We start from the raw sequence: 54,558 nt of genomic DNA, 5'->3' as shown, positions 1-54,558 counted from the left end.
GGTATCTTTACCGCCCAGAGGGCGGCGTTACGTAAGTAATCAAAAGTATCAAATTAAGGATTAGTTATTGATGGAGAAGGTCAAATAAGCGAAATTGGGCAATTTGGTTAATTTGTGCGATCGCCTCTTGCATTTCCACCTCCGCCGAATTTTGCAAACGTCGCTCAAATGCTTCAATGATGCTCGTTTTAGTATGGTTCCTAACAGCAACAATAAAGGGAAAACCGAACTTATCTTGATAAGCTTGATTCAATATTTGAAAGTGTTGATATTCTTCTAAGTTCAGTCGATTCAATCCAATACCAGTTTGTTCTTTTACAGAAGCTTCCGCCATTTTTGCTTTACTTCCGAGATCGGGATGAGCTTTAATTAACGCTAGTTGTTCTTCCCAACTCATCGCATTTACCACAGCCACCATCTGTTGATGCAATTGCGTAACATCAGTAAAGGGACGTTGATACCAAGTTCGGTACGCGATCGCAGGCGTATCTTCAAACACCGCACCTAACGCTGTAACAAACTCGTCTTGGCTCATCTGATTTAACTCAGCAATTGTATAAAACATATCAAGCCACCATTTGATGAGCAATGTGATTAGTTTTCTCCACCAATGTTTCCAATTCAATTGTAGTTAGTTGTCCACGATCTACCACTTTTTTACCATTAATAAAACTATAATCGACAGAATTTACTTGACAGAAAATCAACGCCGCGACTAAATCGTGATGAGCTCCAGCAAACTGCGGACTATCGATATTAATAGCAATAAAATCAGCAGACATCCCAGGCGCAAGATAGCCAATATCATCTCTACCCAAAACCTTAGCACCGCCAATAGTTGCTACTTCTAATATCTCACGAGCAGTCATCACTGAAGCATCGCAACTACCAACACGAGCTAGTAGAAAAGCCGTGCGTGCTTCCTGTAATAAATTACCAGCATCATTAGAAGCAGAACCATCCACACCTAACCCCACCGGAACTTTATTATCTAGCATTTTACGAAGCGGAGCAATCCCACTAGCAAGACGCATATTACTACAGGGACAATGAGCAACACCAGTGCCTGTTTTACCAAATTTCAAAATAGATTCATCGCTTAATTGTACGCAATGAGCGTGCCAAACATCATCACCTAACCAACCAACTGACTCTGCATAATCGCCAGGAATCATGCCGAAATTTTCCAAACTATAAGTAACATCAGCCTTATTTTCTGCTAAATGTGTATGTAGCCTCACTCCCTGATAAGAACGTGCCATTGCTGCTGACTCCCGCATCAAGTCTTGGGAAACAGAAAAAGGCGAACAAGGTGCAAGAGTAATCCGTAACATAGCATGGCGCGAATTATCATGATATTGCTCAATTAACCGCTGAGAATCTTTGAGAATATCTGGTTCTTTTTCTACTAAACGATCGGGTGGTAATCCGCCTAAGCTCTCACCCACACTCATGCTACCTCGGCTGGCATGAAATCGGATTCCAATATCTTGAATGCCGCGAATTTCATCATCCAAAGTGCAATCATTTGGATAGATATATAGGTGGTCGCTGGCAGTTGTACAGCCAGACAAAATTAATTCCGCTGCTGCCATTTGAGCGCTGATATAAATCGCCTCTGCTGTCAGATTTGCCCAAATCGGGTAAAGATTTGTCAGCCAATTAAATAAGTCACAGTCTTGAGCTTTTGGAATTACTCGCGTCAGAGTTTGACAGAAGTGATGATGAGTATTGACTAAACCAGGAAGCACGATATATCTTCCTTGTAAATCTAAAACTTCATCTGCTGTTTGCGCGATTTCTTGAGAGGTTCCTACTTGCTCAATTACGTTGTCTCGAACGAAGATAGCACCACTGCGGATTTCTCTTCGCGTCGCATCCATTGTGACAAGAGTATGGATATTTTTGACGAGTAAAGTTGTCATTTGAGGTTGGTAGGTTGAATGCAAGAACTAAAGTCGGTTAACTGTTAATGATTGATTGACGATTAACAGTTAACAGTTAACCGTTAACAGTTAACTATTAACAGTTTGTTCAATTTCACCCTGCGCTTTTAAAAAAGCTGCTACTTTCTTACGAATGATGATTCCTGGCTTATCGGTAAGCATATGTTGCTCTTTATTTAGTTCCAGAGGTATGTCATAGTCAGTGCTTTCCAGAATGCGTTTATCTTCTAAAGTTACAGCGCGATCGAAGGCAATAATATCGCTGCTTTTAGTGTCTGCTTCCGTATCATTCCGCAGACAAAATTGTACCATTTTAGAACTCCAATCATTAATCGGAGTCATCGTATTAACGATAATATGAACGAGTCCGTTAGGGTAGGCAATTTTCAATTTAACTGTAAACGGCATGAACCAAACTCCGTCTATAGTTCGGACTGTTTGTTCTTCCTCCATTTTGAGATTTTCCTGCTGTTCTTTGGGATTAGTTACTCCCAAAGTGCTGCGATAGTGGAGTTCCCATTCTGTCTCTTTGAACTCCATAGAATCTGGAGTAAGATGATCTTCACTGCCAAAGGTTGTTGTATGGACAAAGGTAGGATGAGCCATATCTAATTCGTTTTCCATGACTCGTAAACCTGCACAATTCCAAGTTTCGTAAAATTCGTGAATTTGGCGATAGTCTGGATCGAAAGCTTCAGTAATATTCGGAATATCGATCAGCGGTTCTCCTAGACAGACCCAAGCATAGCCATATCTCTCAACACAGGGATAAGCTTTGACTTTGTAACTAGAAGAAATAGCACCATTACTAATTTGTGGAACGTGGACGCACTCTCCGCAATCGTTGAAAGTCCAGCCATGATAAGCACAGCAAATATTGCCATTAACGACTTTTCCTAGAGATAGTTTAGCTGTGCGGTGACAGCATCGATCTTCAACTGCGGCGGGTTTTCCTTCTGCTGTTAACCAGAGAACTATTGGCTGACTTAACAATTCAAATGGTACGGGTCGATCGGATAAGGCTGTCATGGGAATAACAGGATACCAAAAACGTTTGAATGCTGGTTGTTTTGTGACTAACATAGTAACTCCAATTAGAGATAATAAGAAACTTTTTTAGCTACCTCGATAGGTGCTGTAAGACCAAGGAGAAACAAGCAAAGGGACGTGATAATGTATTGTAGGATCGGCGATACCAAACTGAATTGGCACGCGATCTAAAAAGGGTGGTTGGGTGGCGATCGCACTTTCTTTAGCAAAATAATCTCCTACTACAAATACAAGTTCATAAACACCAATTTTAAGTTCATCTTCCGCTAACAAAGGAGCATCTGTACGCCCATCAATGTTAGTAGATATTGTTTTCAACAGCGTCTTTTCTCCCGATTGAATATTAATTGTCCAGAGTTCTACAATCATATTAGCAGCGGGACATCCTTGAGCTGTATTTAATACGTGAGTTGTCAGTTTACCTGTCATAAATTATAGCCGAAGGAAGAAGGGAGAAGGAAGAAGGAAAATACAATTAATTAGACCTCTTGCAAAAGCTTATCAACTTCATTAGTCCGCGTAGGCGGACTTTGTTTTTGTAGCCGCGATTTCAATCGCCAGGATAATTTTGCTATCATGTCAATGCAGAGGCCCTGCCATAATCACTTTGGAAATAGCACCAGTTACGTCGGATGGGTTTTCTTGTGCTAGCTGTTGATACCATTTTTCGGTAATTTCTGGTTCTTTACCGTGAATCATTTCTGCACGCTTACGAGCTTTCATAACTACTGCATTTGCGCGTTCTTTCCGTTCTGCTTCGTAGCGTTTGAGAGCATATTCAACTCCTAAATTTGTTGTTAGCAAATACTGAGTTAAAACTAATCCATCTTCCATTGCTTGACAGCCACCTTGTCCTAAATCTGGACAAGTTGCGTGTACAGAATCTCCTAACAATGCCACTCTACCGCGAACAAATCGATCGAGCGGGCCTACATCGTTGATTTCTGGGCGACTGGTTTTCATGGGATCGATCCGTTTAATTAGGGTTTGTACGGGTTGCGCCCAACCTTTAAAATATTCGGCTAATTCAGCTCGATAATTCTGCGGTTCGGACGGCGTACCTTTTGCCAGGGGAACATCGAAGAAAAAGTACAATCGATTACCTGCAACAGGCATCATTGAAGCTCTTTTGTGTTCGCCAACATAGACAACCCAAGTATTTTTAGGAGCTAAATCTTCACTCGCTTCTACTAATCCATTCCAATTGATATAACCGCCATATTGAGGATGAATTTCCTCTGCCAACACATACTTTCTTAGGGTTGAATGAATCCCATCTGCTGCAATTACTAAATCCCCCGTTGCGCGATGTCCATTTTCAAAAATGGCGGTGACACTATTTTCACTTTCCTCAACTCCAATACACTTGGAATTCAGCTTAACTTCTCCTTCGTAAGCTTCTAACAACATTTTTTGCAAATCTGCACGCGCAACAGGATAAGGGCGCTGTCCAACTTCTTCTATTAATGGTTGCAAATCAATATCATTTAGAAGTTCACCAGTAAGACTGCGATACTGCATCCTATTCATAATTCCGCCAATTGCGGCCATTTTTTCTCCCAAACCTAGCCGATTAAGAACTTTCACGCCGTTTGACCACAGGGAAATGCCGGCCCCGGCGGGGCGCAGTTCCTTCACTCTGTCATAAATTTCGATCTCGTAGCCAGCTTGCCGCAAAGCAATACCTGCGGTCAAGCCGCCGATTCCCGCACCGATGATGATAATTTTCAGGCTGTGCATCTTGATTTCTCCAGTAGATAGAAAAAAGTTGACAAATTTTAGAAAAAGTGTCCTATAATACAGATATAAATCTAATCGTTCATCTCTGTGTGGACTCAGGCTGTTGACCGAGTAGCAATAGAGACGGAAGTAGGGAATATAGCCCGAAGGAACGCGCCTCGACCAAATATAGCAATTGAGAGGCAAGTCCTATGCAATTTATACATCGCAACATCACAAACAAAAGTCAGTGGCAAATCTACAAAGAATTAGAGTTAATTCCTGACTCAATACCCTATTCTCAAGCCAACAATGTCACCTTTGCCTTCGGACTCGATCGAGTTTGGCGGCTATTAATTATTGCTCTCACTCAAGAACTGGTAGAGGAGCAACAAGTTGAGTATTTAGAACGGTGTTTGGCAGTGAATAATTTTGATTTGGATAGTCATAAAGGTTCCAAGACTTTGCAGAAACTTTGGACGCTGATGAATTAATTTCTTAATTATCTTTTACGAGCAGATTCATAACAGTATCAGCGATTACTATTGTTAGTAAATCTGCTCGAAATAACGTGCTACTCCTTTTGGGATTAATTAGAAAATCTAGTCTAATGCAAAATCTGTGCTAGAAATTGCTTAGTCCGTTCGTGCTTGGGATTGTTAAAAAAGTCCTGGGGTGTGGCTTCTTCGACAATCAAACCTTCGGCCATAAACACGATGCGATCGGCAACTTCACGAGCAAAACCTACTTCATGGGTTACGCAAACCATTGTGATGCCGGTGCTAGCGAGCGATCGCATCACATCCAGTACCTCCCGCACCATCTCCGGGTCAAGTGCAGACGTTGGTTCATCGAATAACATAATCTTCGGCTGCATTGCTAAAGCACGCGCGATCGCTACCCGTTGCTGCTGTCCCCCAGAAAGTTGACCGGGGAATTTATTCGCTTGACTCAAAATTCCCACTCTTTCTAATAATTCTGAGGCAATTTCTCTCGCTTTTGCTTTGCTCCAACCGCGAACTTCAACGGGTGCAAGTTGCACATTTTCCAACACTGTCAGATGAGGAAATAAATTGAATTGTTGAAAAACCATTCCCACTTCGCGGCGAATTGCTTCAATATTTTTCAAGTTGTGAGTTAGCTTAATACCATCAATTTCAATGCTGCCTTTTTGATAGTCTTCCAAAGCATTAAACGTGCGGATAAAGGTAGATTTACCCGAACCTGAAGGCCCCATAATTACGACTACTTCCCCTTGATTTACGGTGAGGCTAACGCCGCGTAAAACATGAAAATTGTTGCTGTACCATTTCTCGACATCCTTAGCAGTAATCATCGCTTCTGCTTTGTTCAATGTCGGCTCGATGGAAGTTGAGAGGGGTTGAGATTGTGTCATTTTTTTTCTTCCTAATTTAGTAGTGATTCTTGTTGATTTACTCTCAGTCTGTGCCCACAAATTCTCCCTAGCTTAGTCATTAAAAAGTAGGTAGTTGCAGTGGCTCACCAAACCATTTCTTAGATAGTTCGCTCAAATCGCCTGATAGTCGCTTATTGGTGACAAATACGTTCACCCATTGCAGCAAATCTAGATCGCCCCGACGCACGCCGATGTAGCAAGGTGAATTTTTCATCACGAACTTGTTTTCAATTTTTTTATCGGGGTTATCTTTGCTAATTTTGTTGGCGATTGTATTACCTGTTGCCATCAGTTCAATTTGTCCGGCTAAGAGCGCTGAAGCGGTTGTACTATTGTCTTCAAATCGCTTAATTTGTATGTCTTTGGGAGCGCGTTTAGCCAATTCAATATCTTCTAAAGATCCTTGAGTAACTCCTACAGTCTTGCCTGATAAATCGGTGTAAGATGAGGCGTTAACACCGGGAAAACCGTAAATACCAGAATAGAAAGGAGCGTAAGCAATAGAAAAGTAAATCGATTTAGCTCGCTCAGGAGTTGCACCCAAACTAGAAATTACCAAATCTACGCGATCGCTTTGTAAATAGGGAATCCGGTTGGTACTGGTGACGGGAACTAATTCTAATTTCACTTCTAAGGATTCTGCAAGCATCTTTGCCACATCAATATCGTAGCCTTGAGGCTGCATATCTGTACCCACAGATCCAAAAGGTGGAGAATCTTGAGGAACGGCAATTCTAACTTTACCAGCACTGATAATTTTATCGAGAGTGGAAGTTCCTAGTGCCGTACCTTGACTGGGTGCGGCGGCGGCGGCTTGACTGGCTGTAACATCACCAACAACAGGTTTAGATGTGATAGAACTGCCGCCTGAACAAGAGGCGATACTGAAGATTACGACTAAACTAACTGCTAACATTGTTAGTGGTTTTGTTAATAATCTTGGTAACGATAAGCGCATATTTAGGCGTTTGAAAATTCTGTAAAACATGATTTTTCCCTGATGATTTGTGTTGAATAATTGAGAATTAGGTGTGCAGAACTGTCTTAGTATTTGTAAGCAAACTTCTGTTCTAAATGTTTGCTCCAAAGGGAAAGTGGAAAACACAAACAGAAATAAATTACAGCGGCTATTGTAAATACCAAGAAAGGTTTAAAAGTAACATTGCTGATAGCCGTAGCCGAGCGAGTTAATTCTACAAAGCCGATAACAGATGCTAAAGATGTGCCTTTAATTACCTGCACGGCAAAGCCTACAGTTGGGGGGATTGACATTTTAATTGCTTGCGGCAAAATGATGCGTTGAAGCTGTTTAAAGTAATTCAACCCCAAGGCTGTAGAGGCTTCCCATTGTCCTTTCGGAATGGCTGCAACTGAACCTCGCCATATCTCCGCTAGAAAAGCACTGGTGTAGGTTGTTAATGCGATCGCGGCCGCTATCCAAGGAGATAAATTGAGGTTGAAAATAACAGACAATCCGAAGAATGTGAGGAACAGTTGCATCAGCAGCGGTGTTCCTTGAAAAAACTCGACATAAATTAGGCTGAGATACTTGATGATTTTGTTAGGTGAAATTCGCATCAGCATGACTAGAAATCCTACAATTCCACCACCGATAAAAGCAATTGCTGAAAGCGCAATTGTCCATCTAGTTGCTAGTAGCAAATTGCTCAAGATATTCGACAGGGTAAACTCTTGCATAATCGAAACTTAGTAAAAGATACCAACCAGTTAGCGAGTGTATTGCATGAAGCTGAAAAACTTTTTCTGAATGAGAAAGGCAATAGCTTTAATTGCCCAGATTATCCCAACATAGATTAGGGTAATCGTTAAGTAGATTTCAAAGCTCCGAAAGGTACGGGATTGCAAATAATTACCTACAAAGGTCAATTCTTCTGCTGAAATTTGAGAGACAACACTGGTAAACAAAATTGCAATTACAATTTGGCTAACCAGCGATGGATAAACATTACCTAAAGCTGGGATGAGGATAATGTGTCTGAAAATCTGTATTTTTTTGAATCCTAGCGCTAATCCCGCTTCAATTTGTCCCTTACGGATGCTTTCAATTCCAGCACGAATAATCTCAGTAGAATAGGCTCCAAAATTAATCGCGAGTGCTAGTACCGCTGCTTGCCAAGAGGTTAATTTAATTCCTAAACTTGGCAAGCCAAAGAAGAAAAAGAACAGTTGAATCAGAAAAGGCGTGTTGCGAAGAAATTCTACATAAGCTACAGCAATGCCATTAAATATGCGATTTCCAGAAGTTCTTCCCATTGCGCCAATTGTTCCTAGCACTAACCCGCCAGCAATGGAAACAATAGCGAGTTGAAATGTTAGGAAAACACCTTGGATTAAAAAGCCTGCATTATTCCAAACCACTGAAAATTCAGGTCTATAGCTCATGGTTTTCTACGTGATGGAGTTTGAACTGATACTAAATCCGGCTTAAATACCCTTTATCTTTTAGTCCGCGTAGGCGGACTTCGTTTGTGTAGATGCGGTTTCAACCGCCCAATTTGGTTCGCCAATTTGGTTCGCCAATTTGGTTATGATTTCCTACTGTGACTGGCGACGAGAAAAGAACTGAATACCAGCAAAAGCTAGTGCAATTAATCCAAAGGAAAAAAGCGTTGTCATAGTTCCTAAAGCGTAAATTGCAGGAGTTGTCACGTTTGTTGTCATCCCAAAAATTTCTAGCGGTAGGGTGTTCTTTTCCCCAGAAATTAACGAAGTGCGCGTAAATTCATCGTAGGAAAGCGTAAACCCAAACAAACCTACCCCAATTAAACTAGATGCAATTAACGGTAGCAAAACCTCCGAGAAGGTCTGGATTTCAGTCGCTCCCATATCCCGTGCGGCTTCTTCATAGCTAGGATTAAAGCGATTAAATACTCCTACCATAATCAAGAAGGCAAATGGTAATGTCCAGGTCAGATGTCCCGCCAGCGCTGATGAATACCAAGTGGTATCTAAGCCAACAATATTAAAGACAATACCAATGCCTAAAGAGATGAGAATACTGGGTACAATCAGACTAGAAATTGTTAAGTAAAAAATCCAATTTGAACCCATGAATTTCTGCCGAAATGCCATGCCAGCTAATAGACTAAAGATGACAGTAATTACCATCACCAGCAAACCCAAAGTAAAAGAACGTCCAAAGGCACTAACAAAATCTCCTACACGCTGAGTGCCAAATACTGCTGACATCCAGTGAAAGCTAAAACCTCGCATAGGAAAGGTTAACTGTCCCTCTGGCCCTTGCAGGGAGAGCAGGAAAATAGCGGAAAATGGGCCGTATAAAAACAGAACAAATAATCCAAAGAAGCCAGCTAATAGGTAATAAGAAAGAGGGCGTTTTGTCTTTTGCATTGTTTAACTCCATTTAGACAATTACAAAGGTTTATTCTTAGATAGAACTTACGCTCATAGTACGGTCGCCATCTTGGCGGTGATTTTACCGCCAAGATGGCGGCGTTACGGATGGTTTTGCGTAAGTCATATTAGAGCTCTTTGCGAATATCAACAGCTCGTAAAATACCAAATACAATCAGTAATGTTACAGCTAATAAAACGATCGCATTCGCGGCAGCCATCGGATATTGCAAACTACCAATTAGGGTTTTAATCAAATATCCAACAGAAGAAGTTTGTCCGCCACTCATTAGTCTGACAGTTGCAAATTCTCCCATAACTAATGTGACAACAAAAATTGAACCAATCGCAATTCCCGGTGATGACAAAGGAAAGATTATTTCCTTCTGAATTTGCCAAGCTGAGGCTCCTGCATCTTCTGCGGCCGCAATTAAAGAACGGTCAATTCGCATCATGCTATTAAAAGTTGGAGCTACCATATACAGGGTATAAAGATGCACCATTGCTAGGAGTACGGCAAAGTCGGAAAACAAAAACATTTCTAGGGGTTGATCCGTTAAATGCAGACCCATTAGTAACCCATTCAAGATGCCTTCTCTTCCCAAAAAAGGAATCCAAGAAATCATCCGAATAATGTTAGATGTCAGGAACGGGACTGTACAAACTAGAAACAAAATTGTTTGCCATTTCAAGCTTTTGATATGAAAGGCAAGAAAGTAAGCAACTGGATATGCAATGGCCAGAGTTAGCAACCAGACAATAGCTGCAAATTTGATGGTATTGACATAAGTTGACAGAAATACCTTCGAGGTAAAAATTGTCAGATAGTTGTTCAAAGTAAAAGTGGGAACCATTGTGTAGCCATTGAACGTCCAAAAGCTGACGATAAAAATGGCGAGAATTGGCAATACTAAAAACAACAGAAAGACTAAAGTTTGAGGAGCAACTAGAAAATAAGGCTTGAGTTTTTTCCAGTCAGTTGCCTTAGTTTTGGCAGAGTTGCTAGAAGTGGTTAATGGTTGGGTGATTGTCATGATTAAATCCGCAATAGTAACAAAATACAGCAAAGCTTTGGCTTAACCTACTTTACGTAACGCCGCCTTCTAGGCGGTGACTTGACCGCCTAGAAGGCGGCGTTACGTATGGTGTACGATTGTAAGTCATGAAACTTTAAGCAACCACAAATTCAATCCACTTTTGCAGGAGATATATCTGTTCCTTCATTACAGAATTCCAGCACACAACATTGCCCATTCTTTCCTTAAAAGAACCACCATCACGGATAGCTCCTTGAGACTCAATCTTCTTACCAAAAGGGTCAATAATATCAGTAGCAGCAGGCTTTCCTTCATACCAAAAATCCCACTCTTCCGGCTTCATGTATTTCTTGGCGTTTTCGGGAATTGCACTGTAATAACCCTGTCTTCCTAAAAAAGCACCTAGCCAACCTTCTAACATCCAATCAAGGTAAGCATAAGCAGCATCTAATTCTAATCCTGAGAGGTTTTTAGAGAGCCCAATTCCGCCTCCCCAGCCGCGATATCCTTCTTTTAAAGGGCCATAAACGCAGGGAACTCCTCTGGCTTTTACGGCTGTCACCGCAGGCGACCACATTGATTGCAAAACGACTTCTCCAGCAGACATTAAATTAACAGATTCATCAAAGCTTTTCCAGAATGCTCGAAATTGCCTTTCTTTCTTTTGCTGGATTAATATTTGCGTGACCTTATCGAGTTCTTCCCGCGTCATATTTCCTTTGTCGCCAAAGGTCATTAATCCCATTGCTTCAACGGCCATTGCTGCATCCATAATCCCAATGGAAGGGATATCCAGCAGAGCAGTTTTACCTTTATATTTGATGTTAAATAAATCTGCCCAGGATTCGATTTTGCCACCAATTAAATCGGGGCGATAGCCCAGAGTATCGGCATTATATTGAAAGGGAATTAATGTTGCCCAATCAGTTGGCCCATCGGCAAATTCTGTTGAATCTTGCCCTTTGACAAACATTACTTTCCGGGGTGCGCTACCTTGGGATTTATTAACAGGAGCGCCTGGGTATAATTCTCCTGTGGTAAAGATAGGAACGAGTTTGTTAAATTCCTTGACTCGCTTGACATCAATTGGCTGCAAGCTACCGGAAGGAAATACTAATGGTAAACCGAAGTATTCGCCGTCAAACATATCATATTGTTTGGGCTGAGTGATGGCGATTTGTACTGTTTCTTCGGTACTAAGAGCGCGAAGTTGAATTTTAAAGCCTAAGTCTTTTTCGGCTTGCTCTTTGATGTCATTAATTTGCGCGGCTCCAGTGCCAATAAATCGCAAAGTGACATCTTTAAATTTATTGGTTAGTAGTGTCGGCCCTCTACTGGGAGTGGTTGAAAGATTGGCAGTTTCAGAGACTTTGTTAGCACCGCAGTTGGTTGTGCTCAGAAATGTTCCTGCTGCCAGACCGACTTGAATAAATTTCCGTCGCGAAAGTCTAGCCATTGTTCTATTTTAGGGTTGAGATTTGGCTGGAAATTTGACAACTTAATGAGGCAGAAAAACGCAATCTTCTGCTGACCATCGCAGAGTAATTAGTTGCCCTTCTTGTAAAGAATTATTCGCCCATTCATCGGTAGCAATTTTGTACAGGAGTTCTTGACCTGTTTTTTCTGTCATTAAGGAAACGCGCGTTACATAACCTGTGAGTTCAACGGCAGTAATCCGAGCATTAATGTGATTAGCGTAGGGAGAAGGTTGAGGGGGAGGTGTTGAGGAAAAGGGTTCTAACTGTAGCAAGTCGGCTCGTACTGAACAAGCGGCTTCGCTTCCTAATGGTGGCGCTCCCTGGCCGATGCAAAATATAGAACCCAATCCTTCAATATTGAGTTCAACCAATTCTTTGCTATTACTTTCTGGAACGCAGTGCAATACTTTACCTGTAAATAGGTTATTGTCGCCCATAAATTTGGCAACAAATTGGGAAGCGGGGGTGCGAAACATCTCGGAAGGACTAGCTACCTGTTCGATGTGACCTTGATTCATTACTACGATTTCATCGGAGAGGGAAAATGCTTCATCAACGCCGTGCGTTACTTGGATAAATGTCATGCCAAACTGTTTTTGAATCCGGCGTAGTTCGCTTCGCATTCGCAGGCGCAGGGTTTCATCTAAGGCGCTTAAAGGTTCATCGAGTAGGAGAACTTTGGGACGGGTTGCTAAGGCTCTAGCTAGTGCAACTCGCTGTTGTTGTCCGCCGCTTAATTGAGCGGGTTTGCGTTCCCCAAGGTGGCTTAATCCGATTAATTCGAGCATTTCTCCGACGCGATCGCGCCTTTCTGGTTGCGGTACATTCCGCATTTTTAAGCCAAATTCTACGTTTTCCCAGACGGTTTTGTGGGGGAAGAGGGCGTAATTTTGGAACATCATGGCAGTATCGCGTTTGGCGGGTGGCAGGTGGTTGACGCGCCGATCGCCTATTAAAACGTCGCCACCCGTCGTGTCTTCGTGTCCCGCTATCATCCGTAGGGTGGTGGTTTTGCCGCAACCGCTAGGGCCTAATAGACAGCAGTAGTAACCTGCGGGAATCTCTAAATTGAGGTTCTCGATCGCCACAAATGAGCCGTATTCTTTTCTGAGCGATCGCAAGCTTACTCCCTGAGCGCTGGAGGCTAATTCTTGCGCGATCACACTATTCCCATTGTTGATTTCGCTTGTTCTGACCTTGGCTTGTTCGGTTCCGATATTCATGACACCCTCTCCTTCAAAAAGTAGGTTGTATTTGATGTCTGGCACCATTCTCATCGGGTGGGAGCGGGTTTATTTACCTATCTGTACTTTATTAAACCTATTGGTAAACCGGCCCCTACAGATTGTTGACAATGGTGGAAGAACTAACTTATATGCTGCATAACACTAGGCGATGAATTACTAGAAAAAAGTTATCAAAGATACCAATAGCCTATTTCTTCGTAAATTTTTAAAATTCATCGTTTATCTAAGATTTGGGAGCAAAATTTGAGAGCATCCCCGTATAAGATTTGGCGATCGGATAGGCTAAATCACCTACTTTGCTCGTACCCAAATCTAAACTAATCAGGACTTCTACAAACTTGACGGCAGCACTGACACCATCGATGACAGGCGCATTGATATCTTGACTAATTTCGCGAACTAAATCAGTCATACCAGCACATCCCAAAATAATTGCCCCAGAACTATCTTCAATTAGAGCTTTTCGACACTCTTCTGTAATTATTTTTTGAGCTTGAGAGCCTGATTTTTCTAGTTCAAGGACTGATAATTCTGTACCGCGAATTCCTTGGCAAAAGCGAGTCATGCCGTAGTTTTCTACTAATTGTTTAGCAATGATCCGCGTGCGGTTCAAAGTTGTCACAATTGAGAATCCTGTGGCGATGAAACTAGCAGCGTGCATCGCCGCTTCTGCTATTCCTAAAACGGGGCCTCGTGCCAATTCGCGAGCCGCCAACAAACCTGGATCGCCGAAGCAAGCGATGACATAACCATCAATACCCTCTGCTTCTCCTTTACGGATTTCATCTAAGATGCCGATCGCGCTGAGGGCTTCATCATAATGCCCCTCGATGGAAGCAGGCCCCATGACAGGATTGCAAGCAATAATTTCTGTGCTGGAGTTGGCCGCTAACTTAGCTGCAATCGCGATTTTTCGGGTCATGCTAGCCGTTGTATTGGGATTTATGACCTTGATTTTCATATCAATGGCTCGATCGCTCCTCCTGAATTTGCGCTTTATGTATACTGCATACAATTTAAACTACAGGTCTGTTTAAAGTTAGTTTGTATCTAAAGTTACAGGAAATTAAATTTCAATAAATTTGTTGTTTGTATCTAAAATCACAAAAAAACTGATAATGCCGCGAACATTCCCGACCTTTATAATACTTAGACAGAAACCGGATTTTTCACCAAAATACTTCATTTACACTCTCAATCTCAGTTAAAAAACCCGGTTTCTCTCATCCTAATACTCCCTAATAATGACTTCCAGATTTACGATGATGCACCGCTGTCACCCCATCAGCTTTCAGCAGATGACCATTTTCAATTACCGCATAAATCACCCAATGATCGCCGCATTCCATCCGGTTTGCCACTGAGCACTCCAGATAAGCAAGAGCATCGCTCAAAAACGGACAACCATTACTAGCTTCCTGAGTTTCCACTGCGGCAAAACGGTCTTCACCGGGAGCAAAGTTCTTCATGAAATGCTTCCGTAATTGTCGCCCCTCTGCTAAAATATTCAACACAAACTGATCGCCTGAGTGCATCAAAGATTCAATTGCTCTATCTTTTGCTACCGCAAGAGTAACACCAGGAGGATTAAATGTTGCTTGCGATACCCACGATGCTAACATCGCACTAGCGACATCTCCACGCTTAGCAGAAACTACGCAAAGAGAGCCAACAATTCGCCCAGCAGCTTGTTCTGTGCGGTCTGCACCGCTACCTAATGCAGGTCTAGGTGCGCGGAGTTTCTGAGATTTAATCAATGCTTGAGCAAAGTCAGTTCCGGTTTCTTCGCACTGTTGAATCGTGACATCTGTAGGCTTGAATTTAACTCGAATTGGTTCAAACCCTAACCGATATCCGGCATCTTTGAGCTTATTTTCAACTAAATCAACAGCTTCACCACTCCAACCATAAGAACCAAATACACCCGCTAATTTGTTCTTAGATGCTGTGGATAAAACTATCCCTAAAGCGGTTTGAATTTGAGTAGGTGGATGACCTGCCAAAGTAGGCGTACCGATGATAAATCCATCACATTTTTCGATGGCTTCTTGAATTTCTCCTGGTTCTACCGCTTCGCAATTAATTGAATCAACGGCTACACCTGCTTTAGTAATACCTTTTGCGATCGCTTGTGCTAATGCCCCTGTATTTCCGTAAGCCGAAGCATAAATCAGCACCACTGTCAAGTCTTTTGTATTTTGTTGTTGGCTCCATTCCCGATACAAATGGGTTAATTCTGTGAGGCCGTAACGCACCAATGGCCCATGACCTGTCGCGTAAAATTTAACAGGTAAATCAGCCAATTTATCCAGTGCTGCTAGCACTTGTTTTGCTTGAGATGCGTGCAAAGAATCGTAATAATAGCGGCGGTCTTCGCTATAAACGCTCCACCCTTCATCAAATACTTGATCGCCGCAAACATGAGCACCAAATAGTTTATCTGTGAACAAAACTTGTGTTTTCGTGTCGTAGGTGCAAAGTTCGTCTGGCCACCGAGGAGTAGGAGTAGCCACGAATTTTAATTGATGTTCTCCCCCTAAATCAAGGGTTTCTTCGCCTCTGACGACATTGATATTTAACTCTTGGTCGGGAAATGCCGCACGCAACGAAATTGCCGCCGGATTTGTGCAAACAAAGACAATTTGAGGAGCTATTTCTAGGAGAGATTTGAGAGTTACAGCACGGTTGGCATTAAAGTGTCCGAGAATGATGTAATCTAGTTTAGTGAGATCGAAACGTTGTTGCAATGCTTCCAGATAATTTTTCGTGAAGGATTCACCTGGAGGATCGATTAAGGCAGTTTTGTCAGATTGAATTAGAAAAGAGTTTGCTGTTGTTCCTCTTTGGAGGGAATATTCGACCTCGAATTTGAGTCTGTCCCAAGTGCGCGATCGCAGTACAATTGTATCTGCTGCAATCTGGAAAACTTGGACATCACGGGGTTTCGAGTTAGAGAGAGTTTGAGGAGTTAGAGTGTTAGTCATTAATCGCACCAATTAGGAACTGTACTATTGAACTTTTTTTGATTTCCTGCCAAAATTTTGTATCTACAATGTCAAATTTGGCACCAACCTGCTGTAAATTGTCATCTAGGTAAGTGAGAAACTTCCTGATTTCTAAGTCTTCGCCAATTTGGATAAAACTAATACCAATTTCTTCATCTCTAGCAATCTTATTGGCAGCATTGATAATAATCTCAGCAACAAGTTTGCTATCTTCCTGGTTTTCGTCGATGACTACAACAATTATCGTCCCTTTTTTGGCTTTAGAACTTGCTTTCCGCTTAAAATAATCGCTGAGAGCATCGCTGAGAGCTTCTTGCAAGTGAATTTTAGTTAAGTTTGCAGGGTCTGGTGTTGTATTTTGCCGCTGCAAAATTTCAGCTAACCGCTTAACATCTGTATTTTCATATTTCCAGAGAGGGGTTGAAGCTTCGTAGACAGTTAAGCCGTCGCTGTCTAATTCTTGACATTTCTTTGCTAAGTCAATCAGGGATGCTTGAGCCGCTAGCCAGTGTTCATACAGAGGATGATTTTGCTCTCGACTAGCACCACTTCTAGCAAGAATAATGACGTAATCTCTGTCATTCAAAAGGTTGATAGACATTGTTTAACACTTAAGTTGTTAGTAGCTAAGCAGACAAACATATAACAGTTTTCTGTTTAATAATGTATACATCCTGCTAATTGCTAATTGCTAATTGCTAATTAGTTATTAAAAGCAGTATATACTCATTGAAAACTGCTATAAATAAACGATTTTTTTGTAGTGGCTTTAGGCACTTTTTTTACAATTCAAGTGACTAAAGCCACTAATGCCAACTTAGTAGTGATTGCCTACTTTGCGGTGGTGTACGGCTGGTAAAGAGTCAGGATCGCTGACTCGACCATTATCAACTGTCGCATAAACAATATAATGATCGCTTACTTCCATGCGGCTAGTTACTTGACATTCCAAATAAGCTAGAGCTTCCGTAAGAATGGGAGAACCATTGCTAGCAGGTTGAGTTTTAACACCGGCAAAGCGATCTGCACCCGGAGGAAAACGCTTTAAAAAGTGCTTCATTAGCGCTTGATAATTGTTTTCCGATAACACATTTAAAACAAATTTGTCTCCCGTGTGCATCATCGATTCAATTGCACGGTCTTTGGCAACTGCGATGGTTAAACCTAACGGTTTAAAGCTAGCTTGCATCACCCATGAGGCTAACATTGCGCCGCTAACTTCGCCTTTTTGAGCAGTGATGATATACAGTCCACCACTAATTCGACCCAAGGCTTTATCGAGGTCGCTATCGAGGGATTTCATCTGCTTAACAGCTTTATCTCGCGTTAGCCATTGTCCCAAGTCTGTGCCTGCTTCATCGCACAACTGATAGGTTGCTTCTGTCGGGGTTTCCTTGATCAAAATGTTGGGGAAAGCTTCTTTTAATCCCAACTCTTTGAACTTATTTCGTAAGGGATAAATCGATAAGTCGTCTCCACCTCCAGACTCGCATAAACCGATAGATTGTTTGCTATTAACAGCGGCTAAAATTGTGTTAATTGCTGTTTCTGCGATCCCAGCAGCGGGGCCTGTACTGGGTGGCGTACAAATGACTATACCAGTAGCTAAACCTACCAGTTCGCCAACTTCCTGCGGATCGGCGGTTTTGAGATCCATCATTTCGACGGCGACTCCAGTTTTAGTAATACCGTGTGCGATCGCTTGGCTAAGGCGATCGCTATAACCGTAGTCGGAAGCATAGAACACCGCAACAGTTGTTTCTGCCTTTGTTTGTTCTTGACTCCACTTTTTATAGCGTCCAGTGAGTTCAACAACATTATGCCGCAAAAGTGGCCCGTGACCTGTAGCAACTGTGTTAATTTCTCCTAGTTCCGCCATCCGTTTCATCGCACTTAAAACCGACCGCGCATTGGGAGCCATCAAGCACTCATAATAGAAGTGATAATCTTCTTCAATAGCAGCCAAATCTGCATCATAAGTGCTGTCTGAACAGTAGTGCATCCCAAAGGCATCGCAAGTGAACATCACTTGGGTTTTGGCATCATAACTAAAAATTGTATCCGGCCAATGCAAGTTCGGTGCTGATACAAATTCGATAACGTGACCGTTACCTAAATCTAGTTTGTCGCCATTTTTAACTATCTGTCGTTTAAATGGTTGATGCACCAAGTCTTCTAAGAATTGAATTGCTACTTTTGAAGCCACAATTGTTACTTGGGGGGCCAATTCCAGCACATCTTTAACTAAACCGCTATGGTCTGGTTCAGTATGGCTGATAATTAAGTAATCAATCTCAGTGGGGTCAATTAAACCCTTAAGAATATCGAGATATTGCTGGCGGAACTTCTCATGGGAGGTATCAACCAGCGCAGTTTTCTCGCCGCGAATGATAAATGAGTTATAAGTTGTGCCGTTTTTGAGGCCGAATTCTATGTCAAAGCGATCGCGATCCCAATCCAGACAGCGAATAGTCGTCGTGTCAGCCGCGATCGCGCCAGTCTCTACCGTCAACCTGCGTTGTACTCGTTCAGTGAGCGCTACCATCTTTCGCCTCCTTGTGAGCAAGTCATTAATACATCATTAGTTCCATTGTGGCACGTTTTAATTGTAAATCTTTATTAAAAAACCTATCAATCAGTTAAGGATACTAAAACTGAGTCTATGTTCTGTTTGCTTTCGTGGAATTGCCGCACTTTGCTATTGACAGAAATAACTAAATATGCTATGCAATAACCCAAAATCTCTGAATCCCGTAACCCTACCATCCTGTCGTGGTTACATTTTTAATTAAAAAATTTACGATTAGCTGTAATCACGGTCAAATCTTCACCTTTAAAATCGGCATCGTGAGTCACCAATTTTAGATTTTTTGCCTTGCAGAGTTCAGCCAAAATCTTGTCATTGAAATCAACATCTCCCACAGCATAATCGCTCAATATTCCTCCTAAATCCGCTGATTCAAAACCGCTGTCAATTCGTTCGCATTTCTTAAGTATTCTGCGAGCATCTTTAGCAATTTGGCTAGCAATAGAATTGAATTCATTACTTTGGCGAAAAGTCTTAAAATCTTGTGGTTTTATTCCCTGCGGCAAATCATTGTAAACTAATCGAGCAGAGGCATTGATAAATTCCGAAAGTACGAGTACATCGATAAAGATTGGAATCTTAGCACCACGAATCTTTCTCAGTGCTAAGTGATATGTACTTCGTAATCTTGGTAAACTCTCACCTTGCGGCCCATAAATATACAGCCACACATTAGCATCGAATAATATAGAATCAGATGAGCTAAATCTGTAATCTTGGATATTATAAACTTGGTTACTCATCATTATCCTCAGCACACAGAGATTCTTTTGCGGCTTCCTTGAAACGCTCAGGGTTTTCTAAATACCGCCGTCGCCAGTATATAACATTCTCAATATATTCTGCATCTTCAGGATCGATATCTACTATACTGAGTGAATTACGGATTTGCTCTTCTGGAAAATATTCATACAATTGAGCAATTCCCTCGCTCAGGAAACCCCTTGTGAAGTCTTCACAATCCTTGAAAGAAAGAACCACGCTTTTATTTTCTCTGAAAGCTGCTGCAATTGCCTCGAAAACTTGTTGACCAGCTTCGCAGGTGATACACAGAGTATCATTGATAATTTCGGTAACGCTCAGTGTGACAGTATCGGTGTTATTAGTAGTTAGAGTTGTTAAAAAGTTCATAGCGTTTGGTGGTAAATTGACTTAAAAGATGATTCTAGCACAAGCAAACCGCAAGCTCACTCAAACCTCCGATAAATCCAGTTAATAAAATCAGATTTATTCGCTGGTAGCCAATGGCAATTGTACAACAAACTCAGTACCTTCACCAACTTTGCTATAACAACGAATTGTGCCACCATGATCTTTAACAATTGCCTGATAGCAAATCGATAATCCCAAACCAGTACCCTTTCCCACTGGTTTAGTCGTAAAAAATGGGTCAAAAATTTGATTTTGAATCTCAGGCGAAATGCCAACACCACTATCCCGAATTGAAATTGTCACCAACTTATCCGCACTTTCTGTGCAAATAGTAACCTTCCCTGGTTTTCCTGATGTCAATATGGCATCTAAGGCATTTTGCAGCAAGTGGAAAAACACTTGATTAATTTGAGCCGCATTACATTCTAATAACGGTAAATCTCCGTATTCTTTCTGGATTTCAATACCGTTTTTTAATCGATTTTGCAGCATAGCCAAACTACTTTCTAAACCTTGATTTAGATTGGCTGGCTTAAATTGAGATTCATCGAGACGAGAAAAATTACGTAAAGTTGTGACAATTGAACGAATCCGATCGCTCCCTTCCTGCATCGACTTTAGCAATGTAGGGAAATCTTGTCTAATGTAATCCAACTCAAATTCCTCCTCAAGTTTTATGACGGTAGCTGCTGCTTCCGGGCAAGAATTTGCACATATTTCAATCGCTTCACTTAAAGTCTTGGCATATTCTTGAGCGTGAAACAAATTGACATGAATGAAATTATTAGCATTGTTAATTTCATGGGCAACTCCAGCCACCATTTGCCCTAAACTAGACATTTTTTCACTTTGGATTAATTGCTGCTGAGTTGACCGTAATTCCTCTAAAGTAGTTTGCAATTTTTGAGCTTGAGCTTGGGATTTTACCGCCGCTAATTGCACCTCTGCATAAAGTTCTGCTTGTTGAATTGCGATCGCCATTTGCTCCCCTAACTGCCGCAGTAATTCCGTTTCTTGCAGTTGCCAATGCCGGATACTTTGGCACTCTTGAGCAATCATTAAACCCCATAAGCGACTAGAAGATAGTGAGGATGGGGAAGGTTTACTTCGTTGACCTCGCGGATCTTCTTCCTTTTCTTCGTTCTCTACTTCCAGCGAACTGTTCTCAGTTCTACAAATAACAATCGGTACAATTAAGTTAGATTTTACCTGCAAAGCCGTTAAGAAATCAACGTGACACCGATCTAAACCAGCCTTTTGAATATCATTAATTGCTCTCACTCGTCCTTCTAAATAATGCTGAGCATATTCCTGAGAAAAGCAATTATCACTAATCGAATCTCCAAAAATTGACGGCCAAGGAATGATAAGATCCTCAACTACAATTTCGCCTTCCCATTTGTCTTTAAATTGGTAAATAACCACACGATCGGTGTTTAAAAGTTGGCGCACTTCTCTTACTGCCGTTTGCAGTATAGTTTTAACATCTAATGTGCTGCGAATTTGATTACTCACCAGACGCAACAAAGATTCACATTCCGCTTGGCGGCGAGTTTCAGCGTATAATTTTGCTTGGTTAATCGCGATCGCTAACTGAGACGCTACCCCCTCAATCAATTGCTGTTCCCATTCCGTCCATTCCCGTTCGCGATCGCACTGTTGCAACCCAATTATCCCATTTACCCGCCCTTGATAGCGAGTAGCAACAGCTAACATCGACCTAATCCTCAAAGTCTTTATAATCTCCCTAGTCTCCTCCCCCAAGCCGGAAAAATCAGCAAATTTTGTCACCGCCAAAGGGCGATCCTGACAAATGAGAGTTTGCAGGTGAGCGTTATCACAAATTGGCACTTTCATACCGAGTTGCGTCGAATATTCTCCTGCGTTGTACTCTCCTCGCGTCACCAGACTTTCTTCTTCTTCTGATTCTTTAACTAAAATGCTCGTGCGACTGCATTTTAGAGCCTCTCCCAGGAGGCGACACGCAGAATTTAGAACCTCTTCTAGATCGAGAGTGCGACGGACTTCATTATTGATTTGATTCAGCAAGTTAGACAACTGAACTTGTTGTTGCAATTGCACGATCAGTTTTTCTTGTTCCTCTGTTTTTGCCAAGGAAATATTTTCCTCTGAGATGCCATCCTCTGTTTCAGTAAACTTAGATGATACTCTCGGCCAAGGACAGTTAGGTGACTCTACTTTCAGATACATAGAAATTCAGTATTTTTGTGGTGTTTTACTCAATATCGTCTGAGACGGCTCAATTGCACCCTGCCCTTAGTCTTACCAGATCGACTCAGACTTTTCAAGTATTAATAAATTATAGCAGAAGGAATAAGAAATAAGGAAAACACAATAAAATCAATACTTTCAGCAATCGAAAACATCTCGACTTAAATTTGAAGGTATAATAGAGAGCAGAAACTAGAGGCTAAAAATTCCTCCAGTTTTTCAGAAAGTTTTAATGGCAAAACTAGATTTTTAATGTTAAAGTTATATCAGAGAAAAAAATAAAATAAATCCCGCACTAAATCTACCTAATCATACATAAAATCTGAAGAGCTAAAAGCTGACGTTATAATCATTCTTCCTCTTTCCTCCTTCCTCCTTCCTCCTTCCCCCTTAGCCATGAAAGACCACATCCAAATCGCTTTAATGATTGGCAATTCGCGACTGCACTGGGCAAAGTTTGCTGGTACAGCACTTCAGGAAACCTGGGATACAGAGCATTTAACCCCTGATGCCGTAAAGCAGTTAAGTAATAAATTTCAGTCTTCTGTTCCTCTTTCTCTAGTTTTAGCTTCAGTAGTACCCCAGCAGGCGGAACTTTGGCAAAACTATCCCGATCTTCACATAATTACCTTAGATCGGTTGCCACTTTTAGGAGTCTACCCTACCCTCGGAATTGACAGAGCTTTGGCTGTACTAGGTGCTGGTACTGAGTTAGGTTGGCCGATTCTAGTAATTGATGCTGGCACTGCGATAACATTTACTGGGGTAGATGTCAATAAATGCCTAGTTGGTGGTGCAATCTTACCGGGTTTAACTTTACAGTTATCTTCTCTAGCACAAAAAACAGCAGCGCTACCATTAATAAATTTACCAGAAAATTTGCCCCCACGCTGGGCTATGGATACACCACAAGCAATACAGAGCGGCATTATTTACACTTTAGTTGCAGGAGTTAGGGATTTTATAGAAGATTGGCGGCGGGAATTTCCAGAAAGTAAGATTGCTTTCACGGGCGGCGATCGCACTTTCTTACTAACCTATTTCAAAAATCTATTTCCCCATTTAGCTACCCCTATAATTGAAGCTCCTTATAGCATTTTTTGGGGAATGAGAGAGGTTATATTAAATTCTGTAAATTATTAGTAATAATAGCACTCACTATGATAACGATAAGATAGAATAATAGTAGTTTTATTTTGTTTAAGTCAAAAAAATGGAGAACGTCACTCATCTTCCTGGATATACCATCACAGAACAAATCTATGCAGGTTCTCGTACTTTTGTCTATCGAGGTATTCGAGAGCGCGATCGCACTCCTGTTGCCATTAAACTACTGCGAAACGACTACCCGAACTTCAACGAACTCCTGCAATTTCGCAACCAATACACCATTGCTAAAAACCTTAAATTCCCTAGTATTATTCAACCGCTGACTCTAGAACAATATCACAATAGCTATGCCTTAGTCATGGAAGACTTTGGCGGAGTCTCCCTATCTAATTATCTCAAAATAGCAACAGATGAAACTAAAATTTGTAAATCTTTACCTTTAGTAGAATTTCTTAACATTGCGATCCAACTTACAGACATTCTCCACTATCTCTACCAAAATAGAGTCATTCACAAAGATATTAAACCCGCTAATATTCTGATTAATCCAGATACCAAACAAATCAAACTAATTGATTTTAGTATTTCTTCCCTGCTACCACGAGAAACCCAAGAAATCCAAAATCCTAATATCTTAGAAGGAACATTAGCCTATCTATCCCCAGAACAAACGGGCAGAATGAATCGAGGTATTGACTATCGCAGTGACTTTTATTCCTTGGGAATTACATTTTATGAACTATTAACAGGAGAATTACCATTTATCTCAGAAGATGCAATGGAATTAGTGCATTGTCATTTGGCCAAACAGCCAATACTCATCCATCAAATCAATGCAGAAATCCCCTCGATTATATCAGAAATTGTCAGTAAACTGATGGCAAAGAATGCCGAAGATCGCTATCAAAGTGCATTAGGATTAAAACACGATTTAGATATCTGCTTAGAGCAATTACAAACAAGAGGCAATATAGAAAAGTTTGAACTCGGAAAGCGAGATATTAGCGACAGATTTACCATACCTGAAAAACTTTACGGTAGAGAAAAAGAAGTTAATCAACTATTAGCAGCCTTTGAAAGAGTTAATACAGGTGCAGCCGAAATGATGCTAGTGGCGGGTTTCTCTGGTATTGGAAAAACCGCCGTAGTTAATGAAGTACATAAACCCATTGTCCGTCAGCATGGTTACTTCATCAAAGGCAAATACGACCAATTTCAACGCAATATTCCCTTCAGTGCATTTGTGCAAGCTTTCCGCGACTTAATCGGACAGTTGCTATCAGAAAATGATGCTCAAATTCAACAATGGAAAAATCAAATATTAGCAGCAGTGGGAGAAAATGGACAAGTCTTAATTGATGTCATTCCTGAGTTAGAAAACATCATTGGCAAACAGCCACCAGCAACACAATTGTCAGGAAGTGCAGCCCAAAATCGCTTTGATTTGCTATTGCCAAAATTCGTCCAAGTCTTCACCAGTAAAGAACATCCATTAGTGATGTTTTTAGATGACTTACAATGGTCAGATTCAGCCTCCCTAAATTTGCTGAAATTATTAATGCAAGATACGGAATATTTATTAATATTAGGTGCTTATCGAGATAACGAAGTTTCCCCCGTTCATCCCTTCATTTTAACCCTAGAGGAAATTGTCAAAAATCAGGCAACGGTAAATATAATTACTTTACTAGCATTAAGCGAAGTAAATCTCAATCAATTAATCGCAGATACGCTGAATTGCGAATCACATCTGGCCTATACTTTAACCAAATTAGTCTATCAAAAAACTCAAGGAAATCCCTTTTTTGCGACTCAGTTTCTCAAAGCATTACATAGCGATCAACTAATTAGCTTTAACTCCCCTGATTCCCAAGGGGGAAGACCAGGGGGGTGGCAGTGCGATCTTGCCCAAGTTAAAGCCTTAGCGATTACTAATGATGTAGTAGAGTTTATGGCGTTGCAATTGCAGAAATTGCCAATAAAAACTCAGGAAATGCTCAAACTAGCGGCTTGTATTGGTGCAGAATTTGATTTGAATACCTTGATAATTGTCAGTGAAAAATCGACAAGAAAGACAGCTAAAGCTTTATGGAAAACCTTACAAGAAGGTTTGGTGATTCCCACAACCAAAATCTATAAATTTTTCACCCAATCAGATAGTGAAGAAGTATTTAAGGCGACGGCCAATCCCACGTATCGGTTTTTACATGACCGAGTTCAGCAAGCTGCTTATTCATTAATTCTCGATGATCAAAAACAAGCAACTCACCTAAAAATTGGACAGTTGTTGTTAAAAAATATCCCTGAAGCACAGCAGGAGGAAAAGATTTTCGATATTGTCAATCAGTTAAATTATGGAGTGAAGTTAATCGCTAAACCAAAGGAACGAGAACAGTTAGCCCGGTTAAACTTAGTCGCCGGAACGAAAGCCAAAGCGGCAACAGCTTATAATACCGCCTTTGATTATTTCGCTGTAGGTCGAGAACTCCTCCAAGACGACCGTTGGCAGAGTCAGTACGAACTCACTTTAAAGTTATTCGAGTCGGCAGCAGAGGCAGCTTATCTCAATGGCGAATTTGAGGCAATGGAGGAATTAATTGAGGAAGTATTGCAGTCGGCGGGATCGCTATTAGAACGAGTTAAAGTTTATGAAATAAAACTACAAGCTTATGCAGTTAGAAATCAATTTGTAGAGGCGATCAAAATTGCTTTTTCTGTTTTAAAGTTATTCGGAGTCAGTTTTCCCGAATCGCCAACCGATGCAGATATTCAACGAGCATTTGCAGATACTAAATCCCAATGGAGCGATCGGCCAATTGAGCAATTAAAAGACTTGCCCACGATGAGCGATCTGGAAAAAATGGCGGCTTTACGCATTCTCAGTAGCATTATTGGAGCAGCTTATATTGCTCTACCGCAATTTTTGCCTTTCATTGTCTGCGAGCAAGTAAAATTATCAATTAAATATGGTAACGCTCCTTGGTCTGCTTTTTCTTATGCTATTTACGGCACAACTCTCTGTGGAGTCCTGGGCGATATCGAATCCGGTTATCAATTTGGCCAACTAGCTTTAAACATTTTATCTAAATTTGATGCCAAAGAAATTGCCGCCAAGGTTTTTATCAATACGGAGGGAGATATTCGACATTGGAAAGAACCCGCTCGCGACACCATTAAACCTCTTTTTTTAGCATACCAAATAGGTTTAGAAACTGGCGATCTAGAATTTGCGGCTTATTGTGCTTGTTACGGTAGTTTTAATTCATATTTTTCTGGCAGCCCATTGAAAGAACTCGAATCAGAAATCGCCAGGTACAGTCAAGCCTTTCAGGAATTTAAACAGGAGACAGTTTTTTATTGGAGTGAAATTCACAGACAGGGAATTTTAAACTTAATCAAACCGTCTAGCCATCCAGGTCGTTTGGTGGGGGAAGCGTACAACGAAGAAGAATCTTTAGCATTTCATTATTCCTTTAACGATCTTCTCGCTTTACATATGGTACATAGCCATAAGCTAATTTTAAATTATTTGTTCGACCGCGTGGAAGAGGCGCTAGAAAATGCCGCAATTGCCGAACAATATTTAAATGGAGTCACGGCTATGTTTGTCATTCCAGCATTTTATTTATACGATTCTTTAGCTCGGCTGCAATGGTTAAACGATCGACAGGATTATGAGATAAAAAATCAGCTAAACAAAGTTGCTGATAATCAAGACAAAATGCAAAAATGGGCAACTGATGCACCGATGAATCACTTGCATAAATGGCAACTGGTGGAAGCCGAAAAATATCGGGTCTTAGGAAAGTGTTATGAAGCTGGGGATTTTTACGATCGCGCCATTAGTGGAGCGAAAGAAAACGAATATATCCAAGAAGAAGCCTTAGCCAACGAACTAGCAGCTAAATTCTATCTCAACTGGGGAAAAGAGAAATTAGCGGCTCTTTATATGCAGGAAGCCTACTATTGTTATGCTCACTGGGGAGCAAAAGCCAAAATTAATCATTTACAACAACGCTATCCCCAACTCCTCGCACCCATCCTGCAACAACCTCGCACTACTAATTCCTTCAAGGAAACATTGATCCGAGGAACGATCGCTTCTACTCATACCTCTAGCAGTGCCTCTGAAGCCTTGGATTTGGCAACTTTACTCAAAGCCTCTCAAGCAATTTCTGGAGAAATTGAACTCAATAAACTCCTAACTACTCTCCTAGAAATAGTAATTACCAATGCAGGAGCCAGTAAATGTGTTTTACTCCTCAAACAAGAGCTTGATTTAAACTTAGTAGCTCTTGTAGAAGGGGGACAATCACCACAACTATTACCATCAATTCCTCTAGAATCTAGCCCCGATATAGCAATTAGTTTGGTAAATAATGTCAAGCGAACTTTATCACCTTTAGTATTAGCAGATGCCCGGATAAATTCTCAGTTTGCTGGTGATATTTATATTCAAAAATATCAGCCAAAAAGCATTCTTTGTAGCCCAATTATGAATCAAGGACAGTTGATAGGAGTTTTGTATTTAGAAAATAACCTAACAGTGGGAGCATTTACCAGCGAACGCATAGAAGTCCTCAATCTAATTTGCTCTCAAGCTGCTATTTCCTTAGAAAATGCCCGTCTGTATCAAGCAGCACAACAAGCATTAACTGACCTAAAACAAGCACAACTAACAATAGTTCAAAGTGAAAAAATGTCTGCATTGGGTAACTTAGTCGCCGGAGTTGCCCACGAAATTAATAATCCGGTTGGCTTCCTGACTGGTAATATTGAACCAGCCTTAGATTATATCAATGATTTGTTTGGATTGATTAATCTATTTCAGCAAGAATACCCTAATTATAGTACATCAATTCAAGCAGAAATAGAAGCGATTGAACTTGAATACATCCGGGAAGACTTACCAAAATTAGTCAGTTCAATGCAGGAAGGTGTGAAGCGAATTCAAGACATTAGCACAAGTTTGCGAACCTTCTCCCGTGCGGATACTAATCATCCGGTTGCTTGCAATATCCACGAGGGGATTGACAGTACCATTATGATCCTGAAACATCGCCTAAAAGCCAACGAAAATCGTCCTGAAATTAAAGTGATTAAAGACTATGGGAATTTACCCCAAATCGAATGTTATGCGGGACAGTTAAATCAGGTATTTATGAATCTGTTGAGTAATGCCATTGATGCAGTTGAAGAATCAAATACTGGGCATACTTATGGGGAAATTAACAATGAAATTACCGTTAAAACAGAGTTAACCAGTGACAAAAAACAGGCAATAATTCGGATTAAAGACAATGGAATTGGTATGAATGCTGACGTGCAATCAAAGATTTTTGAACATTTATTTACCACGAAGGAAGTAGGAAAAGGGACAGGATTGGGACTGGCGATCGCGCGTCAAATTATTGAAGAAAAACATCAGGGAAAAATCAAAGTTGATTCTGCACCTGCTGAGGTTACTGTGTTTGAGATCGCTATCCCCTGTCATCTAAGGGAGTAGAATAGAATAGAATAGAATCAGGATTCACGCCAACTGTCACAATGACATCAGTTTGTAGGTGCGTCAGACAAAGCATGGATTTAGGGAATCATGGTTTTTACATCTGATGCACCTACTAATAGCGCTAGTTGTGTAAGTCATAAGAATATTCTAATTCAACAGTTGTCTAATAGAGGAGAAACGAGTTATGAACGCACACCCAAATTTTTCAGACTATCAAATTACAGAAGAACTATATATAGGTACTCGTACCCTCGTCTATCGAGGCATCCGTACCAACGACCAAAAGCCAATAGTAATTAAAATCCTGCGAAACGAATATCCTAACTTTACTGAACTGCTTCAGTTTCGTAACCAATATACCATTGCGAAAAATCTTAACTTTCCTAGCATTATTCAACCTCTGGCTCTAGAGCCATACCGTAATAGCTATACCTTGGTGATGGAAGACTTTGGTGGAGTCTCCCTATCTAATTATCTCAAAATAGCAACAAATGAAGGAAAAATCAATAAATATTTACCTTTAGCAGAATTTATTAACATCGCGATCCAACTTACAGACATTCTCGACTATCTCTACCAAAACCGAGTCATTCACAAAGATATCAAACCCGCCAATATTTTAATTAATCCAGATACCAAACAAGTTAAATTAATTGACTTTAGTATTTCTTCCCTTCTACCTAGAGAAACCCAAGAAATCCAAAATCCCAATATCTTAGAAGGAACATTAGCCTATCTTTCCCCAGAACAAACGGGCAGAATGAATCGAGGCATTGACTATCGCAGTGACTTTTATTCCCTAGGAGTGACACTTTATGAGTTATTGACAGGAGAATTACCCTTTGTTTCAGAAGATGCGATGGAATTAGTGCATTGTCATTTGGCTAAACACCCAATACCCATCCATCAAATTAATTTCCAAATCCCCCTAGCCTTGTCAGAAATTGTTAGCAAACTGATGGCAAAAAATGCTGAATATCGTTATCAAACTGCCTTGGGAATTAAGCACGATTTAGAGATTTGTTTAAAACAATTACAAACAACAGGTCAGATAGAATCTTTTGAAATTGGTAAGCGAGATATCAGCGATCGCTTTACCATCCCTGAAAAACTCTACGGCAGAGAAAACGAAGTAGATCGACTCTTAGCTGCCTTTGAAAGAGTCAGCACAGACCAAACCGAAATGATGCTAGTAGCAGGATTTTCAGGAATCGGAAAAACCGCTGTAGTTAACGAAGTACATAAACCAATTGTACGACAACGCGGTTATTTTATTAAAGGCAAATACGATCAATTTCAACGCAATATTCCCTTCAGTGCATTTGTGCAAGCTTTCCGCGACTTAATGGGGCAATTGCTATCTGAATCAGATGACCAATTGCACAACTGGAAAAATCGAATTTTAGCAGCTTTGGGAGATAGCGGACAAGTCTTAATTGACGTAATTCCCGAATTAGAAAACATCATTGGCAAACAGCTACCAGCCACAGAATTATCAGGCAGTGCCGCCCAAAATCGCTTTAATTTACTGTTTCAAAAGTTTGTGCAAGTTTTCACAAGTATTGAGCATCCATTAGTGATGTTTTTAGATGACTTGCAATGGGCGGATTCAGCCTCACTAAATTTATTGAAATTACTGCTGCAAGATACAGGATATCTATTAGTATTAGGAGCTTATCGCGATAATGAAGTCTCCCCAGTGCATCCATTTATCTTAACCGTAGATGAGATCGTCAAAACTGGGGCAACAGTCAATACAATTACCTTGCCACCCTTAAGGGAATCAGACATGAATCAGTTGGTAGCAGATACCCTGAATTGCGACTTGTCTCTAGCCAAAACCTTAACAAAATTAGTTTATCAAAAAACTCAAGGAAATCCATTTTTTGCCACCCAGTTTCTCAAAGCATTACATGATGATAAATTAATTAGTTTTAATTGGGATATCCAACATTGGCAGTGCGATATTGCCCAAGTCAATGCCTTAGCACTTACTGATGATGTCGTAGAGTTTATGGCACTACAATTGCAAAAATTGCCGACACAGACTCAGGATATGCTCAAATTAGCGGCTTGTATTGGAGCCGAGTTTGATTTAAATACTTTGATAATTGTCAGCGAACAATCTGCGGGTATGACAGCTACAGCTTTATGGAAAGCATTGCAAGAAGGTTTGGTAATTCCCACCACCAGAATTTATAAGTTTTTTACTCAATTGGAGAGTGAAGAAGTTTTCCAAGCATCAGCCAATCCCACTTATCGGTTTTTGCACGATCGCGTTCAACAAGCTGCTTATTCTTTGATTCCAGAATCTCACAAAAAAGCCACACATCTCAAAATTGGTCAGTTACTCCAGCAAAATTTATCAGAAATAGAGCAAGAGGAAAAACTGTTTGATATTGTCGGACATTTAAACCAAGGAAAAGAGCTAATTACCGCACCAACGGAACGGGAAACCTTAGCCAAACTTAACTTAAAAGCTGGAGTTAAAGCTAGGAATTCTACCGCATATATAGCAGCCAAAACTTATTTACAAATAGGGATTGAGTTATTGACAGAGGACTGTTGGCTTCATCAGTATGAATTAACATTAAATCTCTATGTGGCTGCTACCGAAGTTGCCTATTTGAATGCCGATCTTGACAAGATGGAAGAGATGGCTGCACTGGTGTTACAAGAAGCTCAAACAATATTAGATAAAATCAAAATTTACAAAATTCAAATCGTCGCACTGACAGCCCAAAGTCAGATGTTAGAAGCGATCGCAGTCGCCAGAGATGCACTCTCGCAATTAGGGGTTGAACTCCCCACCGCACCTGACGAAACCAAGATTGGCAAAGCGCTAGAAAACCTAGCCAATCTTCAAAGCGGCAGAGGGATTCAGGAACTAATCGATCTCCCTGTAATGAGCGATCCCCAGACTCAGGCAGCCATGCAACTATTAGGAATGTTATTTGCCACTGTTTTCCAGGGAATGCCGGGATTAATGCCCATACTAAGCGCGACTATGGTTAGTTTGTCCCTCCAGTTTGGGAATACACCCGCATCAACGGCGGGGTATGCGATTCACGGCATGGTATTGTGTGCCTTTTTAGGAGAAGTGGAAACGGGTTATAGCTTTGGGCGATTGGGACTGAACTTGTTGGAAAGATTTAATGTGGGTGAATTTAAGTGTACGGTTTTACTTCTGTTTGGCGGTTTTATTCAGCATCGTCAGGAATCTCTGAGGGCAATGATGTTGACTGTGAAGGATGGCTATGCGACTGGTATGGAAACTGGTGATTTTCTCAACGCTGGCTACTGCACGATCAATTACTTCAATGCTAACCTTTTTGGTGGGGTAGAACTGGATATTTGGGAGCCAGAAATAGCAGGTTACAGGAGTGTCTTAGTGCAGACAAAACAATATTCTGCCCAGACTTATTTGGATATGGTGCATCAGTTGGTGCGGAACTTGAGGGAAACTCGTATTCTGTCGGATTGCTTAATTGGTAATGCCTACGATGAAACAGTGATGATTCCTAAGCACCATCAGGACAACGATCTTACTTCGATCGCTTTTGCTTACATCTACAAACTTTTCTTAGCCTACTTTTTTGGCAATTACACGGCTGCATTAGACCATAGCGCCCAAGCCAAAAAATATTTGATGGCAGCATCAGCTATGATTTTTATTCCCGTTTTCCATTTCTATGCAGCCCTGACATATTTGGCGCTTTTCTCTACACAGCCAGAGCCGGAACAAGCAGAGCTTCTTACCTTGGTGGAAGCCGATCAAACTACTTTGAAACAGTGGGCGCAAAATGCTCCCATGAATCATCTACACAAATGGTATTTAGTTGAAGCCGAAAAGTATCGAGTTTTGGGCAATAAAACCGAAGCAATCGAACATTACGATCGCGCCATCTGTCTTGCTAAAGAAAATAAATTTGTCAACGAAGAAGCACTAGCTAATGAATTGGCGATGAAGTTTTACTTAGAATGGGGGAAAGAAAAATTTGCCCAAATTCATGCGATCGAAGCCTACTATTGTTATGCCCGATGGGGTGCTAAAGCCAAAGTTAATCATTTAGAACAACGCTATCCCCAACTCCTCGCACCCATCCTGCAACAACCTCGCACTACTAATTCCTTGAAAGAAACATTGATCCGAGGAACGATCGCTTCTACTCATACCTCTAGCACTGTCTCTGAAGCCTTGGATTTGGCAACTTTACTCAAGGCCTCTCAAGCGATTTCTGGAGAAATTGAACTCAATAAACTTCTAACTACTCTCCTAGAAATAGTCATTGCCAATGCTGGAGCCAGTAAATGTGTCTTACTGCTCAAACAAGATACAGATTTAAAAGTAGTAGCCTTGGTAGCAGAAGGAGAATCGCCACAACTATTATCATCAATTCCTCTAGAATCTAGCCCAGATATAGCAATTAGTTTGGTAAATAATGTCAAGCGAACTTTATCACCTTTAGTATTAGCAGATGCCCGGATAAGTTCTCAATTTGCGGCTGATATTTATATCCAAAAACACCAGCCAAAAAGTGTTATTTGTAGCCCAATTATGAATCAAGGACTATTGATAGGAGTTTTGTATTTAGAAAATAACCTAACAGTGGGAGCATTTACCAGCGATCGTGTGGAAGTCCTCAATTTAATTTGCGCTCAAGCTGCCATTTCCTTAGAAAATGCCCGTTTATATCAAGCCGCACAACAAGCCTTAACTGACCTCAAACAAGCACAACTAACAATAGTTCAAAGTGAAAAAATGTCAGCCTTGGGTAACTTAATCGCCGGAGTTGCTCACGAAATTAATAATCCGGTTGGCTTTCTGACTGGTAATATTGAACCAGCCTTAGATTATATCAACGATTTATTGGGATTAATAGATTTAGTCCAAGAAAAATATCCTCAATTACATCCAGAAATTCAAGAAGAAATAGAAAATATTGAACTTGAATACATCCGGGAAGACTTACCAAAATTGGTCGGTTCGATGCGAGAAGGAGTAAAACGAATTCAAGATATTAGCACTAGCTTAAGAACTTTCTCCCGCGCTGACACAGATCGCCCCATTGCCTGCAATATCCACGATGGGATTGATAGCACCTTAATGATCCTCAAACATCGCCTCAAAGCTAACAAAAATCGCCCAGAAATCAAAGTAATTAAAGACTATGGAAATTTACCACAAATTGAATGTTTGCCCGGTCAATTAAATCAGGTATTTATGAATATTTTAGCCAATGCTATTGATGCCCTAGATGAATCAAACATTGGGCAGAATTTTGCCGAAATTAAAGCTAATTCCAATCAAATTAAAATTACCACATCACTAGAAAATCAAGCCGTAAAAATTGCCATTGCTGATAATGGTAAAGGGATGAATGAAGAGGTTAAAGAAAAGATTTTTGACCACTTGTTTACGACTAAAGGTGTGGGGAAAGGCACGGGATTAGGATTGGCGATCGCGCAGCAAATCATTGAAGAAAAACATGGGGGTAAAATTTTAGTTAACTCTGTCCCTGGTGAGGGTACTGTGTTTTCGATCGCTATCCCTGTTAAATAAAATTAACCGCGACTCCGGCTAAGATGTTCTTAACAACTAACAACTAACAACTAACAATTCAATAATACTGACTGATAAACTTGCGAATGTGTTGAGCGATCGCCTCCGGTACTTCCTGCGGCAAATTGCTCCCCCCCGGACTAACAACTTGCATTTCGGCTTTAGGAGCCAGTCCAGCATAGGATTGACTCAAGGACAAACTTACAGCGTTATCCTCCGAGCCTTGTAAAATCAAAACAGGTATCTTCAGCCAAGACAGGCGATCGTCCAATAACTCCCTTTGAATTTCTACCCGCCTGCGAGCGAACAAAAGTTTAGCAGCCCCAGGCGACTTAGATAAACCTTGCTTCAGTTGTATCAATCGGTCAACTTTTTTTTGAAGACCCAAGATTCTAGCCACAGGAGAGAGCGATCGCAGCACCCCCAAACCAGCATTCGGCAACACCCACAACCACCTAGCCCACAGCCAGCGCTGCTTCACATAACCCGCCTTCACCCCCTCCGGTGCTAACAGTACCAAACCCAACACTCGATCCGAATACTTCAGCGCATAGCTCGCCGCAATCCAGCCTCCCAGAGAATGAGCAACTAAATAAAACTGTCGCAGCTTCAAAGTCTCCAAATACTCAGCCAAACACTCAACCTCTAACTCAATCGAGTAGTGAATCTTTCGAGACATCGGCTCCGACTCACCAAACCCCAGCAAATCAGGAACAAAACAATGGTAATCGGCACCTAAACGCTCAATCACAGGTAGCCATTGAGTGCTGTCATGCAACGAGCCATGCAAAAATACCACATCAGCACCAGAGCCGATTTCACGCCAGAAGATTTGCCCAACAGAGAGCTTGACGCGGGAATTACGGAGCGATAAATACATCCTTGTTCAATGTTGAGGCGTAAAAAACTTGACGAGTGTCATAAAAAGAGCGAGCCAAAACCTCAAAGAAGATTGTACGCCAAAGGGGAATTTTACCCAAATCTAAATTGACCTCTCTCCTGTTGCATAGGTGGGGATTCTTGAGAACAAACTTTTTAGGATAATCCATAAAAAGTTTGATTCTCAACCGCCTTAAGCCAGAATCGTCAGACCCTTAAAATAGTCTTGTAACTGCTGGTCGTGGTCATGGCTGAGCTTACCCTCTGGCAACGAAGCCGGAAAAAAAGCTTGCACCTCACTCACCTCAAGGGTATCGTACACCTGCATATCACCCTGCACTTCTGCTTCGACCACCACGCAAATAGAATGAATTCTCGGATCTCGATCCGGAGCAGAGTATACGCCCACCAAACGGCGAATTTTCACTAATTCTAAGCCTGTTTCCTCCGCTAATTCGCGGCGGACGGAGGTGGGAATATCTTCGCCCCAGTCTACTATTCCCCCCGGTAATGCCCACAGACCATTATCACGGCGGCGAATTAAAACAATTCTACCGTCCGGCAATACAGGGATAACGCTAGTGCCGGTAATGGGATGACGAAAGATAATGCCTAATACAGTTTGTCCAATCTGCCACAATCGACGCATAAGAAGAAGGAAGAAGGAAGAGGGAAAAAGCTTTTTTGAGATTAGCTTCCAACTATAGAAACTTTACATTTAATTTATGCCCGCTTACTTATAATCTTGATTTTAATTCCTTCTTTCCTTCTTCCTTCTTCCTTCTTCCTTCTTCCCTCTTCCCTCTTCCCTCTTCCCTCTTCCTTCTTCCTTCTTCCTTCTTCCTTCTCCTAAGTGCTGACACCGAATATTGCGATATTCCGAGACTGAAAATCGGCGTAAATGTCCCTGAATCCACAAGCTTCTTTGGTACAACCGGGAGTGTTGTCGCGGGGGTAAAAATACAGCACAACTCGCACTCCCCGCAAATCTGCGAGGCTGATTTGGTTGCCTTCAGTGTCGGGTAAGCTGAAGTCAGGAGCTAAATCTCCAGGGTTAAGGGTCATCTGTCAGTTTTGTCAAGAGGGTAATTGGTTTTTCACGGCTGCATGGAGCCTGCTATGATCTACTTGTGAAGTATCTATAAACAAACTAGCTTAACGCGGGATACCGCATTCTAGTAAAGTAATAATTCACGCAATTGTGGCTGTAACTGCTCAATGTATGAGTAGCTCTAATGCCCACAGGTAGCAGAATGAGCCTCGGAAAGGCTCGGCGGCTGCTTAAAAATATGCAGCCGTTTTGTTGTTTATTATTGAGGTCAGCATGGCTAAACGCCGCAATCTGAAGAAAGAGAAAGCCCTACGGAATCAAGCTTACGCCCGCAAGTTTCGCAAACGTAAAACTACGCCTTTTTACTCTGGCGGCAGAGGCGGCCAGCGGTCGTCTGATGGCGGCAGACAGCAGAACGACATGGCGGCTGCTGAAACTTAATGACCCAGGCGCGATCGCGCGGCGGCAAGTGCTTTCCTGACTTGCTCGAATCCGGTTCCGCCGTAACTGTTGCGAGCTGCAACTACTTGCCGGGGAGCGATCGCCTCGTAAATATCTGACTCGAACTGAGGGTGCAAGGTTTTCCACTCCTCAATACTCAAATCTTTGAGGAGTTTTCCCCCAGCGATGCAGGTTTTGACAACTTTGCCCACGAGGTTGTACGCTTCCCGGAAGGGTACGCCTCGCGCTGCTAGGTAGTCTGCTACGTCTGTGGCGTTGGAAAAGTCTTCCGCCACAGCAGCGGCTAGGCGATCGCCATTAAATACAATTCCTTCGCCCATCAGTACCGCCATCGCTTCTAAGCAAGCTTTGACGGTGTTTACGCTGTCAAACAAGGCTTCTTTATCGTCTTGCAAATCTTTGTTGTATGCCAAGGGTAAACCTTTCATTAGCACTAGCATACCTTGCAAGTGACCAAACACGCGCCCGGTTTTTCCCCGTACCAGTTCGGGAACATCAGGATTTTTCTTTTGGGGCATGATACTGGAACCCGTAGCACAGCTATCTTTGAGGGTGATAAATCCAAATTCTTGAGTTGACCAGAGAATAATTTCTTCTGCTAAGCGGCTCAGATGTACCATAATCAAGCTGGCGGCACAGAGAAATTCGATCGCAAAGTCGCGATCGCTGACTCCATCCAAGCTATTAGCATAAACTCCTTCAAATTGCAAGAGTTCCGCCGTATAATGCCTGTCAATGGGAAAAGTAGTCCCCGCTAGCGCCCCAGATCCCAGCGGCGAAATATTCACCCTCTTATTAACATCACCCAGACGTTCCCAATCCCGATCTGCCATTTCAAAATAAGCTAAAAGGTGATGGGCTAAACTCAAAGGCTGGGCGCGTTGTAGGTGGGTGTAACCAGGAATTAAAGTTTCTACATTGTCCTCAGCGATGGCGAGCAAAACATTTTGAAATTCCCTTAATTGGTTGCGAATTAGAGCTATTTCCGCTCGCAAATAGAGACGGGTATCAGTACCTACTTGGTCATTGCGCGATCGCGCCGTATGCAACTTCTTACCCACATCCCCAGCAATTTCCGTCAGCCGCTTTTCTACAGCAAAGTGGACATCTTCAGCATCAACTCCCGGCTTAAAAAAGCCTTGGCGATATTCCAGGCGAATCTGTTCCAAACCAGTAACCAGTTGTTCGCCTTCAACCTCAGAAATAATGCCAGTTTTAGCCAACATTGTTGCATGAGCTACAGAACCAGTGATGTCATACTCGATCAATTCAATATCAAAGCTAATACTGGCATTGAAACGCGCGATCGCAGGGTGCAGCGCTGATTCAAACCTTTGGCTCCAAGTTTTGGGGTCAGTTGTCATAGGTTTTGGGTGTTAAGTGTCAAGTGTCCTAAATTGCCGATTGCATTAGGATACTTCAACTCTGCCATGAACAGTTAACAGTTAACTGTTAAGTAGGTAGCATAAATAAACACTTCTATAATTTGTAGAGTGGGCAATCGCTGACAACCATCTATGGCTATGAAAAACATCGCTTTTTTGCGGCGATTTCCCACCCCACTACTGCCATTAACAGTTAACAGTTAACCGTTAACAAATCTAAGGCATAATACCCTTAATGAACCATCCCACAAAAATGCCAATTACAAAAGCCGCAGCTTGACCAGTTGAAAGAAAGTTGCTCCAAGCTTTCTGCATATTAGCGAAAATGTCATAGGTTTGACCTAACACCACTGTCCCATCAAAAAGCGAATTCCAAAGCAACAAAAGTAGAGAGTCATTTCCATCAGTCAGACTGACCAAATGGTTAGCGATTTCTGGCACGGTATTAACAATCATTACTATTCTCCCCTGTAGAAACTTTTACTCGCATCACAACAAGCGTCATGTCATCCCCATTACGGTTTCCCAAGCCAATAAACTGTTGAACTCGGTCAAACAGGTAATCCAAAATAGCCTCAGACTCCTGATAATTATGACAAGCCCACTGAAAAGCCGTACTCAGGTTTTCCTCATCAAACCGATCGCCCCTTTGGTTAGAAGCATCCGTAAAACCATCAGTGTAATAAATAATAGTATCTCCCGGAAACAACTGCACTTGGGACTCAAAATAGTGCGAATCTGCATCCAACCCGATCAGCATTCCTAAAGTATCTAGCCGTTTAATAGAATTTGTTGACGATTGCCATAGCAAAGGCGGGTTGTGAGCCGCATTACTGTAAGACAAAATCCGCGTTTTGGGGTCATACTCAGAATAAAACAAAGTGACAAATCGGTGGGAATTGTCCAAATCCGCATACATCACCCGATTTAAATGTTGAAGAATCCTAGAAGGCGAGTGGCGGTTTAAAACTTCAGCCCGTAGCATTCCCCTCGTCATAGTCATAATTAAACCCGCAGGTACACCTTTCCCCATGACATCGCCAATGACAATACTCCAGCGGCCTTTTTCAATTTTGGATTTGAGATTTTGCAACAAAGATGAAGGATATTCTGCTTCGTTAGATTTCAAAAGCGGGTCATGATCGGCAGGAATAAAATCATAGTAATCCCCACCAACGCGGCTAGCAGTTTCGCAACGAGCAGCCACATCAACGCCAGGAATTTTCGGACATTGGCGAGGAAGTAACCGTAGTTGAATCTCGGCTCCAATTTCTAATTCTCTGTCTAAACGTTCCTTTTCTTGTAACTTAACAGTAAGTTCATCATTAGCGATCGCAACGGCAGTTTGATCCGCCACTAACCTCACCAATTTTTGCCGACTTGGAGTCCAAGCATATTCTGGGTCATGGCTAAAAACATAAAGGCGACCCCGTTCGGAATTCTTCACCAAAATCGGAGCTCCAAACAAGCGAACATCCTCGCCTAAATAGCGACTCACTTGATCGTCAAGAGTTGCAGTTGAAGTTTGCAAAAACGTTTCAGGAAAAGCTTCCATAGGAGTACCCATTTCAGCAACAACCGAGCGAGTTGCTATCTCCAAAGCTTTCCGCATATCTTGGCACTGACGGCCTTCCTGACAGTGCAACTGCTGAAACCGAACTTGACCATTCGGCTTGAAAAGTACCAGGGCTCCACCATCAGCATCAGTAATGCGAGTGGCAACTAAAGGAATTAACTCTAAGAATTGATTGAGGTTATTAAAACTACGCAAGGCAAATCCCAAGGAACTCAACATATCTTGAATATTATGCTGTTCCCTGTGCAGTCTCGCCACCAGTTCTTTAAGCGCAAAAACTGGCGTTACTTCTGAAGGATTACGACCGGGAGAGCGGTCAGCCGGTTGAGGTGAGGGTCTTGGCAAGGGCACAGCAGTCATCGGGTTGGGAGTTATTTGTTACCGTTTTTTTGAACTTGAGATTAACTGTTAATTGTTAACTGTTAACTGTTAATTGTTAACTGTTAACTGTTAATTGTTAACTGCTAATTGCTAACTGCTAATTGCTAATTGCTAATTGCTAATTGCTAATTGCTAATTGCTAATTGCTAGCTATCAACTATTAACTTGAGCGGTTAACCGTTAACCGTTAACCGTTAACCGTTAACCGTTAACCACTAAGTAGCGCTTCTACAAACTCATAACTAGAAAAAGGGCGGAGGTCTTCGATACTTTCCCCGACACCAATAAACCGGATCGGTAGACCTAGCTGCTGTACTACAGCCAGTGCCACACCACCTTTAGCAGTTCCATCGAGTTTTGTCAAGACTACTCCGCTAAGTTGTGCTGCCTCTGAGAAAACTTCAGCCTGTCGCAGACCATTTTGCCCCAAGGTTGCATCCAAAACCAGTAGAGATTCTACGACAGCACCGGGAGCTTTTTTGTCTATAATCCGACGAATTTTGCTAAGTTCGTCCATTAAATTTTTCTTGTTTTGGAGGCGACCGGCGGTGTCAACAATTAAAAGTTCTGTATTTCGCGATTGAGCTGCCGCGATCGCGTCAAATACCACAGCAGCAGGGTCAGTATTTTTCCCAGGATTGGCAATCACTTCTACATCGCTACGAGCTCCCCAAACCTTCACTTGCTCTACTGCTGCGGCCCGAAAAGTATCAGCCGCCGCTATTAAGGTTCGGTAGTCAGATTTCTGGGCCAGGTGGGCAATTTTGCCAATAGTTGTAGTTTTGCCAGCGCCATTAACGCCAACAACTAACCAGATATTGAAGGTATCTTTTTCTGGGGCAAAAGTCCGGCTTGCAACATGATTCCTAGAGGCGCTTTCTTGGTAAGGAGAATCAAGGAGCTCGCGTAAAAGTTTTTTGAGATAAGCGATCGCTTCTTCTGGGGGTAATACTTCCTCTCGCAGTTTTTGTTGCAAAGCATTGACAATAATATCTGTAGCCTCAACTCCTACATCTGCTTGCAATAACAGCGACTCAATTTCGATCACTGCATCTTGATTGAGCGGGCCTTGACCAACTATGGCTTTAAGCTGGTTAATCAAACTACGGCGAGTTCTCTCTAACCCTTGCCGTAATTTTTGTAGCCAAGTAATTTCCTCAAAAGAAATTTGATCGGGACGGCGGCCTTGAGAAGCTAAAATTTCTGCTGACCAAACAAAACCCTCGTCGAAATCAACTGGAAATTCTTCATCAATAACTGTTGAGGGTTCGGCTACGGTTGAATTAATAGCAGCAATAATTTCTTCTGGTTCTTCAATTGCTGTTTCTTTTAAACGTTCTATCCGCGCTTCTCGTTCAGCTTGAGCTCTTGCCCAAAATGGTAAAGGTTCGGTAGTAGTTGTCTCTGGCTGTTGAGTTTCTAATGCAGAAATTGTTGCCTCACCTGGATTTTCTGCCGAAACTACTAGCGTTGGTGATGCAAAGGTTTCTATTTCTATTTCTGGTATTTTTGCTGTTATTAGTGCTTCTGGTGGATGGATTAATTCTGTTTGTTCAGCGGGTGTTTCTGCTGTAGAACTCTCTAAAGTTTCTGTAGCAATTTTTATTTCAGAAATAGGTTCGCTGATAGTCTGCGACGTGACTTCTAGTGTGGCTGGTTCCTCTATCTGAGAAATCTCAGCAACAGGTTCAGCGATCGGTGACGTGACTTCTGATGTGACAGATTCCTCTATCTGAGAAATCTCAGCAACAGGTTCAGCGATCGGTGGCGTGACTTCTGATGTGACAGATTCCTCTATCTGAGAAATCTCAGCGGGAGTTTCTACCCCAACTGGTTCGGAGGCTGCTGGGGCCGACACTTCTGCTATTTCACCCAGCCCTTTTTGCTGCTGAATATTTTTGTAGGCGGCTTTAGCCCAACTGAGATAGTCTTCAACAACGGGTTCAGGCTGTTGTTCCTCTGTGGGCGTTGATTCGGTAGAATCTGCTTCAGGTTCAGCGGATTTAGCCAGATCGTTTTCGGACTCGTCGGGGCGATCGCTATACTGGCGGCGAAACCAATTAAAAACCATAGGGAAAGGGGGAATGATGACGGATAAAATATAAAGACACGCTTTACACTTCACACTTTACCCTTATCATTACCAATTACCAATTCCTAATTACCGATCGCCTCAAGGTATTCTAAGCTAAGCTCGATTCCGGCTTCATTTTCTCCACAGCCCGCCGCAGCACTCCATTAATGAATCGGTATCCCTCCTCACCGCTGTAGCGTTTAGCCAATTCTATAGCTTCGTTAATCCCTACCTGTTCGGGAAGACCTAGAAACATAATTTCAGCCACAGCGATTCGCATGATATCTCTGTCAATTCGAGGTAAGCGCTCTATTTGCCAATCTACCAGCGCCGCGCTCAGCAATTCATCAATTGCAAGGCGATTAGCGCTTACTGTGCTCAAGATTTCTAGGGCGTAAGTACGAACATCCTCTTGGTTAGCGAGATGGATTGTTTCTGGCAATTCTAAGGCGATACCTAAGCGATTAATGGCAGTTTCGGTGAGTTCGATGGCTTCACGCACCATTGTTCTAGCCGTTTGTAAGTCAGGGGCACGAATTTCGCTAGCCAGAAGGCGATCGCTTCCCCGTTGGACTTCGGTGGCGGCTGTTTCGATCGCATCTTGAACTTCCCCAGCCAGGGTGCGGACAGCCGCTAATACCACATCTTGCAATTGTTGCGCTTCTAAGCGTTCTGGATTCGCAGGTAGTTGGCTGATACCAAGAAGTGCGACTTCACGCGCCGTTTCGCGGGCTTTTTTCATATTAGTTAGTGGTTAGTTGTTAGTGGTTAGTGGTTAGTTGTTGGTTGTTGGTTGTTAGTAAAACAGGACTTACGCACCCTTATGGTGTCTACCAAATCTGGCTTAATACCCTCTTGAATTCTTTAGTCCGCGTAGGCGGACTTTGTTTGTGTAGTAGCGATTTCAATCGCCGAGAAATAAAAGGGGTATCAATATGTTAACTCTGCATAAGTCCTATAAAAATAGGATAGGTGAAGCATTTCACGAAACCCATCACCAAAGTTTTGAGTACAGTTAACAGTTAACCGTTAACCGTTAACAATCTTCTTCTACAGGAACAGGTGATAACCTACTTTCTGAGAGCAATGGTTCTAGTTTTTTGCCTGGGAGATTTGCTAATGGTACAGGAATAGATACAGTAGGGTTAACAATACCACCAGATATTATTACCTTAAAAGCGTCTTCAACGGACATAGACAGAGTAATCACTTCATTTTCTGGGACGATCGCGTACCAGCCAGTAGTAGGATTGGGCGTAGTCGGGACGAAAATACTGATCATTGAGCCTTGTAGATGAGACTCAATCTCCGCATTTACCGTATTCGTGACAAAGCCCAAAGCCCAAATCCCGCGCCGAGGATACTCCACTAATATTACGCGACGAAATTTATCATTAGACTTGAGGAGAGTTTCTAGGAGCTGTTTGAGGGTTTTGTAAACCGAGCCGGCTAGAGGTATCGCCTGTAATAGCCTTTCACCAAAATCTAGCAGCCATCTCCCTGCTATATTACGAGCCATCAAACCGATCAGTAAGATGCTCAGCAGAGGTACGGCTAGACCTACCAAGAAATTCAGCAGATTTACTAAAATCGGGTGGAGTCCGTCAAAGGGATTGATCTGCTTAGGAACCTTGGTAAGAAAATTAATCACCCAACTAGCAATAGTAATTGTCAGCCAAATGGTGGTAGCCAAGGGAATCACTACCAACAGACCTGCAATCAGGTCATTTTTTAAGTCCTGCTTGAAGCGTTGGAACACGGTAGTCTGCTGTCCTTAATAACTGGCTATGGGAACATAAGTGAAATGTGAGATGGTCTAAGCTAGGCTTGTTTTGACGGCAGTAGCTATTTTATTTTCTGCTATCCGGCAAGATTGCGCCTTGGTCTCAGGTAAGAGTTCGCGATCGCGAATCCTCTGTCTGCTTGGGGTTTCTTTGCACCCAGGCGGTCGGGATTTGGTGAATCCGTAAGTCCTGATTCTAAGAATTATGCCAGTCAAATGTATATCTTAAGACAATTTTAATTAGGCGGTGACTTCTGAGATTAGTGCAAGATGTGAGTTAAATTGAATCACGGCACTGGTAACAGTCGAGGTACTAGATGGAAATTGGCGTTCCCAAGGAAATCAAGGATCAGGAGTTTCGCGTCGGGCTGAGTCCAACAAGTGTGCGAGTATGTTGCGATCGCGGTCATGCAGTCTTTGTGGAAACTGGTGCTGGTGATGGTGCCGGCTTTACAGATGCAGACTATATTCAGGCTGGGGCAAAGATTGTATCAAACTCTCAAGATGCCTGGAATCGAGAATTGGTGGTTAAGGTCAAAGAACCCTTACCTGCGGAATATCCACTAATTCAAAAAGGGCAGTTGCTTTTTACCTATCTGCATTTGGCGGCGGATCGGCAGTTAACTGAATATTTAATCGCTTCGGGGGTACAGGCGATCGCCTACGAAACTGTCGAACTCCCAGATCAAAAATTGCCCCTTTTAACCCCGATGAGTATCATTGCGGGCCGCTTGTCTGTGCAGTTCGGATCTCGGTTTCTCGAACGCCAGCAAGGGGGGCGAGGCGTGCTTTTGGGCGGTGTCCCTGGAGTTAAACCGGGTAAAGTTGTGATTCTAGGTGGCGGTATCGTGGGTACGGAAGCCGCTAGAATTGCTGTAGGTTTGGGCGCTCAGGTGCAGATTTTAGATGTAAATGTGGAGCGTTTGGCTGATCTGGAGACTATTTTCGGTTCCAGGGTGGAATACCTCTACAGCAGTTCGTCTCAAATTGAGGCTGTTGTCCCGGATGCAGATTTGCTCATTGGTGCGGTTTTAGTCTTGGGTCGTCGAGCTCCAATTCTAGTATCCCGTTCTTTGGTCAGCAAGATGCACCCCGGTTCTGTAATTGTGGATGTGGCTGTTGACCAAGGGGGTTGTGTAGAAACTCTGCGATCGACTTCTCACACTCATCCTACTTACATTGAAGAAGGTGTCGTGCATTATGGTGTGCCGAATATGCCGGGGGCTGTTCCTTGGACGGCTACTCAAGCACTGAATAATAGCACTTTGCCTTATGTTCTCCAACTTGCCAATCACGGTATGAAAGCTTTGGAACTTAACCCTGTTTTAGGAAAGGGTTTGAATGTCCAGAATGGTCGTTTGGTGCATCCTGCGGTGCGGGAGGTGTTCCCAGATTTGGCAGATTAGGCTGGAAATCGGTCAGGTGTTTCATTTCTTAAAGCTATAGTCCGTCAGGGGTTTAAAACCCCTGTCTCATAGTTAAAGTCGGTTATAACCGATTAAAAGCGGTTCCCCTAGTCCTGGTAGAATGTAAAATCACTACTTAAATTTCCAATCTAAATCTTTGATTTTTGCGATCGCCCACAACCTATTCTCCCCTGATTCATCGATCGAAATTGCCAGTGTCGGACTGCTACTACTGCAATTACCAGCCGTAGCTATTCTCTTATCGCGGTTGATGAAAGGGCCCTCTCGCTATCCAACCTTGGAACCGCAGTCACCAACCCCAGATTTAATCGGTACTTGTAGCGCGATCGTACCAACTTTAAACGAAGCCGATCGCATTTCACCTTGTCTGGCGGGATTAACTCGCCAAAGTTACGAACTTCGGGAAGTAATAGTCGTTGATAGTTATTCTGAAGATGGAACGGGGGATTTAGTCAAAGCTACGGGACAAAATGACCCTCGCTTTCGCTTGATTAACGACGATCCCTTACCTTCTGGCTGGGTGGGCCGCCCTTGGGCTTTGCATACAGGTTTTTTGAACAGTTCCGAGAATAGTGACTGGATTTTAGGAATAGATGCGGATACGCAACCCCATCCCGGTTTAATTGCCAGTTTACTCAAGACAGCAGTTACTGAGGGTTACGATCTAATTTCCCTTTCGCCGCAGTTTATCCTTAAATATCCGGGAGAATTATGGCTGCAACCCGCCTTGTTAATGACTTTAGTTTATCGTTTTGGGCCGACGGGTACGGGGGCAGAATCAGCGGAACGAGTGATGGCAAATGGTCAGTGTTTTTTGTGTAAGCGGTCGGTTTTAGCTCAATTAGGGGGCTATACAGCCGCAAAAGGTTCTTTTTGCGATGATGTCACCCTGGCTCGTTTTGCCGCATCTCTTGGGTTTAAAGTCGGGTTTTTGGATGGTGCGAAAGTTTTGAAGGTACGGATGTATGAGGGGGCCCTTGAAACTTGGAAGGAGTGGGGGCGATCGCTTGACTTAAAAGATGCTTCTTCTCAGGCTCAAATATGGGGGGATTTGTGGCTATTATTAGCAGTTCAAGGCTTACCGATACCAATTTTATTGAGCTATTTATTTTTGTCTTCACCTTTTTCTCTGTCTCCATCGCCTTCTCTATTTTTATTGGGATTAAACCTATTTTTGCCAGCAATTAGGGTGGCTTTGTGCTTTGCGATCGCACCTTCTTATGACCGCACGCAAGCAAAATCTAAGTGGATATTTTGGCTTTCTCCTCTCGCCGATCCCTTAGCCTTTCTACGAATTTTTATCTCTGCTATTAACAAGCCTACTCAATGGCGGGGTAGGAGTTATAACTAGGGGCTAGGGGCTACGATGCTCAGGGCTAGGGAAGAGGGGAAGAGGGGACATAGAATCAATGGTTTGGGCCATAAGCAAATGTCCTAACCGTCTTAGCAGTTGCTATATTAATCGCCTCAGTTTAGAAGAACTAAAAGACCAAGTTTTGCTACTACTATTTGCTGGACATGAAACCCTAACTTCTGCAATTTCATCTTTTTGCCTGTAATTAGTTAAACACCTCTCAGAGGGCTAAAGCCCAACTACTTACCTCACTTACTTGATAAGCGCTATAGCAATAGTCCAGACATCAACTAACAACAATAACACCGTACACACCAACAAAATCAAATACATCCAAGGTTGCGACAAAGGGCGGATATCCGCTGTATCGATACCCGTTTTTGTTTCCACCAACCGCACCAATTTAGCAAATCCCGCCACGCGCATCGGTAACAAATAACCTTGACCAGAATCACTTAAAAAGTAGTAGACTAAACCACCCTGACCAGTAGTTCTAGGTTTAAGAGCTTTTACTTGATTCCAAGGTAGCGACCAACCTTGGCGATAAAAACGAGGCACCCATTTGGGATATGATACTTGAATCTCTTCTTCGTTTAATATCACCATTTCGCTCAGAGTTGCATATATGGCTAGGCCACCCAAACTGATACCTACCCACAATAATGCTGGCGGTACTGGTGCTGCTGTCACCTCCGATAAAAAAGGTAAAGGCAATGTCAGGGCCACATAAAGACTGAGCAAAGTAATGCGAATTAAAGGAGAAATGTGAAATACCGCAGGCAATTCTGCTTTTGAAGGTAATGGTTGATTAAAGTTTGCTGACATTACTCGCACTTTCAAAACTTTTCAATGTAAACTTTGCACAGTATTTGCACCCGTGCATTCAAGCTAAGCTAATCCTAAGAACAGTGACAAACCTCAGTCAATTAATGTTAAAGCAGGCATGGGTAAAGGTTCTGATATTTCCCTGGATTTAGGGCGCGGTGCACTCCTAGTGGGAGTGGTAGTTGTTGCCCCTGTAGACTGGGTGGGTGGGTTGATTGTCGAATAGGGCCCTTCGTTGATTTGTAGGCGATCGCAAGGGATTTTATCTGATAAGATCGCACTGGCCATCATCCCAGTATGAATCTCCATCAGTCCTGCGGGTAATGCTTCAAATACTAGGCGTTGACCTGGGAACACCACTCGCTCGAAGTACCAGTTGGAAATGTTGGTGATGCGTGCAATCTGGATTTGGCTGGTAGCATTCACATAGCAGCAGAGAATCTTACCAGAGCTGTTAGAAGGTAGGGGATCGAGAATTTGAGCCATAACTGCTGAGGAGCTTCGCGCTAAAACAAGTTGTGATATAGCAAAGGTAACACTTGGCGATCCCCATCCGTTGTAAACGGGACTACCAATCGGTAAACTTGTCAAGAGTTGCGATCGCTTCTGAAAGCCAATATTGCTAGTTGTTGACCAAAATCTAACCTTAAAGGCTAGATCGCGTCTTTATTCCCTAATATTGAAGGGCTGAGAGGTCATTTTAGGCTGATATGGTATAGGGTGAAACTAGGAAAAATTTTAGAATTTTAATAATAATTAATACTAAAATCTAGAAATTTAGCTATATTGTAAAATTATATTAAAAAACAAAGATAAATGTAACGCCGCCCTCTGGGCGGTAAAGATACCGCCCAGAGGGCGGCGTTACGTCAGAAATGCGCCTGCAATTTATTCCCTCTTCCTTCTTTCTTGTTTCTTCGCCAATAGACATCTCTGAAAAAGCCAGTCAAAGGCAGGCAAGATGCCTGCCCTACAAGGTTTATTGGAGATGCCTAATCAACTCCCTCTATGGGTGCAAATCCTTGGCGCTGGATATTTTCTGTGATAGTGCGGGGTTCGAGGAATTGCAGTAAATAATCGGGGCCCCCTGCTTTAGAACCGACTCCTGAAAGCTTAAACCCACCAAAGGGTTGCCGGGATACAATTGCACCAGTAATTCCCCGATTTATATACAGGTTGCCGACTTCAAAATCTGCTTTTGCCTGTTCAATGTGGGAAGGAGTGCGAGAATATAATCCGCCAGTTAAAGCGAAGTTTGTACTGTTAGCAATTGCTAGTGCTTCGCTGAAGTTTTTCGCCCGAATTACGGATAATACTGGGCCAAATATTTCTTCTTGGGCAATTGTTGCTGTGGGGGATACTTCGCTAAAGATTACTGGGCCGATAAAATAACCATTATCGGGTGCGGGCATCTCTAAAGCAACTTTCGCTTCGGCGCGGCCTTTTTCGATGTATTCGCGGATGCGATCGCGTGCGTTAGCATCAATTACAGGGCCAACTTGGGTACTGGGAATTTCAGCGGGGCCAATATTAAGCGATCGCGCAGCTTCTACTAACCGCGTCACAAAAGTATTATACACCGATTCCACCACAATTACTCGCGAACAAGCGGAACATTTTTGACCGCTGTAACCAAAAGCAGAATGCACAACACCTGCGACTGCTTGATCTAAATCTGCACTTTCATCAACGACGATCCCATTTTTTCCACCCATTTCTGCGATTACTCGCTTCAGGTGTTTTTGTCCCGGTTGTAGAATCGCAGCATCGGCATAAATGCGACAACCAACTTCTTGAGAACCAGTAAAAGTAATCATCTGAACGTCGGGATGTTTCACCATATAAGCGGCTACCGACGAACCCCGACAAGGCACATATTGAAATACGCCTTGAGGCACACCGGCATCAACCAAAATTTCGGCTATTTTGGCAGCAATTACTGATGAAACTTCGGCTGGTTTGAGTAAAGTACAATTACCAGCAACCAGAGATGCTACTGTCATCCCTACAGGAATTGCGAGAGGGAAATTCCAAGGGGAAATTATTAAAGAAATCCCGCGCGGTTGATATTGGTAGCGGTTAGTTTCTCCAGCAACATCGTAATTTTTACCATCTTCTAACCGTTCCATTTCATCGGCGTAGTAGCGGCAAAAATCTATCGCTTCTGAAACTTCACCGTCGCATTCTCGCAAGGGTTTACCAACTTCAAACACCATCCAACCTGATAACTCATGTCGGCGCTGTTCCATTAATTCAGCGGCTTTTCGTAATACCCCTGCACGCTGCCTAACTGGTGTTTTCCGCCAACTGGGGAAAGCATCTTTTGCTGCTTTTAGTGCTTGTTTTGCTTGTTCCTCGGAAAGCAATCCGATTTTACCAACAATTTCACTGGGATTAGAAGGATTGACAGAATTAACTGTTTCTGCTGTTGTCTGATACTCCCCATTAATCAGAGGAAGATAGGTTTTACCTAACTGTTGTCGCACTGATTGCATAGCTTTTTGTCCTGCTTCCCGTAATTTTTCATCAGCATAATCAGTATCGGCGACATTGGGGAAAACTCGATCGTAAACTAAGACATCTTTCCCATTAGTAACTGGTGCGGCTAATAATTCTTCAATTGGTCTATCTTCTGAACTTTGGCGCAGGAATGAACTGTTAGCAGTATTCTCTAACAAACGGCGAATTAAATAAGACATTCCCGGCAGTAAATCGCCGTAAGGACAATAAACTCGTACTCGATAGCCGCGATCGACTAATATCTTAGCTAACTTATCTCCCATGCCGTATAAAACCTGCATTTCAAAGCGACGGCGGGGGATATTTAGGGTTTCAGCAATAGCAATTGCTCTTGCTTGCGATCGCACGTTGTGACTGCCTATTGCGGCATACAAATATTCGTGATTTTCCAGCAATATTTGCGTCATCCGCTCGAAGTTTGCGTCAGTAGCAGCTTTATCATTATAGACTGGTTGCGGCCAATCTTTCTGCATTGCTAAGATAGTTTCCTGATCCCAATAAGCGCCTTTGACTAACCGCACTGTCAGGGGAAATCCGCGCAATTTTGCCCAAGAAATCAGGTCGTTTAAGTCATCTTCACTATCGCGCAGATAGGCTTGCATCGTCACGCCGATATCTGTGCGACTGCGAAATTCTTCTTCTAACAATAGCTGTTTGAGAATGCTTAAAGTTATGTCTTTATAAGCATATTGTTCCATATCGAAATGAACGGCAGCGCCTAATTCCTGGGCGCGACGGAGTAAAATGCGAATGCGATCGCTTACCCTTTCTTGACTTCCTTTAGCATCCAAAGGATCGAACTGAGAATAAAATGCCGTTAACTTAACAGAAACCTGAACTCGCGGCAAAGTTTCACCATCAGCTTTATCAATCGCATCTACAGGCGACCAACTCTTAGCTGCATTGGTCAATTCTGCCATTAATTCTAAGTAGCGATCTAGATAAGATTGTGCCTCAGCTTCAGTAATTACTGCTTCCCCTAAAAGGTCAACTGTGAAAGCCATTTTATCCTTTCGCAGTCGTTCTAGAGTTTTGATAATTTGCTTGATATTTTCCCCAGCAATATATTTATGCGCTAAGGTTTCTACAGCAGGTGCAACTGTTGTCGCTGCGAGTTGTCCGGGAACAGAATCTGCATTCGCAAAATTGAGCAACTTTTTAAGTGCTTCTGGCAATTCTACCTCTTCTGCTGTTAGGTATTCTTGCAAGTGACGGGCAATTTCTGGTTTGCTACGGAGTGCAGGCAAACAATCAATAAATCGGAATAATTGCACTCGCAAACCCGGACTGGCCATCGCCCAATCTAGTAATTTATCATCCCAGCGCATTTGGTCTTGTAATTGGCCAAAAAAGGAGCGCTTTTTTTCTTGGGTAGCACTCAGGAGTTGTTTGGCGATTTCCTGAGTTTTAACTTCGTAGGTGCTATCGGATACTTGTACAACCACAGCTTTCTGGAATAATTAATGATGGGAATTGGGAGTTGGGTAAAGTTTTGTCTGGCTTAGTACCCATTGCTCGACTATTTTAATTGTACCAGCAATAAGGTAAAATTGATCTCGGTAGCAGAGGATAAACTAATGCGCTGGATTCGTTTATGGCGCGATCGCTCTTGTTAATGGTTTCGGGGTAGTAGTGCGAAAGTAGTGAAGCAATCTCAAGCTTTGATTTTTCGCCCTTAGTGCGTCAGTCTTGTTTAAGTTGGTTTTGGGCGCGATCGCTATTACAATAATTATGCTTGCCTATAGTATCTTCAATAGAAGGCAAGTTTTTATGGAATGCGTTTCTTTGGAGGAAGTTAAGCAGGTTGACTCGGAGAGGTGAATTAGCTATAATTATAATAGAGTAAACAATATTACTTCCGTATCAATGAGATAGTAAACAATGACAATAACCGAATTAAAAATCGATCTTGCTGCCTTAACGATCGCGGATAAAGCCGCTGCGATAGAATTTTTACTTCAAACCATAAGTAATAGTTCGCTAGGTATTAAAAAAACTCCGGGTGTGTGCGGTGGTGATGCTTGTATTGGCAATACTCGCATACCCGTTTGGTCGCTGATAAATTATCGTCGTTTAGGTGGTTCGGATGCCATTATCTTAGAAGCATTCCCACATCTTACTGCTGCTGATTTGGTAAATGCGTGGGCTTATGCTGATGCTTATGTAGATGAAATTGAACAAGCAATTAGAGAAAATGATGAAGTTATGCAAGAAAATGAGGAAGTTTGAAAAGTGGCACGTCTTTACACCGATGAAAATTTCCCCCTGCAAGTTGTAGGTTTCCTGCGGGTTTTGGGTCACGATGTATTAACAGTACAGGGTATTAACAGTACAGGAAGCCGGCAAAGCAAACCAGGGGATTCCTGACGAAGAAGTGTTAGCTTTTGCTGTTAGTATTGAGCGAACGGTTTTGACGGGAAATCGTCGCGATTATATGAAACTGCATCGCTGGAACCCCAACCATGCTGGTATCATTGTTTGCACGGAAGAGTTAAATTTTCAGAGGTTAGCGACGCGAATTAATGAGGCTATTTCTGCGGAAGAAATATTGACGGGGAAATTGATTCGAGTCAACCGTCCACCGCAGTAAAAGTCGATTGCTTTTTCCATTTTGCCATATTTCTAAAAGATAGCCAGCTTCTAATGGGTTGTATAAATCTAGGACTTACGCAAATTATTTGTAACGCCGCCGTCCCGGCGGTAAACTCACCGCCAAGATGGCGGCGTTACTTTAGTTATTCGTGAGTCCTAATTAAGTTAAGATATGTAACACAAACTTTGCTAAGGAAATTATGGATAGGAATAAAAATCAGAAGGTTTGTATCGTCACGGGTGGAAACTCTGGAATAGGTTTGATGACTGCTGTAGGTCTAGCAAAATTGGGAAATAGCGTATTTATTGGCTGTCGTTCCATTGCCAAAGCCACAATTGCTGTCGATTATATCCGTCGGGAAAGTGGAAATCCGCAGGTTGAATTTCTCCCTTTAGATTTATCTTCTCTTGACTCGGTACGCAGATTTGTCGATCTATTTTTGTCAAAGCAGCTTCCTATCGATATATTAGTAAATAATGCAGGAATTTTCAACAATATGGGGACAACAAAAGAAGGTTTTGAGATGATTTGGGGAACTAACTATCTCGGACATTTTTTGTTAACTCACTTGCTACTGGAAAACCTCAAAAATTCAGCGCCGAGTAGAATTGTGATGGTTGCTTCTGACTTAGCCTTGCGACCAACTGCAATTAATTGGGACTCTTTAGTTAAGAAAACTCCATTAAATTTTCTTGAACTTTATGCTGTTTCTAAGCTATGTTTATTATTATTAACTGCGGAATTAGGGCGGCGGTTAAGCGATACCAATGTGAGCGTTAATGCAGTGCATCCGGGGTTTGTTCAGTCTAATATTACTTTGGGACACCGATTGAGTAGATATTTAGGTTTAGGTGTTTCGCTTAAAGATGGTGCTGCGGGGGTAATCTCAACTGCAATAGATCCCATTTTTGAGGGTGTAAGTGGTAGATTTTACGATCGCAAAGGTAAGGAAATTATGCTTCCTAATATTGCTAAAGATACTAAATTAGCTAAAGAACTATGGGAACGTAGTTTACTGTGGACGGGTGGCAATTTACAGCAAAATAAAGTTTCAAGAGTAAGAGAAAATGACTCTAATATTAGCTTACCATATTCTCTGGCTTTGAATCAAGTAGAAATTGCCGATATTGCCAAAATAACGTTAGAAAATATTTTGCCGAAGCCACCAAAAAAGTTATTGATCGTTAGCTTTTTTCGTCTGCTGTTTAAATTAGAGTTTGGTTCTTTATTGTTGCTATTAATCCAAACTATTAAAAAGGAATTTCAGATGGAAAGGCATCTTGACTCGCCTGCTATTTTGTCATTGTGCCAAGACAAAATATTACTACAAAAGTTGAAAGAATATTTAGGTGAAGAGTTAATTTTATGGCGTTCTGAAATTTGGGCAAATTATCCTTCTCAGCAGTTAATCCCTTTTTGGCATCGCGATTCTTATCCAAAACTTTTGGAAGGTGTGGGTAAAAGTATCAATGTTTATATCGCTCTTACTGAAGTTAATGAGTCTAATGGATTTGAGTATCTACCGAGTGCTATTATAAGCAATGATTTGTCAATAAAAGTCACAGATCCTTTTAGTGGAAATAACTTTTTTGATATAGGTAGCGATTTAGAAAAACGGGCATTACCAGTTGTACTTCATCCGGGAGAATTTGTGATTTTTACGGAGGATTTAGTTCACAGATCCCTGCGAAATACTAGCGGAAAGGTAAGGCTTTCATTAACTCTGCGGGTTACTCAACCTGGGATGAAAATAGTACCTGGTTATAGCCCTTTTTATCAGCAGCCTGTATTATTGTTAACTGTTATACCAATTACGTAACG

At 42.1% G+C, this 54,558-nt stretch carries 41 protein-coding genes, 2 pseudogenes and 1 riboswitch; of the genes and pseudogenes, 10 read left to right on the top strand and 33 right to left on the bottom strand.

What is annotated here, in order from left to right; translation table 11 throughout:
* Nucleotides 1-64 precede the first annotated feature (64 nt).
* From uraD to hpxO, 5 genes are all read right to left on the bottom strand, one after another.
* Nucleotides 65-565, bottom strand: coding sequence for a 2-oxo-4-hydroxy-4-carboxy-5-ureidoimidazoline decarboxylase (gene uraD, locus PY364_RS04720; protein ID WP_275520997.1), 501 nt, complete (start codon nucleotides 563-565; stop codon nucleotides 65-67).
* Between the two features lies 1 nt (nucleotide 566).
* Nucleotides 567-1,925 carry an 8-oxoguanine deaminase gene (locus PY364_RS04715; RefSeq protein ID WP_275520996.1) on the bottom strand — a complete coding sequence of 453 codons (1,359 nt, stop codon included), beginning with the start codon at nucleotides 1,923-1,925 and terminating at the stop codon, nucleotides 567-569.
* A 90-nt stretch (nucleotides 1,926-2,015) separates the two neighbouring features.
* Nucleotides 2,016-3,029 carry an aromatic ring-hydroxylating dioxygenase subunit alpha gene (locus PY364_RS04710; protein WP_275520995.1) on the bottom strand — a complete coding sequence of 338 codons (1,014 nt, stop codon included), beginning with the start codon at nucleotides 3,027-3,029 and terminating at the stop codon, nucleotides 2,016-2,018.
* A 33-nt stretch (nucleotides 3,030-3,062) separates the two neighbouring features.
* Nucleotides 3,063-3,425, bottom strand: a complete 363-nt coding sequence (gene uraH, locus PY364_RS04705; protein ID WP_275520994.1) for a hydroxyisourate hydrolase — start codon at nucleotides 3,423-3,425, stop codon at nucleotides 3,063-3,065.
* A 150-nt stretch (nucleotides 3,426-3,575) separates the two neighbouring features.
* The gene (hpxO, locus tag PY364_RS04700; RefSeq protein ID WP_275520993.1) at nucleotides 3,576-4,736 is read right to left on the bottom strand and encodes an FAD-dependent urate hydroxylase HpxO; all 1,161 of its coding nucleotides are present in this window, start codon (nucleotides 4,734-4,736) and stop codon (nucleotides 3,576-3,578) included.
* Between the two features lie 74 nt (nucleotides 4,737-4,810).
* Nucleotides 4,811-4,894: riboswitch (Glutamine riboswitch) on the top strand.
* A 33-nt stretch (nucleotides 4,895-4,927) separates the two neighbouring features.
* Here hpxO and PY364_RS04695 point away from each other — a divergent pair.
* The gene (locus PY364_RS04695) at nucleotides 4,928-5,209 is read left to right on the top strand and encodes a hypothetical protein (RefSeq protein ID WP_275520992.1); all 282 of its coding nucleotides are present in this window, start codon (nucleotides 4,928-4,930) and stop codon (nucleotides 5,207-5,209) included.
* Between the two features lie 113 nt (nucleotides 5,210-5,322).
* On the opposite strand, the gene PY364_RS04690 is transcribed toward PY364_RS04695, so the two are convergent.
* The 15 genes from PY364_RS04690 to PY364_RS04620 all read right to left on the bottom strand — a co-directional run bounded on the left by PY364_RS04690 (nucleotide 5,323) and on the right by PY364_RS04620 (nucleotide 22,224).
* Nucleotides 5,323-6,111, bottom strand: a complete 789-nt coding sequence (locus PY364_RS04690; RefSeq protein ID WP_275520991.1) for an amino acid ABC transporter ATP-binding protein — start codon at nucleotides 6,109-6,111, stop codon at nucleotides 5,323-5,325.
* A 79-nt stretch (nucleotides 6,112-6,190) separates the two neighbouring features.
* The gene (locus tag PY364_RS04685; RefSeq protein WP_275520990.1) at nucleotides 6,191-7,048 is read right to left on the bottom strand and encodes a transporter substrate-binding domain-containing protein; all 858 of its coding nucleotides are present in this window, start codon (nucleotides 7,046-7,048) and stop codon (nucleotides 6,191-6,193) included.
* 128 nt (nucleotides 7,049-7,176) lie between these two features.
* Nucleotides 7,177-7,830, bottom strand: coding sequence for an amino acid ABC transporter permease (locus PY364_RS04680; RefSeq protein ID WP_007357832.1), 654 nt, complete (start codon nucleotides 7,828-7,830; stop codon nucleotides 7,177-7,179).
* Nucleotides 7,831-7,860: 30 nt separating this feature from the next.
* The gene (locus PY364_RS04675) at nucleotides 7,861-8,535 is read right to left on the bottom strand and encodes an amino acid ABC transporter permease (protein WP_275520989.1); all 675 of its coding nucleotides are present in this window, start codon (nucleotides 8,533-8,535) and stop codon (nucleotides 7,861-7,863) included.
* Nucleotides 8,536-8,688: 153 nt separating this feature from the next.
* Nucleotides 8,689-9,504 carry an ABC transporter permease gene (locus PY364_RS04670; RefSeq protein ID WP_275520988.1) on the bottom strand — a complete coding sequence of 272 codons (816 nt, stop codon included), beginning with the start codon at nucleotides 9,502-9,504 and terminating at the stop codon, nucleotides 8,689-8,691.
* A gap of 131 nt (nucleotides 9,505-9,635) precedes the next feature.
* Complete coding sequence (locus tag PY364_RS04665) at nucleotides 9,636-10,541, bottom strand: ABC transporter permease (RefSeq protein ID WP_275520987.1); 906 nt, start codon at nucleotides 10,539-10,541, stop codon at nucleotides 9,636-9,638.
* Nucleotides 10,542-10,677: 136 nt separating this feature from the next.
* Nucleotides 10,678-12,000 (bottom strand): extracellular solute-binding protein, encoded by a 1,323-nt coding sequence (locus PY364_RS04660; protein ID WP_275520986.1) that lies wholly within the window; start codon nucleotides 11,998-12,000, stop codon nucleotides 10,678-10,680.
* A gap of 42 nt (nucleotides 12,001-12,042) precedes the next feature.
* Nucleotides 12,043-13,245, bottom strand: a complete 1,203-nt coding sequence (locus tag PY364_RS04655) for an ABC transporter ATP-binding protein (protein ID WP_275520985.1) — start codon at nucleotides 13,243-13,245, stop codon at nucleotides 12,043-12,045.
* A gap of 247 nt (nucleotides 13,246-13,492) precedes the next feature.
* On the bottom strand, nucleotides 13,493-14,230 hold the full coding sequence (locus PY364_RS04650; protein ID WP_275520984.1) for an aspartate/glutamate racemase family protein: 738 nt from the start codon (nucleotides 14,228-14,230) through the stop codon (nucleotides 13,493-13,495).
* A 277-nt stretch (nucleotides 14,231-14,507) separates the two neighbouring features.
* Entirely contained in the window at nucleotides 14,508-16,253 is a 1,746-nt protein-coding gene (locus PY364_RS04645) for a diflavin flavoprotein (protein WP_275520983.1), read from the bottom strand.
* Nucleotides 16,246-16,875, bottom strand: coding sequence for a hypothetical protein (locus PY364_RS04640; protein WP_275520982.1), 630 nt, complete (start codon nucleotides 16,873-16,875; stop codon nucleotides 16,246-16,248). Before PY364_RS04640 ends, PY364_RS04645 begins: the two co-directional genes overlap by 8 nt.
* Nucleotides 16,876-17,091: 216 nt before the next feature.
* Nucleotides 17,092-18,819 (bottom strand): diflavin flavoprotein, encoded by a 1,728-nt coding sequence (locus PY364_RS04635; RefSeq protein WP_275520981.1) that lies wholly within the window; start codon nucleotides 18,817-18,819, stop codon nucleotides 17,092-17,094.
* A gap of 239 nt (nucleotides 18,820-19,058) precedes the next feature.
* The gene (locus PY364_RS04630; protein WP_275520980.1) at nucleotides 19,059-19,607 is read right to left on the bottom strand and encodes a PIN domain-containing protein; all 549 of its coding nucleotides are present in this window, start codon (nucleotides 19,605-19,607) and stop codon (nucleotides 19,059-19,061) included.
* Complete coding sequence (locus PY364_RS04625) at nucleotides 19,597-19,992, bottom strand: STAS-like domain-containing protein (RefSeq protein WP_275520979.1); 396 nt, start codon at nucleotides 19,990-19,992, stop codon at nucleotides 19,597-19,599. Before PY364_RS04625 ends, PY364_RS04630 begins: the two co-directional genes overlap by 11 nt.
* Nucleotides 19,993-20,088: 96 nt before the next feature.
* Nucleotides 20,089-22,224: a GAF domain-containing protein gene (locus PY364_RS04620; RefSeq protein WP_275520978.1), complete on the bottom strand. Its 2,136-nt coding sequence runs from the start codon at nucleotides 22,222-22,224 to the stop codon at nucleotides 20,089-20,091.
* Between the two features lie 417 nt (nucleotides 22,225-22,641).
* Between PY364_RS04620 and PY364_RS04615 the strand changes: the two genes are divergently transcribed.
* From PY364_RS04615 to PY364_RS04605, 3 genes are all read left to right on the top strand, one after another.
* Nucleotides 22,642-23,388, top strand: a complete 747-nt coding sequence (locus PY364_RS04615; RefSeq protein WP_275520977.1) for a pantothenate kinase — start codon at nucleotides 22,642-22,644, stop codon at nucleotides 23,386-23,388.
* Between the two features lie 70 nt (nucleotides 23,389-23,458).
* Nucleotides 23,459-28,861, top strand: coding sequence for an ATP-binding sensor histidine kinase (locus PY364_RS04610; protein ID WP_275520976.1), 5,403 nt, complete (start codon nucleotides 23,459-23,461; stop codon nucleotides 28,859-28,861).
* Between the two features lie 187 nt (nucleotides 28,862-29,048).
* Nucleotides 29,049-34,427, top strand: a complete 5,379-nt coding sequence (locus PY364_RS04605; RefSeq protein ID WP_275520975.1) for an ATP-binding sensor histidine kinase — start codon at nucleotides 29,049-29,051, stop codon at nucleotides 34,425-34,427.
* Nucleotides 34,428-34,485: 58 nt separating this feature from the next.
* Here the strand turns inward: PY364_RS04605 and PY364_RS04600 are convergent, their stop codons facing one another.
* The 4 genes and pseudogenes from PY364_RS04600 to PY364_RS04585 all read right to left on the bottom strand — a co-directional run.
* Complete coding sequence (locus tag PY364_RS04600) at nucleotides 34,486-35,307, bottom strand: alpha/beta hydrolase (protein ID WP_275520974.1); 822 nt, start codon at nucleotides 35,305-35,307, stop codon at nucleotides 34,486-34,488.
* A gap of 192 nt (nucleotides 35,308-35,499) precedes the next feature.
* A complete protein-coding gene (locus PY364_RS04595; protein ID WP_275520973.1) occupies nucleotides 35,500-35,955 on the bottom strand; it encodes an NUDIX hydrolase in 456 nt (151 codons plus the stop codon).
* An 88-nt stretch (nucleotides 35,956-36,043) separates the two neighbouring features.
* Nucleotides 36,044-36,169 (bottom strand): hypothetical protein, encoded by a 126-nt coding sequence (locus tag PY364_RS04590; protein ID WP_275520972.1) that lies wholly within the window; start codon nucleotides 36,167-36,169, stop codon nucleotides 36,044-36,046.
* Nucleotides 36,159-36,371: pseudogene (locus PY364_RS04585) on the bottom strand (redoxin domain-containing protein); the annotation flags it as partial. The gene PY364_RS04590 and the pseudogene PY364_RS04585, both read right to left, overlap by 11 nt.
* Before the next feature lie 259 nt (nucleotides 36,372-36,630).
* Between PY364_RS04585 and PY364_RS04580 the strand changes: the two are divergent.
* Nucleotides 36,631-36,798: a hypothetical protein gene (locus PY364_RS04580; RefSeq protein WP_007357310.1), complete on the top strand. Its 168-nt coding sequence runs from the start codon at nucleotides 36,631-36,633 to the stop codon at nucleotides 36,796-36,798.
* On the opposite strand, the gene argH is transcribed toward PY364_RS04580, so the two are convergent.
* The 6 genes from argH to PY364_RS04550 form a co-directional block, all read right to left on the bottom strand.
* The gene (argH, locus tag PY364_RS04575) at nucleotides 36,795-38,183 is read right to left on the bottom strand and encodes an argininosuccinate lyase (protein WP_275520971.1); all 1,389 of its coding nucleotides are present in this window, start codon (nucleotides 38,181-38,183) and stop codon (nucleotides 36,795-36,797) included. The two genes, PY364_RS04580 and argH, sit on opposite strands and share 4 nt — an antisense overlap.
* A 237-nt stretch (nucleotides 38,184-38,420) precedes the next feature.
* Entirely contained in the window at nucleotides 38,421-38,660 is a 240-nt protein-coding gene (locus tag PY364_RS04570; RefSeq protein ID WP_275520970.1) for a hypothetical protein, read from the bottom strand.
* Nucleotides 38,650-40,140 (bottom strand): PP2C family protein-serine/threonine phosphatase, encoded by a 1,491-nt coding sequence (locus PY364_RS04565; RefSeq protein ID WP_275520969.1) that lies wholly within the window; start codon nucleotides 40,138-40,140, stop codon nucleotides 38,650-38,652. The genes PY364_RS04570 and PY364_RS04565 overlap by 11 nt, the downstream gene beginning before the upstream one ends.
* A 229-nt stretch (nucleotides 40,141-40,369) precedes the next feature.
* On the bottom strand, nucleotides 40,370-42,232 hold the full coding sequence (gene ftsY, locus PY364_RS04560) for a signal recognition particle-docking protein FtsY (RefSeq protein WP_275520968.1): 1,863 nt from the start codon (nucleotides 42,230-42,232) through the stop codon (nucleotides 40,370-40,372).
* A gap of 112 nt (nucleotides 42,233-42,344) precedes the next feature.
* Nucleotides 42,345-42,977, bottom strand: a complete 633-nt coding sequence (nusB, locus tag PY364_RS04555; RefSeq protein WP_275520967.1) for a transcription antitermination factor NusB — start codon at nucleotides 42,975-42,977, stop codon at nucleotides 42,345-42,347.
* A gap of 294 nt (nucleotides 42,978-43,271) precedes the next feature.
* Complete coding sequence (locus PY364_RS04550) at nucleotides 43,272-43,994, bottom strand: DUF502 domain-containing protein (RefSeq protein ID WP_275520966.1); 723 nt, start codon at nucleotides 43,992-43,994, stop codon at nucleotides 43,272-43,274.
* Between the two features lie 341 nt (nucleotides 43,995-44,335).
* On the opposite strand from PY364_RS04550, the gene ald reads away from it, so the two are divergent.
* Together ald and cruG are read left to right on the top strand one after the other, a co-directional pair.
* On the top strand, nucleotides 44,336-45,424 hold the full coding sequence (ald, locus tag PY364_RS04545; protein WP_275520965.1) for an alanine dehydrogenase: 1,089 nt from the start codon (nucleotides 44,336-44,338) through the stop codon (nucleotides 45,422-45,424).
* Nucleotides 45,425-45,581: 157 nt separating this feature from the next.
* The gene (cruG, locus tag PY364_RS04540) at nucleotides 45,582-46,796 is read left to right on the top strand and encodes a 2'-O-glycosyltransferase CruG (protein ID WP_275520964.1); all 1,215 of its coding nucleotides are present in this window, start codon (nucleotides 45,582-45,584) and stop codon (nucleotides 46,794-46,796) included.
* Between the two features lie 255 nt (nucleotides 46,797-47,051).
* Here cruG and PY364_RS04535 read toward each other — a convergent pair whose 3' ends face one another.
* The 3 genes from PY364_RS04535 to pruA all read right to left on the bottom strand — a co-directional run bounded on the left by PY364_RS04535 (nucleotide 47,052) and on the right by pruA (nucleotide 51,589).
* Nucleotides 47,052-47,624, bottom strand: a complete 573-nt coding sequence (locus tag PY364_RS04535) for a hypothetical protein (RefSeq protein WP_275520963.1) — start codon at nucleotides 47,622-47,624, stop codon at nucleotides 47,052-47,054.
* Nucleotides 47,625-47,717: 93 nt separating this feature from the next.
* Nucleotides 47,718-48,110: a DUF1830 domain-containing protein gene (locus PY364_RS04530; RefSeq protein ID WP_275520998.1), complete on the bottom strand. Its 393-nt coding sequence runs from the start codon at nucleotides 48,108-48,110 to the stop codon at nucleotides 47,718-47,720.
* A gap of 506 nt (nucleotides 48,111-48,616) precedes the next feature.
* Nucleotides 48,617-51,589 (bottom strand): L-glutamate gamma-semialdehyde dehydrogenase, encoded by a 2,973-nt coding sequence (gene pruA, locus PY364_RS04525; protein WP_275520962.1) that lies wholly within the window; start codon nucleotides 51,587-51,589, stop codon nucleotides 48,617-48,619.
* Nucleotides 51,590-52,025: 436 nt separating this feature from the next.
* Here pruA and PY364_RS04520 point away from each other — a divergent pair, with 436 nt between their 5' ends.
* From PY364_RS04520 to PY364_RS04510, 3 genes and pseudogenes are all read left to right on the top strand, one after another.
* A complete protein-coding gene (locus PY364_RS04520) occupies nucleotides 52,026-52,373 on the top strand; it encodes a DUF433 domain-containing protein (protein ID WP_275520961.1) in 348 nt (115 codons plus the stop codon).
* Between the two features lie 3 nt (nucleotides 52,374-52,376).
* Nucleotides 52,377-52,734: pseudogene (locus tag PY364_RS04515) on the top strand (DUF5615 family PIN-like protein).
* A 202-nt stretch (nucleotides 52,735-52,936) separates the two neighbouring features.
* Nucleotides 52,937-54,556 carry an SDR family NAD(P)-dependent oxidoreductase gene (locus tag PY364_RS04510; RefSeq protein ID WP_275520960.1) on the top strand — a complete coding sequence of 540 codons (1,620 nt, stop codon included), beginning with the start codon at nucleotides 52,937-52,939 and terminating at the stop codon, nucleotides 54,554-54,556.
* Nucleotides 54,557-54,558: the final 2 nt, after the last annotated feature.

This window comes from Kamptonema sp. UHCC 0994, from assembly GCF_029167235.1.
Taxonomy (GTDB): Bacteria; Cyanobacteriota; Cyanobacteriia; order Cyanobacteriales; family Microcoleaceae; genus Kamptonema.
Note: the sequence above shows the minus strand (reverse complement) of the source record. Positions and strands in the feature narration are given on the sequence as shown.

What these genes read in the sequence shown, in the direction of transcription:
- uraD (WP_275520997.1), bottom strand. Translation starts at nt 565, where the DNA reads ATGTTTTATACAATTGCTGAGTTAAATCAGATGAGCCAAGACGAGTTT.
- PY364_RS04715 (WP_275520996.1), bottom strand. Translation starts at nt 1,925, where the DNA reads ATGACAACTTTACTCGTCAAAAATATCCATACTCTTGTCACAATGGAT.
- PY364_RS04710 (WP_275520995.1), bottom strand. Translation starts at nt 3,029, where the DNA reads ATGTTAGTCACAAAACAACCAGCATTCAAACGTTTTTGGTATCCTGTT.
- uraH (WP_275520994.1), bottom strand. Translation starts at nt 3,425, where the DNA reads ATGACAGGTAAACTGACAACTCACGTATTAAATACAGCTCAAGGATGT.
- hpxO (WP_275520993.1), bottom strand. Translation starts at nt 4,736, where the DNA reads ATGCACAGCCTGAAAATTATCATCATCGGTGCGGGAATCGGCGGCTTG.
- PY364_RS04695 (WP_275520992.1), top strand. Translation starts at nt 4,928, where the DNA reads ATGCAATTTATACATCGCAACATCACAAACAAAAGTCAGTGGCAAATC.
- PY364_RS04690 (WP_275520991.1), bottom strand. Translation starts at nt 6,111, where the DNA reads ATGACACAATCTCAACCCCTCTCAACTTCCATCGAGCCGACATTGAAC.
- PY364_RS04685 (WP_275520990.1), bottom strand. Translation starts at nt 7,048, where the DNA reads ATGTTAGCAGTTAGTTTAGTCGTAATCTTCAGTATCGCCTCTTGTTCA.
- PY364_RS04680 (WP_007357832.1), bottom strand. Translation starts at nt 7,830, where the DNA reads ATGCAAGAGTTTACCCTGTCGAATATCTTGAGCAATTTGCTACTAGCA.
- PY364_RS04675 (WP_275520989.1), bottom strand. Translation starts at nt 8,535, where the DNA reads ATGAGCTATAGACCTGAATTTTCAGTGGTTTGGAATAATGCAGGCTTT.
- PY364_RS04670 (WP_275520988.1), bottom strand. Translation starts at nt 9,504, where the DNA reads ATGCAAAAGACAAAACGCCCTCTTTCTTATTACCTATTAGCTGGCTTC.
- PY364_RS04665 (WP_275520987.1), bottom strand. Translation starts at nt 10,541, where the DNA reads ATGACAATCACCCAACCATTAACCACTTCTAGCAACTCTGCCAAAACT.
- PY364_RS04660 (WP_275520986.1), bottom strand. Translation starts at nt 12,000, where the DNA reads ATGGCTAGACTTTCGCGACGGAAATTTATTCAAGTCGGTCTGGCAGCA.
- PY364_RS04655 (WP_275520985.1), bottom strand. Translation starts at nt 13,245, where the DNA reads ATGAATATCGGAACCGAACAAGCCAAGGTCAGAACAAGCGAAATCAAC.
- PY364_RS04650 (WP_275520984.1), bottom strand. Translation starts at nt 14,230, where the DNA reads ATGAAAATCAAGGTCATAAATCCCAATACAACGGCTAGCATGACCCGA.
- PY364_RS04645 (WP_275520983.1), bottom strand. Translation starts at nt 16,253, where the DNA reads ATGACTAACACTCTAACTCCTCAAACTCTCTCTAACTCGAAACCCCGT.
- PY364_RS04640 (WP_275520982.1), bottom strand. Translation starts at nt 16,875, where the DNA reads ATGTCTATCAACCTTTTGAATGACAGAGATTACGTCATTATTCTTGCT.
- PY364_RS04635 (WP_275520981.1), bottom strand. Translation starts at nt 18,819, where the DNA reads ATGGTAGCGCTCACTGAACGAGTACAACGCAGGTTGACGGTAGAGACT.
- PY364_RS04630 (WP_275520980.1), bottom strand. Translation starts at nt 19,607, where the DNA reads ATGATGAGTAACCAAGTTTATAATATCCAAGATTACAGATTTAGCTCA.
- PY364_RS04625 (WP_275520979.1), bottom strand. Translation starts at nt 19,992, where the DNA reads ATGAACTTTTTAACAACTCTAACTACTAATAACACCGATACTGTCACA.
- PY364_RS04620 (WP_275520978.1), bottom strand. Translation starts at nt 22,224, where the DNA reads ATGTATCTGAAAGTAGAGTCACCTAACTGTCCTTGGCCGAGAGTATCA.
- PY364_RS04615 (WP_275520977.1), top strand. Translation starts at nt 22,642, where the DNA reads ATGAAAGACCACATCCAAATCGCTTTAATGATTGGCAATTCGCGACTG.
- PY364_RS04610 (WP_275520976.1), top strand. Translation starts at nt 23,459, where the DNA reads ATGGAGAACGTCACTCATCTTCCTGGATATACCATCACAGAACAAATC.
- PY364_RS04605 (WP_275520975.1), top strand. Translation starts at nt 29,049, where the DNA reads ATGAACGCACACCCAAATTTTTCAGACTATCAAATTACAGAAGAACTA.
- PY364_RS04600 (WP_275520974.1), bottom strand. Translation starts at nt 35,307, where the DNA reads ATGTATTTATCGCTCCGTAATTCCCGCGTCAAGCTCTCTGTTGGGCAA.
- PY364_RS04595 (WP_275520973.1), bottom strand. Translation starts at nt 35,955, where the DNA reads ATGCGTCGATTGTGGCAGATTGGACAAACTGTATTAGGCATTATCTTT.
- PY364_RS04580 (WP_007357310.1), top strand. Translation starts at nt 36,631, where the DNA reads ATGGCTAAACGCCGCAATCTGAAGAAAGAGAAAGCCCTACGGAATCAA.
- argH (WP_275520971.1), bottom strand. Translation starts at nt 38,183, where the DNA reads ATGACAACTGACCCCAAAACTTGGAGCCAAAGGTTTGAATCAGCGCTG.
- PY364_RS04570 (WP_275520970.1), bottom strand. Translation starts at nt 38,660, where the DNA reads ATGATTGTTAATACCGTGCCAGAAATCGCTAACCATTTGGTCAGTCTG.
- PY364_RS04565 (WP_275520969.1), bottom strand. Translation starts at nt 40,140, where the DNA reads ATGACTGCTGTGCCCTTGCCAAGACCCTCACCTCAACCGGCTGACCGC.
- ftsY (WP_275520968.1), bottom strand. Translation starts at nt 42,232, where the DNA reads ATGGTTTTTAATTGGTTTCGCCGCCAGTATAGCGATCGCCCCGACGAG.
- nusB (WP_275520967.1), bottom strand. Translation starts at nt 42,977, where the DNA reads ATGAAAAAAGCCCGCGAAACGGCGCGTGAAGTCGCACTTCTTGGTATC.
- ald (WP_275520965.1), top strand. Translation starts at nt 44,336, where the DNA reads ATGGAAATTGGCGTTCCCAAGGAAATCAAGGATCAGGAGTTTCGCGTC.
- PY364_RS04535 (WP_275520963.1), bottom strand. Translation starts at nt 47,624, where the DNA reads ATGTCAGCAAACTTTAATCAACCATTACCTTCAAAAGCAGAATTGCCT.
- PY364_RS04530 (WP_275520998.1), bottom strand. Translation starts at nt 48,110, where the DNA reads ATGGCTCAAATTCTCGATCCCCTACCTTCTAACAGCTCTGGTAAGATT.
- PY364_RS04520 (WP_275520961.1), top strand. Translation starts at nt 52,026, where the DNA reads ATGACAATAACCGAATTAAAAATCGATCTTGCTGCCTTAACGATCGCG.
- PY364_RS04510 (WP_275520960.1), top strand. Translation starts at nt 52,937, where the DNA reads ATGGATAGGAATAAAAATCAGAAGGTTTGTATCGTCACGGGTGGAAAC.